This is a genomic window from Aeromonas veronii, assembly GCF_040215105.1.
GTDB classification, from domain to species: domain Bacteria; phylum Pseudomonadota; class Gammaproteobacteria; order Enterobacterales; family Aeromonadaceae; genus Aeromonas; species Aeromonas veronii_G.
In genome coordinates this window covers 911733-967425 of the sequence record NZ_CP157875.1, presented here as the reverse complement: position 1 = coordinate 967425, position 55693 = coordinate 911733, and the positions used below count along the sequence as shown (strand labels likewise).

The window sequence follows — 55693 nt, the reverse complement described above, 5'->3', positions numbered from 1 at the left end:
CCGGATCCCGTGGAGCGGGCCTGGCAGCAGAGCCGAGCCCTGGTGATGGAGGTCGACATGACCCATGTCAGCAAGGAGCAGTGGCAGGAGATGGGGGCCATCACCCGCCTCGTCGACGGCAAGACCCTCAAGGATCATCTACCCATCGACCTCTACCGGCGCACCCTGATCGCCGCCGGTCAAAACGGTCTCAATGAAGCCATCCTGACCCCGCTGCGTCCCTGGTTTGCGGCCATCACCCTGACCCAGGCAGCCCTTGAACGCACCGGATTCAGCGGGGAATACGGGGTGGATCAGCACTTCGCCAAACGGGCGAGTGAGGGGGGCAAGCCCATCGTCGGCCTGGAGACTCTGCTGGAGCAGCTCGGTTATCTCGCCAGCGTCGGTGACAACCAGACCCTGATGCTGGAGAGCACCCTGGATGAGCTGCCGGAGCTCGAGAAGGGCTTTGGCGAGGTGATGAGCGCCTGGCAAAACGGCGATCAGGCGACCCTGATCAACCTGCTGAAAGAGGAGATGGCCCCGCCCAAGCTGCAGGCCTGGCTGGAGCAGACCCTGCTGGCGGAGCGCAACCGCAACTGGGTGGCGAAGTGGCCGACCCTGCCAAACGAGAGCTTTATCGTGGTAGGGGCCCTGCATCTTTACGGCGAACAGGGACTGCTGGCCCTGCTGGAGCAGCAAGGCTGGCGCATCACGCCCCTCACCGAACCAACCCAGCCTGCGGTCCAGTAGCCCTCCTCTCGCGGCCTTCCCTCCCCCTAAGTGGGAGGCCGCTCACAAAACCTGCTGATGATTAAACAACCACGACGGGACTTGATCGGGATCATCCCACCCCACCCAAAGAGGTATTTATCATGCCTGTCACCAAGGGATGACAGGAGTGGATGTGATGGAATTCTGGATAAACCTGATGTTCGGCAACAGCGTGGGACTGATGTCCATGCTGGTGATTATCGGCACCTTCCTGCTGATCAGCGCCTATGCCGTCTACTTCATCTACAAGGTGATGCACGCCAAGCCGCCGACGGAGGAGCAATAGCCTCCCCATGCGGGGGATGCCCCCAACCTGCCAGGTAAAGCGCGACCAGACCCGTGCGCCCTCCCCATCAGCCTTGGCCGCCTTAGCGGACGGCCATTCTAAGCGGGGGCTGGGCCCGTTATAATGTCTCCTCATTTTCATGGGGGGAGCCTGCCGTGCCACATGACGACGAATACTCACTCTTCCTGCAGGAGGTCGCCGACGTGCGACCCCTTCGCAGCGACCAGATAGCACCTCAAAGCGGCGACAGCGCCCCGACCGAGGCTCAGCTCGCGCGCCGCCAGGCCGCCAGCGCAGGCCCGCTACCCCAGGACATGCTCAGCATGGAGGCCATCACGCTGCGGGATCCCCACGAGATCGTCGGCTTCAAGCGCGACGGCGTGCAGGAGGGGGTCTACAAGAAGCTGCGGCTCGGCAAATACGAGCTGCAGGCCAGCCTGGATCTGCACCAGAAGACCCTCAACGAGGCGCGAACCGCCCTGGCGCAATTTATCGCCGATTGCGAGGTGCGGGACATCCGCTGCCTGCTGATCCTGCACGGCAAGGGGGAGCGCAGCACCCCGCGCGCCATGCTCAAGAGCCATGTCAGCGCCTGGCTGCCGCAACTGCCGGCGGTCATGGCTATGCACAGCGCCGAACGCCGCCACGGCGGCAGTGGCGCCCTCTATGTGCTGCTGCGAAAGAGCGAGCGCAAGAAGGCCGAGAACCGCGAGCGCCACCAGAAGCGCCTGCCCTGAGATCCCGAAGTGGCAAGGCACCCGACGCCGGTGCTAGCATCATGACGCCCCGATCATGCCAGGTACGGGGTGCATACTCTCAGGGACGATAACAAGGACAATCCCATGTCATATCAAAAGCTTGAAAAACATCAGCAACAGCTGCACCGACTCTCCCATCTCTCCGCCATCTGCGGCTGGGATCAGGCCGCCATGATGCCGGAAGGGGGCAACGAGGCACGGGCCGAAGCCATGGCGGAACTTGGCGTGCTCATGCACCAAAAGCGCACCGCTCCCGAGCTCGGCGACTGGATAGCAAAGGCAGAGAGCGAGAACCTGGATGCGACCCAGCGCGCGAACCTCGCTGAGATCAAGCGCCACTGGCAGGATGCGAGCCTGCTGCCGGGGGAGCTGGTGGAGGCGCTCTCCTTGGCCGGCAGCAAGTGCGAACACGCCTGGCGCCGCCAGCGCAAGGAGAATGACTGGGCCGGTTTTGCCCCGAATCTCAAGGAGGTGGTGAAGCTGTCGCGGGAGGTCGCGACCTTGCGCGCCGAGGCGCTGGATCTGCGCCCCTACGACGCCATGCTGGCGCTCTATGAGCCCGGCATGACCAGCGCGCGGCTGGACGGCATCTTCGGCGATCTGACGAGCTGGCTGCCCGATCTCATCCAGCGCGTGAGCGAACAGCAGAAGCGCGACACCCTGCTGATCCCGCAAGGCCCCTTCCCCATCCCGACTCAGCAGGCGCTCGGCCAGGAGGTGATGGGACTGCTCGGCTTCGATTTCGCCCACGGCCGACTCGACGTGAGCAGCCACCCGTTCTGCGGCGGTGTGCCGACGGACGTGCGCATCACCACGCGCTACAACGAGGGCGAATTCGTCTCCAGCCTGATGGGCATAGTGCACGAGACGGGGCACGCCCGTTACGAGCAGGGGCTGCCGCGCGACCTGCTCGGCCAGCCGGTCGCCGAGGCGCGCTCCATGGGTATTCACGAGAGCCAGAGCCTGTTCTGCGAGATGCAGCTCGGCCACTCCCCGGCGTTCCTGTCGCTGATAGCGCCACGCATCCGCGCCCACTTTGGCGATCAACCGGCACTCGATCCCGCGAACCTCGTGAAGCTGTACAACCGCGTCGAGCCCGGCTTTATCCGGGTCGATGCGGACGAGGTGACCTACCCGGCGCACGTCATCCTGCGCTACGAGCTGGAGCGCGATCTGATGGAAGGGCGCATCGAGGTGGCGGACATCCCCGAGCTGTGGGACATGAAAATGCAGCAGTGGCTCGGCCTGTCGACCAAGGGCAACTACCAGAATGGCTGCATGCAGGACATTCACTGGACGGACGGGTCGTTTGGCTACTTCCCGAGCTACACGCTCGGCGCCATGTACGCGGCGCAACTGCGCTTCGCGCTGGAGCGGGAACTCGGCGACATGGGCGCGCTGATCAGTGCGGGCCGTCTGCCGGAGATCTTCGCGTGGCTCGGTCGTCACATCTGGTCACAAGCTAGCCTGCACGACACGGACGAACTCGTGCGACGCGCGACCGGCGAGGCGTTGAATCCACAGTGGCTGCGCCAGCATCTGGAGCAGCGTTATCTGAAGTAGCATCTGAAATAACCTTTGCCCAGATGCAACAACGGCGCCCCGACCGAGGGCGCCGTTTTTTATCCCGCTTTCCCGCGGGAGCCCGCCGCCGATTATTTTTCCTATCCCTGTCCGTTTTTGGCTAGTCAGCCCCCGCCTCCCCGCTTAGTCTCAGGGCATGAACAGAGCCTCTGGAGTTGTCACCATGCAAATCGAGCATCCAAGCGAACAGGACGAGATAGTCCCCGGCCTCACCCGCGAGCAGTGTCACGCCGCCCGCCTCGCCCGAGATGCGCGCTTCGACGGCCGCTTCTTCACCGGCGTGCTCTCCACCGGCATCTATTGCCGTCCCATCTGCCCGGCGCGCGCCCCCCACGAGCACAACGTGCACTACTTTCGCTTCGCCGCCGCCGCCGAGCAGTACGGCCTGCGCCCCTGTCTGCGCTGTCGGCCCGAGCTGGCCCCGGCGCAGGGAGGGGATCTGCCAGAGCTCGTCAGCCGGGTGCTCTCGCGCATCGAGCGCGGCGAACTTGCGGACAGCACGCTCGGGACGCTCGCGGCCGAGGCGGGCATCACGGAGCGCACCCTGAGGCGTCAGTTCGAGCAGTACCTCGGCGCCTCGCCGAAACAGGTGGAGCAGACGCGCCGCCTGCTGCTCGCCAAGCGGCTGCTGACGGAGACGCCGCTGCCCGTCACCGACATCGCGTTCGCGGCCGGTTTTGCGAGCATCCGCCGTTTCAACGATGCGTGGAGCCACGCCTATGGCCTCTCCCCTAGCGCCTTGCGCAAGCAGGAGGGCGCACGTCCGGCGCAGGAGCCGGGACCGGCGCTCACCCTGCAACTGCCCTATCGGCCACCGTTCGATGTGCAGGCCATGCTGGCGTTCTATCGGCTGCGCGCCATCCCGGGGCTGGAGCGGGTGGACGAGCAGGGCTATGAGCGGCGTCACCGGATCGGTGAGCAGGAGGGGTGGATCCGTATCGAGCCCGGGGTGGGCAACCAGCTGCGACTGACCCTGCGGGGTCTGCCGCCGGGGGCGCTACCGGACATCCTGTATCGGGTGCGGCGCATGTGGGATCTCGATGCGGACATGGCGCGGATCGGCGAGCGGCTCGGTCAGGATCCGCACCTCGCGCCGCTGCTGGCGCGCTGGCCCGGCGTGCGCCTGCCGGGGGGCTGGGATGAGTACGAGGTGATGCTGCGCGCCATCGTCGGTCAGCAGGTGTCGGTCAAGGGCGCCATCACCATCATGGGACGGCTGGTGGCGCGCACCCTGGCGCAGTTCGGCACCAGTACCCTGCCAACCCCGGCCCAGCTGTGCGCCCTCGATCTCGATGGCATCGGCATGCCGGGCAGCCGGATCAGGACGCTGCAAGGGCTGGCCGGGGCGCTCGCGAGCGGCGCCATCACCCTGGCCAGGGCGAGTGATGAGCAACTGCTCGCGCTGCCGGGCATAGGCCCCTGGACCGTTGCGTACTGGCGCCTGCGCACCGGGCAGGATCCGGACGCCTTCCCCGCCTCGGATCTGGTGCTGCAAAAGGCGCTCGGGGGCGGCGTGAAACTGCCGGTCAGGGAGGTGGAAACCTTGAGCCGCGCCTGGCAACCCTGGCGCGCCTATGCCGCAAGCTGGCTGTGGCATGCCTATGCCCTGGGCGAGTAAGCGGGCGAGCGGCCCGAGCGGCTGACCCAGGCCGAAACATCACAGCAAACCGAGGAGACAACATCATGATCCGCTACGACTTTCTGGACACCGCCTGCGGCCCGTTGCTGGTCGCCATCGACGAGACCGGCCTTCGCCACGTGGATTTCGTGGACGGCCTGCGCCCCCTGCCCACGCAACCCGGGTGGCAGCAGGACAGCGAGGCGCTGGCTCCCTATCTGGCCGAGTTTCGGGACTACTTCGCGGGCAGGCTGCAACGCTTCACCCTGCCGCTGGCCGCCCAGGGCACCGCGTTTCAACGCGCCGTGTGGCAGGCACTGTGCGACATCCCCTACGGCGAGACCCGCAGTTACGGCGAGATAGCGATCGCCATCGGCAAGCCGAGTGCGAGCCGGGCGGTGGGCGCCGCCAATGGCCGCAACCCGCTGTCGATCATCGTCCCCTGCCATAGGGTGATCGGCCAGAACGGCAGCCTGACCGGTTACGCCGGCGGCCTGCCCATCAAGCAGGCGCTGCTGAAACTCGAAGGCATCCCGTGCTGAACAAGCCCCCTGAGCCGGGCTCCCCATCAGGCCTGCTGACCCGTGACAAGGGCGAAACAGCGTGAAGTGGGCGGTGGCAGTGCGGCAGCAGGTGTTGATGCGGGCTCAGCCCTATGCTTGAAGGGGTGAGGTCGGGATGACCTCCCCCGTCTCGAACAGCTTGTTCAACACGCAAAGGAGAGAGCAGATGAAATTCATGCATGCAGTCGTCCTCTCGCTGTCAATGCTGCTGGTGGTCGGCGCCCCCTCTTGGGCCAGCGCCGACACCATGGTGATGACCCAGGCCGATCTCAAGTGGAAGGAGATGGGCAACGGCATCGCCGCCGCACCGGTGTCCGGTGACATGGCCAGCGGGCCGAGCCGCTTCTTCCTGAAATACCCGGTCGGGCTGGTGACCCCCAATCATCACCACGATGCGGATCACTATGTGACCCTGGTGTCGGGAGCCATCATCCTGACGGCAGGAGGCAAGGCGCACCGCCTCGGCCCCGGCGACTACTTCGCCCTGACCGACAAGGCGCCCCATGTCGCCAAGGTTGAGGGCAAGGAGCCGGCGGTGTTCTTCATCCAGGCGGATGGCCCCTGGAATGTGGTGATGGATAAATAAACGTGTGAACGGCGGCGGGCTCCCTCGGGGCCCGCCGGACTCCGCCATCTCTATTTCCTCGTCCTGGCTGCCCCAGCCGAACTTGATGCCCGCCTCAGCGCCGGGTTGCCAGCCAGCCGTGAAAGCCGAGCGCCTGAAAGTAACGCTGCCCCGCGCTGAAACCCGCCCCTTGCAGCAACCGCTGCAACTGCCCCTCATCGAGGGGAATAAAATCGTCGGCGAGACGCTGCATCATGCGCTCGCTGGCCGCCAGTGGCAGACCCCCTAGCCGCGCCTGCTGTCCCATGACGGCGCGCTCCATTGGCTCCGCAGCCGTCATCAGATCCGCCAACAGCAGCGGGGAGCCGACCTTGAGATGGCGGGAGATATCAACAAGCAGCGATGACTTAGAGTTTTCATCCAGAAAATGAAGCACCAACAGACAGAGTGCGGCGTCGAAATGTTGTGAGGCAGTGGGTAACGCCCCCAAAAGCCACCTAACTCGCTCTCCCATCCCGGCCTCGTCGGCCCGCTGACGCGCCTGGGCCAGCATGTCCGCCGAGATGTCCTGGGCGACAAAGTGCCACCGGGGGCAGAGCTTGCCAAGCAGCAGCAGCTCGCTGCCGGTGCCCACTCCCACCAGCAGCACCCGCGCCTCCTCCCCGAGCCTTGCCATCAGCTGGGCAGCACTCAATTGATGCAGCAGCTCATAACCCGGCACCAACAAGGGAATGCGCTGGTCATAGGCCAGCGCCCCCGCCCCTTCAAATCGTTCCGCCATCTCGCGCTCCTTGGTTGAGCCCCTGTGATAAGGGCTCTAGCCGGGAGAAGGTAAAGCCCTGTTTGGGGTGGCCACGACGCGCCATGCCTGCTTGTCGTCCCGTAGGGCTTCACAGCGCAGGCAAAGGAGTTAGCTGTTTTGCTCCCGCAGCGCCGGGTTGAATACCCGCTTGCTGGAAGGAGGGTTGGCCACGAGTTTCCTGGCGGGGCGGCGGGGGCGCCTCACCAGCTCGCCGCCGCAGTTCGGGCAGCTTTGGTGTAGGTAGCGCTCGTTGCAATCGCTGCAGAAGGTGCACTCGAAGGAGCAGATAAGCGCTTCACTGCTGCCGGCGGGCAAGTCCTTGTCACAACACTCGCAGTTCGGTCTGAGTTCCAGCATGGGCAACCTCTCGATCAATGGGAAAAGGGTCAGTCGACGATAAAGAGGCGGGCACCCCGCTCGGTGAAGGAGCGGTGAGGCTCGGCGTTGTCCGCCACCTGATAGCTCATCCCGGCGCTCAGGGTGAAGACGCGGCCATCTTCCAGCTCGGTGTGCAGCTCCCCTTCCAGACAGAACAGTACGTGGCCCTTGCTGCACCAGTGATCCGCCAGATAGCCGGGGGAGTACTCCACCATCCGCACCCGCATGGGGCCAAAATGCTGGGTGTGCCAGCGGGCAGTCCCCTTCTCCCCCAGGTGTTCAGTGGGCGGGATCTCGGCCCAGTTCGTGGTGCAAAACGGCAGATTGTTGATTTCCATGGAAGATCCTGTGTCGAGTGAATTTTCTAAATAACCAGGACGCCATCCCGGCGCCCGAAGGACGATGATCAGCCGATGCGATGCCTGCTCAAGAATGTCTCCACCAAATCGAGCACCTCGGCCTCCCGCTCCCGATGAGGCACATGGCCGCAATCGGGCAGCAGCGCCATCTGCGCCGCCCCGCTCACCCCGCCCGCGATGGCGCGGGGAAAGGCGGCCGAGCCGAATTCATCTTTCTCGCCGTGGATGGCGAGCACGGGACAATGGACATCGGCGAGACGCGGTGCGAGGGACCAGTGGCGAAACGCCGGGCTGAGCCAGACCCCCGTCCAGGCATCCAGCACCCAGCGGGCCCGCTCGCCATGCCATCTTGTGAGGCGCACCAACTGCGCCTCGTCTTCGAAGCCTTGCTTGGCCACCCGTATTCCATCCAAAGTGCGCTCCTCCACGAAGGCCTGCGTAGACTCGCTGATCACGGCAAGGCAGCCACTGCTGGGTCGGGAGGTGGCGGCCAGCGCCATGGCGCCCCCCACACTGTGGCCGAACAGCAGGTAGTGGCCAAGGCCGAGGGCCTTGATGAGGGTGGGCAGATAGAAACGGGCCTCATCGTCGATAAAGCCCGGCTTGGCGGGCTCAGTTTGTGGCGAGGATTGGCCGAAGCCGAGGCGATCGTAGGCGATGACGGGGCGCTGCAGGCGGGTCGCCAGGGTGGCGGGAAAGTCCCGCCACTGGGCCACGGAACCGAGGGAATCGTGCAACAGGATCAGCGGGGAGTGGCCTGTACCGGCGGGACGCCATTGGCGCACGAAGAGGCGTCCACCCGGGACGCTGACAAAGCTATCCGCGACGCTCAGCGCCGCGCTTTCTTCGACTTCCATATCGCATATCCTGGCTCGGGATGGGGTGAGGAGGGTTAGCCCGTTGCCCGCGCATCCTGCGCCAGCCAGCCCCTCATCGGAGCCCCCAACATGCCCTCTCCCGCCGCCAGGCGCAAGCCTAGCGTTTCAGGCTGCCCATCACCTGCATCTCGCAGCGTTTGCAGTCAAAGCGCAGGCGGAAACTGTCCTTGCCCATCTTCAGCTCCAGTGGCTCGGGTTTGAGGCCCGCTACCTCCTTGGGGCAGAGGTTCTGGCTGTAGCGGATGCAGTGCTTGGTGATCATCAACACCACTTCTCCCTCCTCCTTGTTCGCCTCATAGGCGGGGGCGATGCGCTCCACCCCGTGCTCGCGGAAAAAGTCCTCGGCGGCTTTGTTCAGCACGTTGCCAAGGTAGGAGAGCCGGTGCTGGGGATAGGTGACGTCCCGCAGCGGGATGCGCCGCTCCGGGCGCTGGTAGGCGATGAGGCGCGCTGCCTCCAGCGCCGCTATGCCGTCCCGGCGCAGGCCGTTGAGCATGGACGCGGCAAGGAACAGGGGGTTGGTGAACACCAACTCCACCTTGCGGGCCACAAACAGGGTGTTGCCAAGCTTGGCGAGCTGGTCCCGTGCCTGTTGCAGCGCCCGCTCCGGATTGTCGGCAGGCCGTTTGTCGCAGACGAGCGTCACGCTGGCCTCGATGCCCTGCTCGTCGACCAACGTGAGTCGTACCCCTTGCTCGCACTCGGACAAGTGCATGTCCACCCGGATGCGACGATCGCTGCTCGGTTTTTCCAGCAGCTTGCTGAATACCTGGTCGTGGTTGCGGTAGATCTCGGTGCCCACCTTGAGCCCAGCCATGGTTTCGGAGAGGAGCAACTGCTTACTCCCGCCCTTGCTTGCCACCTTGTTGAGGCGCATCCCCATCAGCTCGCCCCCCGGCTTGAAGAAACCGAGACCGTCGCCATTGTTGAGGATGAGTCCCCGACTATCCAATGGGCGCCCGTCTATCTCTATCCCTTCCTTGCTGACGCGAGTGACCCGGCCCAGAGGTTCCCCCAGGTATTTCGGGCTGCGGGGGGAGTCGATATCCGGCTGGCGACCGTGGAGGAAGTAATCGGTGGCCCCCCGGTTGAAGCTCTTCTTCGGATCCGGCGTGAAGCCATAACTGCAGCGACCGGCGGAGCTCGCCACCAGATCCGGGCGCTTGTCCAGGATGGCGTCCAGCTTCTGGCGATACCAGGCGGTGACGTTTTTGACGTAATCCAGCCCCTTGAGCCGTCCCTCTATCTTGAAGGAGCGAATGCCCGCCTCGATCAGCGCCTCCAGGTTCGCGCTCTGATCCATGTCTTTCAAAGAGAGCAGGTGGCTGTTTTCCACCAGCACCTCCCCATCCGGCTTTTGCAGGGAGCAGGGCAGCCGGCAGAGCTGGGCACACTCCCCCCGGTTCGCGCTGCGGCCGGTGCGGGCATGGCTGATGTTGCACTGACCGCTGTAGGAGACACACAGGGCCCCGTGGATGAAGAACTCCAGCTGAACCGAGGTCTGGGCGCTGATGGCGCGGATCTGCTCCAGCGACAGCTCACGGGCCAGCACCACCTGGGAGAACCCCACATCCTGCAGGAATTTCACCTTCTCCGGGGTGCGGTTGTCGGTCTGGGTGCTGGCGTGCAGGGCGATGGGGGGGAGGTCCAGCGCCAGCAGCCCCATGTCCTGCACGATGAGCGCATCGGCACCGGCTTCGTAGATCTGGTGGGTGAGACGCCTGGCCTGCTCCAGCTCGTGGTCGTGCAACAGGGTGTTGAAGGCGACGAACACCTGGGCACCGAAGCGGTGGGCGTGGCGCGCCAGCGCCTCTATGTCTTCGAGGGAATTGCCGGCGGCGCTGCGGGCGCCGAAGGCGGGGCCCCCCATGTAGACGGCATCGGCGCCATGGTTGATGGCCTCGATGCCGTAGGCGAGGTTCTTGGCCGGGGCCAGCAGCTCCAGGCGGTTATGATGGGTCTGATCGTGCATGGCGTCCGGTTCGAAGGGCTGCAAATGGCCGCCACTCTAGCGACTGCGCCCCCTCCCTGCCTTGATCCCGCTTAAGATCACCGCAGAATGCAGGATTGGATCAGCCCCATGTCAGCTCCCCTCATCCCCAGCCCTTCTCCCGCGAGGGGAGAAGGGCGCTGCGAGATTACGCTGACTGCACAGGCTGGATTGTGCTCAGATCACCACCTTCAGCGCCAGCCCCAGCAGTACCAGGCCGCTGACCTTGTCGATGACGAAGGACTTTGCCTTGAGCCAGGCCAGCCACTGGATCGACCGCGGGAGCGCGTCAGATCATCACCTTCAGCGCCAACCCCAGCAGCACCAGGCCGCTGACCTTGTCGATGACGAAAGACTTTGCCTTGAGCCAGGCCAGCACGGGACCACGAGAGAGCACCAGAGCCACCAGCACGTACCAGATTGCATCGATACCGCCGGCGGTGAGCATCATGATGCCGCCTTCCCACCAGCCGGTGTCCGCATGGACGAACTGGCTGAACAGGGCGATGAAGAAGATGGCGAGCTGGGGGTTCAGAAAGGCGACCATGAAGCCCTCGAAGACCCCCTGGCGACCACGCACTGCGTGGGCGTCCTCTTCCGCGGATCCGCTGGCAGGTTTGGCGAGCAATGCCTTGATGCCGAGCCAGGCGAGGAAGGCGGCACCGACGTAGCGAATGATGTCAAACAAGAGCGGGGTTTGGGTGATAAGCACGGAGAGGCCCAGCGCCGTGATCAGCGCATAGATGCCGACCCCGAGCCCGTGGCCGAGGGCCGTGACCACCCCGTGTCCCTGCCCGCCCTGCACCGTGTTGCGGATGATCAGCGCCAGACTCGGGCCCGGGCTGATGGCCCCCATGAAACAGACCGCCGCCAGCGCCAACCAACTCGTGAATTCCATCACTGCCTCTCTTGAATGAAGATCAATACCGGCCCTCAGGGTAAGGGGGGCATCATCATGCAAGAAGTGAAAGTTATGAATAGATCTCATAGCCCATGACTATGACTCAGAATAAATAACTGAAGCGTGAAACTGTAAAGAACAATCAACTGCTGCCGTCAGAAACGGCCCCTGCCCAGGGTCTTGCGGCTCTCGTCGACGGTATGTTGCAGGTGATCCCGCAGGAAGGGATAGGCCAGCTCCCGGAACCAGCGGTGGGCCGGATCCTGATGATGGCGCTGGTGCCACAGCAGGTGGTACTGCTGGGGACGGGTGGCAAAGGGGAGATCGCAAAAACTGAGAGCGTGCTCCCTGGCGAGTTGCCAGGCGATGTGGGCCGGGGTGGTCATCAGGCAGTCGGTGCGCAGCAGCACCTCCACCGCCGCCTGGAAGAAGGGCACCCGGGCAAACCAGCGGCGGGAGAGCCCTTGTGGCCCCAGCACACGCTCCACCGGGCTGTCCTTGTCGCCGCCGCCGCTCACCTGCAGATGGGGCCAGGCGAGGTACTCCGCCAGAGATGGGGTGGTACCGGACAGGGGATGCTGGCGTCCCATCAGCATCACCAATCTGTCCTCCCCCTGATGCAGACCCCGGATCTGATCCGGCACCAGATCCGTGATGGTGGAGACCAGATCCAGCTCGGATTGCCACAACTGCGGCAGTTGGCGCTTGTCCCACAGGCTGTATTCAAGGGCTGCCTGGGGAGCGGCCCTGGCCAGCGCCGCGCAGATATCCGGCAGAATATGCTGGGCTACGTAGTCAGAGGAGGCGAGACGAAACACCCGCTCGCAGCGCTCGGGCTCAAACCGGGGGGCCTCATAGAGCCTGTCCAGGGCACCGAGGGAATCCGCAAGCTGAGCCGCCAGGCTCTCGGCCCGCGGGGTCAGCAGCCAGCGCTGGCCTTCGCGCACCAGCAGCTCGTCGCCAAATTCGGCGCGCAGCTGGGTCAGCTGCTTGCTGATGGAGGGCTGGCTCAGGTGCAACAGCTCCGCCGCCCGGCTGATGTTGCGGGTCTCCAGCAACACCTTGAGGGTGGGCAACAGGTTGAGATTCGCTTTGTGCACGGGATCACCTCGACGCGGGGACGCTGGCCTGACGCCAGGGACCGAAAACGCCATCTTACGGCAAGGCCGACAGCTTACTTAAGCAAAATCATCCTCTTGCCTGCCTCGCCCCACCACATCGCCCACCGCCGGCATGACAGCCAGATGACACTGCTGGGCCCGTGCGGCATAATTTCGTCATCTGTGCCTGCGGGCCCTCCACGACAAGCGATCACAAGATGACCTACGCCAATATCACCGGCTGGGGCAAATGCCTGCCCCCCAGCGTGCTGACCAACGACGATCTCAGCACCATCATGGATACCTCGGACGAGTGGATCTATCCCCGCACCGGCATCAAGGCGCGCCGGGTCTCCCACGTCAGCACCCAGGCCCTCGCCACCCTGGCCGGGCGCCGCGCCCTCGCCTGCGCCGGCCTTGATGCCGCTCATCTCGACGGCATCATTCTCGCCACCGCCACCCCGGGCACCCTGATCCCGAACGGCGCCTCCGCGGTGCAACAGGCCCTCGGCGCCCACAAGGCAGCGGTGTTCGATCTCAACGCCGCCTGCACCGGTTTCGTCTATGCCCTCTCGGTCGCCACCTCCCTGGTGCAGACCGGCATGATGAGCAAGGTGCTGGTGATCGGCGCAGAGCGTCTCACCCAGTTGCTGGACTGGGCCAAGCGCGACACCGCCGTGCTGTTCGGTGACGGCGCGGGCGCCGTGGTGATCGAGGCGAGCGAGCAGGAATCCGGCCTCATCGCCAACAAGATCGGCTGCGACGGCGAGGCCCGGGAGATCCTGCACGTGCCGAACTTTGGCACCGACCGGGTGCGCTTTGCCGACATCGACGGCCTGTTCACTTTCAATTTCGAGGGGCAGGAGATCTTCAAGCGCGCCGTGCGCGGCATGGGGGAAGCCACGAGCACGGTGCTGACCCAGGCGGGCATTACCCCCGAGCAGATCGACCTCATCGTCCCGCACCAGGCCAATGTGCGCATCATCGAGACCCTGGCCAAGCGCATGGACGCCCCCATGGAGAAGGTGATGGTCAACATCGAGCAGTACGGCAACACCTCCGCCGCCACCGTGCCCATCGCCCTGTGCGAAGCGCTGGAGCAGGGCCGGGTCAAGCCGAACAGCTATCTGCTGAGCGCCGCCTTCGGGGCCGGTCTGACCTGGGGCGCCGCCCTCATCAAGTGGGGAGATCGCGTCACCCCCATCGGCCGGTGCGACGAGGCGCTGCCCCCCTGCGAGCAGAGCGCCCTTGAGCTGATCGCCCAGGCGGTCGAGGGGTGCCGGCAGGCCCGTGCGCAAGAAGAGTGAGCGCGAACGACTCTCAATCCATGAAGGAGCCTCTGGGCTCCTTCATCGTTTTTGCGTTGTTACCTTGATTCTGCGCCTCGGCGCCGATCCTTGCTGGCCCTGCTGCCGACCCTGCGCTTTGCTTCCCCTCGTCACGAATCGTCACCGCGCCGGGAGGTGGCGATCCTATCCCAGGAGAGAAAAGTCATTGAAAAGCGTGAATTTTGAGCGAGAGATATCAAAAAATGAGCAAACAGTACTTTTTTCTCGTCAGATTGGGTCTTGGGGGTTCACAACAGGACGGGATCTGATAGTATGCGGCCTCGCACTTGGGGAGGGGTTCCCGAGCGGCCAAAGGGATCAGACTGTAAATCTGACGGCTCTGCCTTCGAAGGTTCGAATCCTTCTCCCTCCACCATTCAAGTGCGAACAATCAGGAAAATACCCCGTGGAGGGGTTCCCGAGCGGCCAAAGGGATCAGACTGTAAATCTGACGGCTCTGCCTTCGAAGGTTCGAATCCTTCTCCCTCCACCATCTTCCTGATAGCAGGCCAAAAAATAGCAATACCCCGTGGAGGGGTTCCCGAGCGGCCAAAGGGATCAGACTGTAAATCTGACGGCTCTGCCTTCGAAGGTTCGAATCCTTCTCCCTCCACCATCCTTCAGAAAACCCGGCTCAGGCCGGGTTTTCGCTTTTCTGCTCTTCGCACAGCACTGATTTCAGATGGCACTGTCAGATCTGACAATTGCCCCGATAGCACATTTTGTAAACAGTGGGCCATTCAAGGCAAGGAGCCGCCTCATATGTTTGCAATCTGGGATGAAACGGGACAGGAGCACGGGCTGAACCTGCTGCAACTGCAACAGCGCCTCTCCACCTATCAGGGGGAGGTGATGGTACGCTATCGCAATCGCCTCGGCCTGCCCGCCACCCTGTTTCTGACCGTCCGCCAGGGACAAGCCTATCAACGCTTCAAAGCCGGCAATCCGCCCCTGGACTGGCACTGGCTCGGTCAGGCTATTCATTTGATGCATGTACCTGATGACAACATTCATCAGATGAATAATGCCCGCCGTCAGGTGGCAAACTAGGCCCAGGCAGCAACCAACTCCCCCGTCTGGCCTATCTGGCCGCCCCCTTCCCGGCCAGATAGGCCAATCCCGCCTGCCAACCCATCTGATAACCCTGCTCCAGCCTGTCCTTGTCCGTTGTCATGCGACCGACCCGAAAGCCTGCGGGAGGCACGATGACGCGGATCTGGCAATCCGCTGGCGGTTCCCGGATAAAGTCGATGGCCGCGTTGTAGCTGTGATGGCGCGAGAGGCTCGCCTCGGCCAAGGCCGGAGTCTGGCGCAGCAGATAACGGTGCAGGGCGGGCAAACGCGGCGCCTGCTTGCGATAGCCGAGCGGGCGGGAGAGCACCACTGTGATGTCCCGCGCTCCCTGCTCGTAGGCATGGCGCACCGGGATGGAGTCCGCCACCCCGCCGTCCGTCATGGCCTCCCCCGCGATGCGCACGAAGTCCCGATAGGCGAGCGGCACCGAGCAGGAGGCCTTGATCTGCTGCTCCAGCTCGGTTGCACTTCCCCTGAGGTAGGCCGCCTGCCCGTCCGATACCCGGGTCGTCACCACGGTCAGCGGCACGGTACTCTCGGCAAAGTGGGCGAGATCCAGCCTGATCTCGCGGATGGTGATCTCCCACAGCCAGTCGAGATCCAGCCAGTGGCCGCCGCGTACAAACTTGCCGAAATTGATGAATTCGGGGCGGCAGGAATAATCCGTGATGACCCTGTGATTGCGCCCCCGCTGCCCCGCGAGATAGGCCGCCAGGTTGACCGCCCCCGCCGAGACCCCGATGCAGTGATCGAAGCCCGTCTCCCCCTTCGCCAGGAAGGCGTCCAGCACCCCGGCGGCAAAGATGCCGCGCATGGCGCCCCCCTCGACCACCAGGGCCGTTTGCTGCCGACTCATCTCTCCCCTCCCTCTGCCGTTCAACCCCCTGAAACCGGGCACGCTGTCTCATTCACCACCAAAAAAGCCGTCACTTTGTGAATGGAGACACATTTTGGCTCATTCAGAGCCCAGCCTCCGGACTGGATCCCTATAATGGCCGCGCCTCACTTGACCCTACTGAGGCATAACATCTTGATGCTACGGAATATTACAATGAAAAACATCAACAAAACCCTGCTCGCCGCTGCCATTTCCTTAGGAGTGCTGGCAGGCTGTAACAGCCAAAACGACTCAGAGGCCCCGGATACCATGGTTCGCTTCGCCACTTTCAACCTCTCCTTCGATCGCACCGCGGCCGGCATGCTGAGCGCCGAGCTGGCGCTGGACCGCGCCGCCCAGGATGCCCTGCTCGCTCGCTACCAGAGCGGCGATGGCAGCCTGAGTCAGGCCGAGACTACCCGCGCCAAGAACGTGCAGCAGATCCGCAATATCGCCGAGATCATCCAGCGTACCCGCCCGGACGTCTTCCTGCTCAACGAGTTCGACAACGACGGCAAGGGGGAGAGCAGCGCCGATCTGCAGGCGTTCAATGCGAACTACCTCGCCCATCCGCAACACGCCGAGGTGCAGGCCATCAGCTACCCGGTGATGCAGAACTTTGCCACCAACACCGGCCTGATGAGCGGCCAGGATCTCAACCTGGACGGCAAGGTCAGCAGCGGGCCGGACGACGCCTGGGGCTTTGGCAACTACCACGGCCAGTACGCCTTCGCCGTGATGTCGAAATATCCCATCGACACCAAGCAGATCCGCACCTTCCAGCACTTCAAATGGAAGGACATGCCGGGCGAAGTCAACCCCGTCATCGACGACTGCAACAACGCCAAGGCGCCGATCCCGGCCAGTCGCCAGTGTGGTGAGCCCTGGTATGACGCAGCCGCCTGGGAGCAGTTCCCCCTCTCTTCCAAGAACCACGCGGACGTGCCGGTGCGGGTCAAGACCGCCAAGGGGGAGCAGGTGATCCACTTCCTCATCTCCCACCCGACCCCGCCCATCTTCGGCAACGCGGCGCGCCACAACGTCAAGCACAACCGGGCCGAAGTGGCCTTCTGGCAGGACTATGTGGAGACCGCCAGCTACATGGTGGATGACGCGGGCAAGGCAGGCGGCCTGCCCGCCGGTGCCAGGTTCGTCATCGCCGGGGATCTCAACGCCGATCCCCAACTCGGTGACGGGGATCTGAGCGCCATCCAGGATCTGCACAACCATGTACTGGTCAATCAGGCGGTCACCAACGGCGCCCTGATCCCGGTGAGCCAGGGGGGCCCCGAGTGCCTCGCCAGCCAGCCGGATCAGTGCAAGCGCAACAACAACAGAACCACGCCGGAGCGCATCACCAGCAGCAGCGGCCTGCAGCTCGATCACCTGATCCCCTCCGCCAACCTCAATGCGGTGGCCTCAGGCGTGTTCTGGCCCGCCAGCTTCGAGCCCGGCTACCACCTGGTGTATGACGCCAAGCTCGGCATCGCCAAGGGGGTCAGCTCGGATCACCGTCTGGTGTGGGTGGATTTCGAACTGGACAACTGATGTTCGCAAGCATGCAATAAAAAGCGGGGCCACGATGGCCCCGCTTTTTTGTCTCTGGCGCTACACCAGCTTGTCGACCCGGGCGGGCAGCCCCTGGCGGGCCGAGGAGCCGATGGCCCAGTCCACCAGAGGGTAGCGACCGTGACGGCTGGGATCCAGCACCGCCAAGTCGTTCAGGTTGACCCCGGCCCCACGCAAGGGGCTGGCCGCCACCTCCTTGTCATCGACCCAGTGCGCCCTTGCCCCCAGCTCCTTGTGACCGAAGCCGTGTTCGATGGCGATGGCATCCGCCTGCACCCCGGCCACGCACTCGGCCAGCCCAATCACGCTGCCATCCGGGGTGCTGACCCGCACCCTGTCCCCGCTCTCGATGCCGAGGCGCGCCGCCGTCTGCTCGTTGAGTCGCACCCGGTTGCTGGGATGTACCTGGCGCAGGCGATCCGAACCAATGCTCATGGAGCTCATGGTGTGAGACTTGTAACTGGTGAGCAGCAGGGGCCACTGAGTCGGCTTGAACGCCTCATTGAGCGACGTGCCATCCGCCAGCTGGGGACGGAAGAAGCGCGGGGTGCCGCTCAAGAACTGGCCACTCTGGCTGTGGCGACGGCTGCCCACCTCGGGGTTCCAGAGCATCAGGGGCTTGGGCCAGCGCTTGCTCGGCTGACCCGATGCATCCCGCCCCTTGGCGACGGGTTCGAAGCGCCCGCCCCGGGCGAAGAGATAGGCGGCGCGGCCCGCCTCTTCCTGGCTCAGGGTGGCGTTCAGCACCGGCAGGATCCGCTCCACCCCGGACCAGGCGAGATCTTCGGGGCCTATGGCGGGCACCGGCTGGCCGAGGTAGGCCACGTTCGCCGCGCCATAGAGGGAGAAGTCCGCCGCCCGGTTCAGGCCGTGCAACTTGCCATCCGCCCCCTTGACCGCCCTCTCGCCAAAGCCCGGCAGCGCCAGACGCTTGGCCACCGCGATCAGGAAGGACTCCATGCAGACCGGATCCCCCTCGGCGGTCTTGGCGACGCGCGGTTCCACCACGGGCCAGCGCCCGGTGGAGACCTTGGTCATGACACCGTGCCAGGCGGTGGCCCAGCCCCAGGACTCGTAGGTGAGGGTGTCCGGCACTATGTAGTCCGACAGTGCCGAGGATTCGTTGATGAAGCTGTCGATGCTGACGAAGAGCGGCAGCACCTTGGGATCCTTGAGCTCTTCCCCGATGGCCTTGGCAAGCCCGGCCTGACCGTAGAGGGGGTTGCCCATGTGGTTGATCCAGGCCTTGAGCCGATAGGGATAGCCGTTCACCGCCGCGGTCAGGTGCTCGCCGAGCAGGGGCCCCGAGATGGGGAACCAGGGCTCCCGGGCCGGATAGGGGTTCTGCCCCGCCTCCCGCTTGCGGCGATATTCAGAAGTTTTCTCGTAGGGGAACTTGGAGCGGGAAAGAAAGACCCCTGCGGGTTTCACCATGCCCGGGAAGCTCGCCAGGTCGTAGCGCGGCCCGGCGCCGAAGGGATCGAACTTGCCGCCGCTCGCCACGGCGCCGCCCCGGGCGTTGAGGTTTCCTATCATGGCGTTGAGCATCATGATGGCCCAGGCCGAGTAGAAGCCGTTGGCGCTCATGGTGCCGCCGTGGGAGACCACGGCCGCCCGGGTACCGTGGCTGGTGAACTCCCGCGCCAGCTCGACGATGTCGTTCACCGGCACGGCGCACTCGGCGCTGTATTGCTCGAGGCTATATTCACGGCACGATTCGGCCAGCAGCTGGAAGCTGCTCTTGACCACCAGCTCACCGCTTGGCGCCAGTATGCGGCGATCCACCCAGAGGCTGGCCCGCTCGCACTGGCCCGCAGGCAGCAGGGCACCGCTGCCCCCATCGATCACCAGCACGGCGTCCCCCTCCCCATAGGCTTCCCCCTCAAAGGGCAAGCCGAGATCGCTTGAGCGCAGCATCTGGCCGAAGCGGGGGTGGGATTCATCGCTGATAACCAGATGGCTGGCGTTGCAAAAGCCGCGATAACCGGCCCGCTCGGCGGCCTCGACGTTGGGGGCCGCCAGGAACGCCTCGGCGTAGCGCTGGTTGTCGATGATCCAGCGCAGCATGGCCATCGCCAGGGCCGAGTCGGTGGCGGGCCTGATGGGCAACCAGCGGTTGGCGGGGGCGGACGGCATGTTGACCGTATTGGGCAGGCTCGGCGCCACCACCACGTAGGAGAAGGGCTTGTCCGCCCGCGCCCGGTTCGCCGCCAGCTGGCGGGACTGGCGCTTGAAGGGGTTGCCGGACTGCTGGGGCGAGGTGCCCATGAACAGCAGGAAGTCGCTCTCGTCCCAATCCGGCTTGAGGTGGGCGTTCTTCTCCAGATCGTCCAGCAGGGCGCCGGCGCCAACCCGGAACGACAGGCCGCAGTAGGCGCCGTGGTTCGCGAAGTTGCGGGTGCCGAAACTGTTGAAGGTGAAGCGCTTGATGAAGTGATCCCGCCCCTCGTCCGAGGCATTGCTCACCAGCAGCTGGTTCGCCCTGGGGCCGTATTCCGGGTTCAAGGGATCCAGCGACGCGTCGAGGTGGCGGATGGCCCTCAGCCCCTCCACCTTCCCCTCGCCGAACAGATCGCCCCCCTCCACCACCTCGGTCACCAGCTGCTCGAAGGGGATGCTCTGCCAGCGACCGCTGCCACGGGGCCCCACCCGCTTGAGGCAGCGGGTAACCCGGTGCGGGCTGTCGAGTTGTTCGAGCATGGCATTACCCCGGGCACAGGCGGTGGAGCGTCCCTCCAGCCCCCCTTCCTGATAGCCGCTTGTGCCAAGCAGCCCCTGTTTGATGGGCGTCTGGAAATCGATGTGATGGCGGGCGGAGAGCGGGTGATAGGGGTTGCCGACGATGCGCACTATCTTGTCGCTCTCGTTGTCGATGCGAGCCCGCACCCCGCACAGGGTCCAGCAGCCCAGGCACATGGTGTTGGCGAGGCGCTGGTCCGGGTTGGGGTGCAGCTCCCCTCGCTCATCGACCCTGAACTCCACCGGGAGGGAGTTGCCGTGGATGGGATCCCGGGTCGGCTTGCCCGCACTGCCGGTGCTCACCCCCTTTGCCACCTGCTCTATGGTCTCGCTGTATCCGGCCACGAAGAGCCCTGTGCCCCCGGCGATGGCGGCGCCCTTGAGAAACTTGCGTTTGCTGTGATCCATCTAGTGTGCCTCGCGTGCGGATGGAGAAGTGGTGTCAGTGGTGGGCGAAAGAGAGGGGTGGACCAGCTCGGAGAGGGCCACCAGCAGGGCCAGCAACAGGCCGAAGGTGCCGAGGATCCCGAGCATCCCCTGCGGGCCCCAGTCGATGTGGTAGAGATAGACCCCGGCTCCGTATTTGGGGGCGAGCTGCCCCTGGATGAGCACCAGCCAGCGCAGCCCCCAGACCAGGTGCAAGACAAGCAGGGCCAGCCCCCACAGCCGCCAGGGTTGCGCTCGGTGAGAGCCCCTTCCCACCAGCATCAGGGCGCCGAGCAGCACCAGGGTCAGCAGCAGCCAGCGGGCCGCCAGGCGCCAGCTGGGGTCGAGCTGATAGAGGGCTTGAGCTTCCGCCGCCGACGCGCCGCCAAACAGGGCCCAACCCAGCAGGGAGAGGGCGAGCAGGGCCAGGGTCCAGCGGCTTTGGCGCAGCAGCGTTGCCTCGGTCTGCCCGCGCCAGCCCGCCAGCAACCGGTTGAGCAGCAGCAGGGCCCCCTGGGCTCCCAGCAGGGCGCTGATGATCAGCAGCCAGGGCAGCCAGGGGGTGTGCCAGAGCGGGCGCGCCGCGACTGCCATGGTTTCAAGGCCGGTGTAGAGCGCGATGCTGAGGCCGCTCAGGGCTGCCAGCAGGGAGAGTGGCCTGAGCCAACGATCCCCTGACCAGGTGCCCAGGCAGAGCTGCCGGGCGAGACGGGCGATGGCGTCATCCCCCAGACTCCGCCCCGCCAGCGCCGGTCTTAGCAGCAGCCAGCCCAGCACCATGCTGAGCAGGCTGAACAGGGGCAGCAGATAGGCGCCGTACCACATGATGGAGCTGAAGCGGGTCTGGGCGTAGAAATGCCAGGCCCGTGCCGGCTGGTGCAGATCGGCGGTCAGGGCGATGGGAGCCACCAGCCCCGCCCCCATCATCAGCACGGCGGCCAGGGTCTGCAGCCGGGCATCCGGTGCCTTGCGCCACCGCTCAAACGCCCCCAGCCAGAGAGCCCCGTAGGCGAGGCCAATCAAGAAGAAATATTGCACCGCCCAGGGCAGCCAGGTGATGGGCTGATCCGGGGCCAGCAGTTCGTTAATGGTCATGGGCTATCTCCTTGCCATCGTCGGTCAGCAGGGTACGCAGGGCCGGGTTGCCGTCGACCTTGCTGACGAAGGCCTCGTCCATGCCGAGGTAGAAGACCCGCGGCTGGGTATGGGCCTCGGGTTTGAGCACCTTGAGGGCGGATTCATGCTCGCGCAGCAAACGGCTGATCTGGCTGCCCGGATCGTTCAAGTCCCCGATGATGCGCGCCTCGCCGACGCAACTCTCCACGCAGGCGGGCAACAGACCCGCCTCCAGCCGGTGGGCGCAGAAGGTGCACTTGTCGGCGGCGTGGGTCTCATGGTTGATGAAGCGGGCGTCGTAGGGGCAGGCCTGCACGCAGTAGCCGCAGGCGACGCACCAGTCGTTGTTGACCACGACGATGCCGTCGGCTCGCTGGAAGGTGGCCCCGGTGGGACAGACATCGAGACAGGCGGGCTCGGCGCAGTGATTGCAGAGCCTTGGCAACATGAACAGAGAGGCGGGGGACTCCAGGGCTGCCACGTCGCTCACCTCGTACTGGCTGACCGTGGTGCGAAACTGGCCGAGGGGGGGCTGGTTCTCCATGGTGCAGGCCACGGTGCAGGCCTGGCAGCCGACACAGCGGCGCAAATCGATCAACATGCCGTAACGCTTGCCGGGATCGCCGCGACCGATGGCCGGTCGGGCGCTCTGGGCATGAACCTGGGTAACGGGGATCAGGGCCGCACCGGCTGTGATGGCGGCGATGCCGGATAACAATCGGCGCTTGCTGGGCTCCATGGACGCTTCCTTCTGCTGGCTTGCCAAACGAGGCAAGCATGGGGATGAGGCCATTGTCCCCGGCAGAAAAATCCGTCTCTATTGTGGTTTTCCACATAGCGAGGTCCCCCTTGATCCAGCGCAAGAAAAGCGGCTGGCCTCTGGCAGAACTGTGACGGGCCCCCCATTGCGCGCCCGGCAAGACGGTTGAGCGGCCCCAGGCGATACTCGCGATGATAGACTGCCGCCCATGCCTGACTCCCCGATCTCCCTTATCCCCCGCGGCCAGAAGCGCATCCTGATGGGTCTGCTTTGGCTGATGGCCATGCTGGCCCTGACAACACAGGCCCTGGCAGCCACCGCACCTGCCACGCCAACTCAGGCCGCCGAGCCGGTGCGGATCGGGGTGCTGGCGACCCGGGGTGAGGAACACTCGCGCCGGCAGTGGCAACCGCTGCTGGACTGGCTCGCTCAATCCATACCGGGCCGACGGTTCGAACTCGCCCCCCTCGCTCTCACCCCCCTGGCAGAGGCCATCGCCGACGAGCGGCTCGATTTTGTCATCACCAACCCGGGCCAGCTGGTCAGCCTGTCGCGCCAGTATCCGCTGGCCTGGCTCGCCACGCTGAAGAGCCCCCACGGCGGAGACAACCTGGTCATCGGCGCCGCCCTGGTGGTGCGCTCCGACGCCCCCTACCGCTACTGGCGGGATCTCAAGGGCGAGAAGGTGGCGGCCGTATCAAAAGAGGCCTTCGGTGGTTATCTCGCCTACCGTTTCGAGGCCCATCAGCAGGGTGTGCGGATAGATGAGTTCTTCTCAGAGATAAATTTCACCGGATTCCCGCTGGACAGCTTGATCACCCAATTGCAGCGCGAGGCCGTGGCCGCCGCCATCGTGCCGGTCTGCCAGCTCGAGCGCATGGTGCGGGAGGGCCGCATCGATGGGCAGGATTTTCGGGTACTGGACAACAAGGCCCCTGCGGACTTTGGCTGCCAAAGCTCGACCCGGCTCTATCCCAACTGGTCCATGGCGAGCACGGCGCGGGCCGCCCCCGAGCTCGCGCTGGCGGTCACCCGCGCCCTGTTCGCCCTGCCTGCACAGAGCGAGGCCGCCCGCGCCGCCGACTCCGCGGGCTGGACTGTGCCCGCCAGCCCGCTCGCCATCGATCGCTTGCTCAGGGATCTGGATCGCCACCCCCTGCAGACCCCCTGGTGGCAGGGAGCCTGGCACTGGCTGCGCCAGCATCAGCAGTGGGGCTGGGGGGCCCTGCTCATGCTGCTGCTGCTCGGCGGCCACCACCTGCTGCTGCAACACCTGTTCAACCGCAGCCAGCGCCGCTTGAACCGTGCCCGCCAGCGGCTCGACGAGCAGGGCCGCCAGCTCGATGACAAGGTGCACCAGCTCGAGCAGGCGCGCCGCCTGGCCCAGCTCGGTGAACTCGGCGCCACCATGGCCCACGAGATCAATCAGCCCCTGACCGCCATCGCCAGCTACAGCCAGGGCGCCCTGCTGCGCCTCGCCAGACAGGAGCAGGAGCACGCTCTGACCCTCCCCCTGACCCAGGCCCTTGAGCAGATTGGCCAGCAGACCCAGCGCATCAGCCAGACCATAGGACGGCTGAGATCCCGCTGGCAGAAGCAGCCCCACCAGCCCGCCCCCACGGATCTGCAGGTCCTGGTGGAACAGTTACGCCCCCTGCTGGAGCAGCTGCTGGCCCCCCTCGGGGTCGCCCTCTCCCTGAGCTGGCAGGGAGAGCCCAGATTGCTGCAGCTGGATGCAACCGGCATGGAGCAGTTGCTGGTGAACCTGGTCAAGAACGGCGCCGAGAGCGCGGCGCAAGCCCGCCCCGAGTTGACAGGAGAGGCCCCCGGGGTTGCGTTGCTTGTCGCCTTCGAGGGGGAACGACTGCGCCTCGAGGTGCGGGACAACGGCCCCGGCCTCGCCACGCCCGAAGAGCAGTGGCAACAGCCGTTTTACAGCAGCAAGGCCGATGGCATGGGGCTTGGCCTCGCCATCTGCCGGGATGTGGTCGAATGCCATCGCGGTCGGCTCACCTTGAGCAACCTGAGCCCCCGTGGCTGCCTCGCCCAGGTATTGCTGCCCGCCCCCATGACCGTGCCCCCACCCCGCACAAGGAACTGATATGCCATCCCCATCCCGCCTCCCCCTCTACCTGGTCGATGACGATCAGGGGGTGCTCGACGCCCTGCGCTTTATGCTGGAGGGCTGCGACTTCGCGCCGATCTGCTTTGACGATGGTGCGCGCTTCCTTGCCGAGGTGGACGTGCGCCAACCCGCCTGCCTCATCCTGGATTGCCGCATGCCTGGGCTCTCCGGCCCCGAGGTGCAGCAGCGGCTCAACGCGGCCCAGAGCCCCATCGCCATCCTGTTTCTCACCGGCCACGGGGATGTGCCCCTGGCGGTGGCGTCCCTCAAGCAGGGGGCGGTCGACTTCCTGCAAAAACCGGTGCAGCTCGCCCCCCTGCTGGCGGCCATCGAGCACGCCTGGCAGGCCAGCGAGGTGGCGGCGAGACGCCTTGCCCACCTCTGCGCCTACCAGCGCCTCACCCCTCGCGAACACCAGCTGCTGCAACTCATCGCCAGGGGTCAGAAGAACCAGCAGATAGCGAGCGAGCTCTGCATCTCGGTACGGACCGTGGAGGTGTGCCGCGCCAGCCTGATGAAGCGGCTGGAGGTGGATTCCATGGCCGAGCTGATGCGGCTCTACGCGGATGTCAGCTGACCCGGAGCGGCGAAAAACTGACCGGGCAGTCAATAAGCGGACACAAAGCGCGATAAGATCACACACTTCCCCTCCCGATGGGGGTAGAGTGCCTCTCTGCCTTATATCAGGGCCCAGGCCCTGCGCCTTTTCGTCATCGAGGAGTCATTATGGAACTGCTTCTTCTGAGCAATGGTAAAGCCACCGAATTCCCGGGCCTGCTCGGCTGGGCCCGCGAGCGGGTGCAAAACGTGCTCGCCCGCAAACAGGTCAAGCGCATCCTGCTCATCCCCTATGCGGTGATCCGCAGCGACTGGGATGCCCGCGCCAATGAGCTCACCGAGAGCCTGGGGGTGGAAGCCATCAGCATTCACCACTTCGACGATCCCGTGGATGCCATCCAGCAGGCCGACGCCATCTTCATCAGCGGTGGCAACACCTGGCGTCTGAACCAGAAACTGCACGAGTACGGTCTGGTGGTGCCCATCCAGCGCGCGGTGCGCGAGCGCGGCGTGCCCTATGTGGGCTGGAGCGCCGGTTGCAACGTGGCGACCCCGAGCATCCGCACCACCAACGACATGCCGGTGTGCAACGCCGCCGTGCTGCCGGCCCTCGGCCTCTTCCCCCAGCAGATCAACCCCCACTATCTGGATGCCAGCATCAGCGGCCACATGGGGGAGACCCGGGACGAGCGCCTCGCCGAGTTCTGTGCCATCAACCCGAGCGAGCACGTGGTGGCCCTGCGCGAAGCCAGCCTGCTGCAGATTAGCGGTGAGACCAGCGGCGACACCATCGAGTACTGGAGCGCCCGCGGTGAGGGCTTCAAGATCTTCAAACACGGGGAGACCCCCCAGGAGTTCATGGACGCCACTCCCCTGGCCACACTGACCCCCTTCACCCCCAAGGTGTGACCCGGCGGTCAACTCGCCCGGCACGCCCCGGTGAATCACCCATAAAAAGAGGGGTGGCCAAGGCCATCCCTCTTTTTTTACTGTTCCCTGCAAAGCAAGGCTGGGCAAAGCCTGGCCCCTTATTCCAGGATCATCTCCTGCTTTTCGGCCCCGGGCTTGGGCGCCTTGAGCAGCAGCACCAGCGGAATGGCACACAGGGTCACCCACATCATCAGCCGGAAGTCCTGCAGATAGGCGAGCAGGCTGGCCTGACGGGTCACGACCCCGTTCATCTCCACCAGTCCCTTGACCGTATCCAGCTTGGCGATCTCCCCGCTCTGATGCAGCGCCATGTTGAACGGGTTGATGTAGGAGGCGAATACCTCGTGGTTCATCTGGGTGCGCTGGGCCAGATAGGCGATGACCACGGAGATGCCGATACTGCTGCCGATGTTGCGCACCAGGCTGAACAGCGCCGTTCCCTCATTGCGGAAACGGGGAGACAGGGTGGCGAAGGTGACGGTGGAGAGCGGCACGAAGATGAAGCCGAGCCCCAGCCCCTGCACTATGCCGGTTCGCACTATGTCCCAGCTGCTGGTGTCGGTGTTGAACAGGGTCATCTCCCACATGGAGAAGCTGGTGAGGAGCAGCCCAAGCAGGATGAGATAACGCACATCCACCCGGCCGGAGAGACGGCCCACCAGCATCATGGCGAACATGGTACCAACCCCCCGCGGGGCGAGCAGATAACCCACGTCGATGACCGGATAGCCCATCAACCCCTGCATGAAGGGGGGCAGCAGCGTCATGGTCGCCAGCAGAATGATGCCGACGATGAAGATGAACACCAGCCCGACGCTGAAGTTGCGATCCCGGAACAGGGCCGGCTCTATGTAGGGATGCTTGTGGGTGAAGATGTGCACCACGAACAGATAGAACGCCATCACCGTCATGATGGTCTCGATGACTATCTCGGGGCTCGCAAACCAGTTCTGGGATTCCCCCCGGTCAAGGGCCATCTGCAACGCCCCGATGCCGATGCTGAGCAGGGCAAAGCCCAGCAGATCGAAACGGCGGCTCGCATCTATCTTGGTCTCCTCGATGAAGGCGGCGAGACCGAACCAGGCCAGCAGGCCAAACGGCAGGTTGATGTAGAACACCCAGCGCCAGTTGTAATACTCGGTGAGCCAGCCCCCGAGCGACGGCCCCAGAATGGGACCGACCATGACACCGATCCCCCAGAGCGCCATGGCGGAGCCATGTTTCTCCGGCGGATAGGTATCGAGCAGGACCGCCTGGGAGAGGGGCACCAGACTGGCGCCGAAGATCCCCTGCAACAGGCGGAACAGCACGATCTGATCCAGGCTCTGGGCCGCCCCGCACAGCATGGAGGCGACGGTGAAACCCGCCACCGACCACATGAACAGCTTCTTGCGCCCTATCCGCGCCGAGATGAAACCGGTGAGCGGCATGAAGATGGCCGCCGCGACTATGTAGGAGGTCAGCACCCAGGATATCTGATCCTGGGTTGCCCCCATGGCCCCCTGCATATGGGGCAGGGCTACGTTGGCGATGGTGGTGTCCAGCGCCTGCATGATGGTGGCCAACATCACCGAGAGGGTGATGAAGCCACGTCGGGAGCTCTGATCGTCCCCCTGATGGCTTTGCGTCGTCATATCAACCTCAGAATGACCAGCCCAGCAGGCTGCGTTTGTGGCCGGTGTCTATCTTGGTGATGGCGCTCAGACCCGCGCGCAGGGTGGGCTGATCCGCCGCCCCGTCCAGCTTGATGCGCACCGCCACCCGCTGGGCAATCTTGACCCAGTTGCCGGTCGCATTCTGGGCCGGGATCACCGAGAACTCGGACCCCGTGGCCGGGCTCAGGCTCTCCACCACCCCGTGCCAACGGGCATCCGGATAGGTATCCAGGCTGATCTCCACCTCCTGACCCGGTTGCACATGGGTCAGCTCGGTCTCGGTGAAGTTCGCTTCAACCCAGGGAGTGTCTGTCTCCACCAGCATCATGACGGTCATGCCGACGATGCTGTACTGACCCGGCTTGGGCAGCTGGCTGGCGATGCCGTTGGCGGGGGCATAGATCTTGGTGCGAGAGAGATCCAGCTTGGCCTTGGCAAGCTCGGCGGCGGCTTCCTGATAGGCGGGTTGCTGTTCAACCGGCAGGTTGACGTCCCCGTTCAGGGAGGCCTCTATCTTCTTGAGCCCCTCTTCCAGTGCCACCTGTTGCTGGGCGGTCTGGATGGTGAGCTGGCGGGCATCGTCATAATTGGCGGTGGAGGTGAAGTGCTTGGCCACCAGATCCGCCTGACGGTGCTCCTCTTTCAGGGCATAGGCATGACGGGTGCTGGCCACGCTTATCTCCGCCTGCTGACCACGATAGCTGGTCTGCAGCGCCACCAGATCGGTGCGCACCTTGGCCAATTCCGCCTCGGCCTTGGTCACGGCCACCTGGAAGGTCTCGGGATCCAGCTCGAACATCAGCTGGCCGGCCTTCACCTGTTCGTTCTCATTCACATACACCTTGGAGACCCGCCCCAGCACCTCGGTACTGATGGGCACCTTGTCGGCCTTCACATAGGCGTTGTCGGTCTCCACGTAGCGGCCACCCATCATGTAGACGGCGCCGACGCCGAGCAGGGCCAGAGCCGGCACCACCACCAGCAGAAGCAGGCGGGTCCGGCGACGATTGGGGGTTGCCGTAAGTTGGGGTGAAGTATCGTCAGTCATATGAAAACTCCGCATAAATGCTGTGAAAATAGAAATCAGGAGTGGGAAAACGCGTCACGCAGGGTCTTGAGGGAGTCGCACAACTGCTGAGTCCGTGCCTCCCCCAACTCGTTGACGGTCATTTGCATCACAGTGTCGGACGCCTGCCTGATCATGGTCAGGTAGGGCTCCGCCTGCGGGGTCAAATAGAGTTGATGGGCCCGCCTGTCGTTGGGGTCGCTGCGTCGCTCCACCAGGCCGTTCTCGGCCATCTGATCGAGCTGGCGCGCCAGCGTGATGGGCTGGATATCCAGCCGATCGGCGAGATCCACCTGGCGGATCCCTTCACTGCGAGCGATGTGAACCAGGGCCCGAGCCTGTGCTAGGGTCACGCAACTCCCCTCCAGCTGAAGCTGGAACTGGCGGCGCATCAGGCGCTGCACATCGGCGATCAGAAAGCCCAGGGTGTCCTGTTGTTTGCTCATAATAATCAATCCATATAGTAAGCTTTGCTTATTATATACAAGAGGTGGATATATGCAAGCTGGCCTCGACGACCCTTTATGGTCATGCTAGGGAATCAGTCCCACCGACAGGAGAAGAGCCATGAGCATCAGGATGGAACGTGACAGCCTCGGGGAGATAGCCGTCCCGGCGGACAGGCTGTGGGGAGCCCAGACCCAGCGTTCCCTGCACCACTTCAACATCTCCGGGGAGCGCCAACCCATCGAGATCATTCATGCCCTCGCCCGCATCAAGTCCGCCTGCGCCCGGGTCAACCACGATCTTGGCCTGCTGCCAGCCCGCAAGGCCCAGGCCATCATGGCGGCGGCGGACGAAGTGCTCGCGGGCCTGCACGGCGGGGAATTCCCCCTGATGGTGTGGCAGACCGGCTCCGGCACCCAGACCAACATGAACCTCAACGAGGTGCTGGCGAACCGCGCCAGCGAACTGCTCGGGGGTGCCAGGGGCGAAGATCGCCTGGTGCACCCCAATGACGAGGTGAACAAGAGCCAGTCCAGCAACGACGTCTTCCCGAGCGCCATGAACCTGGCTGCCGTCACCGCCATCACGGGCCAACTGCTGCCCGCCCTCCTCACCCTGAAAGAGACCCTGGCCGACAAGGCGAGCGCCTTCGACGACATCGTCAAGATAGGCCGCACCCACCTGCAGGATGCGACCCCCCTCACCCTGGGTCAGGAGATCTCCGGCTGGGTCGCCCAGCTGGAGCAGGGGGAGCACCACCTGCGCGCCGCCCTGCCCCATCTGTCTGAGCTGGCCCTCGGCGGCACCGCGGTGGGCACCGGCCTCAACTGCCCGCCCGGCTTCGCCGAAGGGGTCGCCGCCGCCCTCGCCACCCAGACCGGCCTGCCCCTGGTCAGCGCCCCCAACAAGTTCGAGGCGCTGGCGGCGAGCGATGCCCTGGTCCATGGCCACGGCGCCCTCAAGACCCTGGCGGCCAGTTTGATGAAGATCGCCAACGACGTGCGCTGGCTGGCGAGCGGTCCCCGCAGCGGGCTCGGGGAGATCCTCATCCCCGAGAACGAACCCGGTTCCTCCATCATGCCGGGCAAGGTCAACCCGACCCAGAGCGAGGCCCTCACCATGCTCTGCGCCCAGGTGATGGGCAACGACGTGGCCATCAACATCGGCGGGGCCAGCGGCAACTTCGAGCTGAACGTGTTCAGGCCCATGATGGCCCACAACTTCCTGCAGAGCGTGCGGCTGCTGGCGGATGGCATGAAGAGCTTCACCGAACACTGCGCCGTCGGCATCCGTCCAAACCGGGATCGCATCGACGAGCTGCTGGCCCGCTCCCTGATGCTGGTGACGGCGCTGAACCCCCACATCGGCTATGACAAGGCCGCCGAGATCGCCAAACGGGCGCACCATGAGGGCTTGAGTCTGCGGGAGGCGGCCATCGCATCGGGTCATCTCACCGCCCAGCAGTTCGATGCCTGGGTGGTGCCCGGCCAGATGGTGGGTCGCAGCAAATAGCGCTGTGAATCGATGAAATAGAGAAAAAGGGCGCCTAGGCGCCCTTTTGCATTGCAGATCGGTTATCAGGTCTTGCTCTGGCAGTTGAACATCCAGTGGGTACCGAACTTGTCCACCAGGGAGCCGAAATAGTCGCCCCAGAACATCTCCTGCAGCGCCATCTCCACCTTGCCCCCCGCCCCCAGAGCCGCGAACAGCCGATCCGTTTCGCCCCGGCTGTCAGGCTCCAGGTTGAGGTAGCTGTTGTTGCCCTGCACCAGGGTGAAGCCCATGCTGGCGGGGGCATCAGTCCCCATCAGCACGTGACCGCCGAGGATGGCGAGCTCCACGTGCATCACCAGTTCCCCGTCCGCCTCGGACAAGGCGGGCTGGCCCGGGCAGCCGGGGGAGTCCTTGAATCTGTGGATGGGGCCGTTGAAGTCACCGCCAAACACCTCGCGATAGAACAGAAACGCCGCTTCCGTCTCCCGCGGGAAGTTGAGATAGGTACTGACACGCGCCATGGTTTTCTCCTTGTCATCGATTGGCTGGCCCACGGGCCAGCTATCAGCATAGAAGAGCCCCATCCCCTGCACGCCCCCCCAGTGAGGGGGCGACACCCAGACCTTAACCCGCCTCCACTTCCCCGGCCGGCAGCGCCGCTCCTCGGCCCTTGCCGATGGCGAGAATGGCCACCAGCGAGATGCCGACGGTCACCAGCATGTAGAGGGCGACGGGCTGCCAATCTCCCTGATAGCGGCTCAACAGCCAGGTGGCGATGAGGGGCGCCGTGCCACCGGCCAGGGCGGCGCCCAGCTGATAACCCAAGGTGATGCCGGTGTAGCGTACCCGGGTGCTGAAGATCTCGGAGGAGAGGGTCCCCAGCACGGCGGTGATGGGCGCCCAGAGCACGCCAAAGCCGATGACGGTCGCGAGGGTGATGCCCCAGCCGGTGCGGGTGTCCAGCAGCATGAAGTAGGGGGCGATGAAGAGCGCCAGCGCCAGGATGCCGCCGATATAGACCGCCTTGCGCCCCACCTTGTCGGACAGGGCTCCCATCAGGGGGATCATGCAGGTCGCCACCAGGGCCCCCAGCATGACCGCATGGAGCGCCACCCCCTTCTCATAGGCCAGGGAGTTGACCGCATAGCTCACCACGAAGGTGGAGAAGATGTAGAAGGGAGCCGTCTCCACCACCTTGAGACCGGCGGCGATCAGCACCTCCCGCCAGTGGTGACGCAGGGTCTCCAGCAGCGGTACCTTGGCCACGTTGCCGCTGGCCTTGGCCTGCTTGAACTCGGGGGTCTCGTCCAGTCCGTGCCGGATCCACAGACCCACGAACACCAGGCCCGCGCTCAGCAGGAAGGGCACTCGCCAGCCCCAGGAGAGGAACTGATCCTCCGGCAGCATGGCCATCAGGCTCACCGCCAGGGTCGCCAGCAGCATGCCGATGGTCACCCCCACCTGGGGCACGCTGCCAAACAGCCCCTTGCGCTTGGGCGGGGCATACTCATAAGCCAGCAGCAGGGCACCGCCCCATTCACCGCCGATCCCCATGCCCTGCACCACCCGCAGGGAGATGAGCAGTATGGGGGCCCAGACACCGATCTGCTCATAGGTGGGCAGACAGCCGATCAGCACGGTGGCGCCCCCCATCAGGGAGAGGGTGAGTACCAGCGTCTTCTTGCGGCCGATGCGATCGCCGATGTGGGCGAACAGCACGCCGCCAATGGGACGGATGAAGAAGGTCAGGGAGAAGGAGAGATAGGAGAGCATCAAGCCGACCACGGGGTCGAAGTTCGGGAAGAACAGCTTGTTGAACACCAGGGCCGCGGCCGTGCCGTAGAGGAAGTAGTCGAACCATTCGATGGAGCTGCCGGTCAAACTGGCGATCAGCGCCCGTTTTCGGGTCGCAGCCGTCTGTGGCTGCACCAGGGGTGTAGTCATCATTGTCTTCGTTCCTTGAAGTTTGTTGTCAGCGAGTCCCGGTGCACCACATCCATGAACCGGTTGCACCCAGGCTGCACATCTTAGCCAGCGGCAAAAAAAAGATGCAACCGAGATCCATCTCTCGGTTGCACCATTAACAATATTCACAATATAAGTTGTTAATAGTCTGTTTCAACAGATTAACATGCTAACAAGACAGGATTTTCCACCAGCAGGGTCGTCTAAAGGCGTCACTCAAACGAAACCTTGTAGCATAACCATTAAAAAATCTTGCTTGAAGGTTGCACCTGGTTGCACCATCATCGTCAAAATTTAACCGTCCGGTAATATTGTTACCTTCTAGACACAGGAAGTCCCATGGCCACCACCACCCTTGGCGTTAAACTCGACGAAGCGACCCGCGACCGACTCAAGCAGGCCGCCCAGACCCTGGACCGCACCCCCCACTGGCTGATCAAGCAGGCGATCTTCACCTACCTGGAGCAGCTGGATCGCGGCCTGACTCCGCCCGAGCAGTCCGGGCTGGCCGCCGCCGCAGGGGACGAGCCGGTGGAAGCGCTGACCGAGCAGGGGATCCAGGTCTTCCTCGAGTTTGCCGAGAGCATCCTGCCGCAATCCGTGCTGCGCGCCGCCATTACCTCCGCCTATCGCCGCCCCGAGACCGAGGCCGTGCCCATGCTGCTGGAGCAGGCTCGTCTGCCCAAAGAGAAGGCCGAGGCGACCCAGAAGCTCGCCATGAGCATCGCCGAGAAGCTGCGCAACCAGAAGAGTGCCAGCGGCCGTCAGGGTCTGGTACAAGGCCTGTTGCAGGAGTTCTCCCTCTCCTCCCAGGAAGGGGTGGCCCTGATGTGTCTGGCGGAGGCGCTGCTGCGCATTCCGGACAAGGCGACCCGTGACGCCCTCATTCGCGACAAGATAAGCGGTGGCAACTGGAGCCAGCATCTGGGCAACAGCACCTCCCTGTTCGTCAATGCCGCCTCCTGGGGCCTGCTCATCACCGGCAAGCTGGTGGCCACCCATAACGAGGCCGGCCTCAACACCTCCCTCAAGGGCCTGATCGGCAAGGGCGGCGAACCGCTCATCCGCAAGGGGGTCGATATGGCCATGCGGCTGATGGGGGAGCAGTTCGTCACCGGCGAGACCATAGCCCAGGCACTGGCCAACGCCGGCACCATGGAGACCAAGGGCTTCCGCTACTCCTACGACATGCTGGGGGAAGCGGCCCTGACCGAGGAGGACGCCAAGCGTTATCTGGCTTCCTACGAGCAGGCCATCCATGCCATTGGCAAGGCCTCCCACGGCCGCGGCATCTACGAGGGCCCGGGCATCTCCATCAAGCTCTCCGCCCTTCACCCGCGCTACAGTCGTGCCCAGTACGACCGAGTGATGGAAGAGCTCTACCCCACCCTGCTCTCCCTGACCCAGCTCGCCAAGCAGTACGACATCGGCATCAACATCGACGCCGAGGAGGCCGATCGGCTGGAGATTTCGCTGGATCTGCTGGAGAAGCTCTGCTTCGATCCTTCCCTTGCCGACTGGAACGGTATCGGTTTCGTCATTCAGGCCTATCAGAAGCGCTGCCCCTATGTGATCGACTACGTCATCGATCTCGCCAAGCGCAGCCGTCATCGCCTGATGATCCGCCTGGTGAAGGGTGCCTACTGGGACAGCGAGATCAAGCTGGCTCAGGTCAACGGTCTGGAAGGCTATCCGGTCTATACCCGCAAGCCCTATACCGATGTCTCCTATCTGGCCTGCGCCCGCAAGCTGCTGGCGGTGCCGGAGTCCATCTATCCCCAGTTCGCCACCCACAACGCCCACTCCCTGTCGGCCATCTATCAGCTCGCCGGGAAAAACTACTACCCTGGCCAGTACGAGTTCCAGTGCCTGCACGGCATGGGTGAGCCGCTCTATGAGCAGGTGGTCGGCAAGGTTGCCGACGGCAAGCTGGGCCGCCCCTGCCGCATCTATGCACCGGTCGGCAGCCACGAGACCCTGCTCGCCTACCTGGTGCGCCGTCTGCTGGAAAACGGGGCCAACACCTCCTTCGTCAACCGCATCGCGGACAACAACATCTCCCTGGCGGATCTGGTGCAGGATCCGGTGCAGCAGATCGAACAGATGGCCGCCCGCGAAGGCGCCCTCGGCCTGCCGCACCCGCGCATCCCCCTGCCCCGCGAACTCTATGGCGAGGCGCGCCCGAACTCCGAAGGGCTGGATCTGGCGAACGAACATCGCCTGGGCTCTCTCTCTGCCGCCCTGCTCGCCAGCACCAACACCCGCTATCAAGCCCTCCCCATGCTGGGTTGCGAGACCCAGGCGACGGGCGAGTTCCAGCCCGTGATCAACCCGGCGGACCACAGAGACATCGTCGGTCAGGTGAGCGAGGCCAACGGCGAGCTGGTGGACAGTGCGCTCTCCTGCGCGCTCGCCAGCGGCCAGATCTGGCAATCCACCCCGCCTGCCGAACGGGCCGCCGTGCTGGAGCGCGCCGCCGATCTGATGGAATCCGAACTGCAACCCCTGATGGGCCTGCTGGTGCGGGAATCCGGCAAGACCTTCAGCAACGCCATCGCCGAGGTGCGCGAGGCGGTAGACTTCCTGCGCTACTACGCCGCCCAGGCCCGCAACCACTTCGCCAACGACAGCCACAGGCCGCTCGGCCCCGTGGTCTGCATCAGCCCCTGGAACTTCCCGCTCGCCATCTTCAGCGGCCAGGTGTGTGCGGCGCTCGCCGCCGGCAATACGGTGCTGGCCAAGCCCGCCGAGCAGACCCCCCTCATCGCCGCCCAGGCGGTACGCATCCTGCTGGAAGCCGGGGTGCCCGCCGGTGCGGTGCAACTGCTGCCGGGCCGCGGTGAAACCGTGGGTGCGGCGCTGATTGCCGACGAGCGGGTACGCGGCGTCATGTTCACCGGCTCCACCGAGGTGGCGGGCATCATCTCCCGCAACCTGGCCGGTCGCCTCGACGCCCAGGGTCGCACCATCCCCCTCATCGCCGAGACCGGTGGCCAGAATGCCATGATCGTCGACTCCTCCGCCCTCACCGAGCAGGTGGTGATGGATGTCATCTCCTCGGCATTCGACAGCGCCGGTCAGCGCTGCTCCGCCCTGCGAGTGCTGTGCGTGCAGGACGACGTGGCGGATCGGGTGATCCGCATGCTCAAGGGTGCCATGGCCGAGTACAAGGTCGGCAACCCCGAGCACCTCGCCACCGATATCGGCCCGGTGATCGACGCCGAGGCCAAGGCCAACATCGAGCGACACATCAAGACCATGACCGACAAGGGTCGCAAGGTGCACCAGATCGCCCGTGCGCAAGGCGCCGATTACAGCCGCGGCACTTTCGTGCTGCCGACCCTGATCGAACTCGACAGCCTGGATGAGCTCGGCCGCGAAGTGTTCGGCCCCGTGCTGCACCTGGTACGCTACCCACGGGCCAAGCTCGGTGAGCTGCTCAGCCAAATCAACGGCAGCGGCTACGGCCTGACCCTGGGTGTGCACACCCGCATCGACGAGACCATCGCCCAGGTGGTGAACACCGCCCGGGTCGGCAACCTCTACGTGAACCGCAACATCGTCGGCGCCGTGGTCGGGGTACAACCCTTCGGTGGCGAAGGCCTCTCCGGCACCGGTCCCAAGGCGGGCGGCCCGCTCTACATGTACCGCCTGCTGGCCACTCGTCCGGACGATGCGGTGGCCAACCAGCTGCGTCAGGAGGCCGGCGGCGCCCCGCAGGCCGAGTCGCTCAAGCCCGCCCTGCAGGCCCTGCGCAACTGGGCAGCCAAGCAGGAGAAGGCCCTGGTGCCCCTGTGCGATCGCTACGGCGAGCTGGCCCAGAGCGGCCGCACCCAGCTACTGGTCGGCCCCACCGGCGAGCGCAACAGCTATAGCCTGCTGCCGCGGGAGCGGGTGCTCTGTCTGGCCGAAGACAAGGCGGATCTGCTGGCCCAGCTGGCGGCCTGTCTGGCGGTCGGGACCGAGGTGCTGTGGCAGGACGTTGCCCTGCACCGCACCCTCCATGGCAGCCTGCCGGCCGAGGTGCGCAGCCGCATCCAGCTGGTGGCGGACTGGGCCAACGGCGACACCGTCTTCGATGCCCTGCTGCACCACGGTGACTCGGATCAGCTGAGCGAGGTGAGCAAGCTCGCCGCCGCTCGTCCCGGCGCCATCGTCGGGGTGCATGGCCTGCATCGTGGCGAGACCGACATCCCGCTGGAGCGCCTGCTCATCGAGCACGCCCTCTCGGTCAACACCGCCGCCGCCGGTGGCAACGCCAGCCTGATGACCATCGGCTAAGCGCTGCACAGCCTGAGAACTCAAGCCCCGCTGACGCGGGGCTTTTTCATATCGACACCACCATCATCAGAGCATAAAAAAGGCCACCCCAATAAGGGCGGCCTTTTTTATGCTTCATCTATCTTCAGGCGAAGAGAAAAATGCTGATGTCACTCTCTGCCCCTTCCCCCCTCGCAGGAGAAGGGTTCGGGATGGGATGAGGGGAATCGTCTAGACGTATTCCATGAACACACGAGACGTCAGCTTGGTGATGAGCTCATAAGGAATGGTGCCTATCTCCTCGGCCACCCGCTCCACCGGCAGGCCCTCACCCCAGAGCACGGCCTCGTCACCGGCCTTGTCGGTGGCGCCCGGACCCAGGTCCACCGTGGTCATGTCCATGGAGACCCGGCCCACCAGGGGCACGATGCGGCCGTTGACCAGCACGGACGTGCCGTTGGGGGCCATGCGCGGGTAGCCGTCCCCGTAACCGATGGCGATCACCCCGAGCCGGGTGTCGCACTCCGACACCCAGTTCGCACCGTAGCCCACCGGCTCACCGGCCTTGTGATCCCGCACCGCAATCAGCTGGGTCTTGAGCGTCATCACGGGTTTGAGGTCATAATCCGCCGCCACTGTCTCCGGGAAGGGCGACACGCCATACAGGATGACACCCGGGCGCACCCAGTCGCAGTGGGAATCGGGCCAGGCCAGGATGCCCGCCGAGTTCGCCATGGCCCGCTCGCCGGCCAAGTTGGCGGTGAGCTGACTGAAGAGATCGATCTGCACGCGGGTGGTGGCCTGCTCCAGCTCATCGGAGCGGCTGAAGTGGGTCATGATGTTGAACGGCTGTACCACGTTCTTGCATTGGCCCAGGCGCTCGATGAAGGCAGGCATCTCGTCTGCCCGCACCCCGAGCCGGTGCATGCCGGTGTCGAGCTTGAGCCAGGCCACCACGGGGGCCGGCAGCTCGGCCTGCTCCAAGGCTTCGAGTTGCTCCCAGGTGTGCACGGCGGTCTGCAGGTTGTTGGCCGCCAGCACCGGCAAATCGGCGGCGCTGAAGAAGCCCTCCAGCAGCACGATGGGCTTGACCACGGCGCAGGAGCGCAGCATCAGCGCCTCCTCGATGCGGGCCACCGCGTAGGCGTCCGCATCCACCAGGGTGCGGGCGACCGGCAGCAGACCGTGACCATAGGCGTTGGCCTTGACCACGGCGATGATCTTGCAGGAGGGGGCGTGGCGCTTGACCACGGCGAGGTTGTGGCGCAGGGCCTGGGTATCGATTTGGGCTATAGCCGCTTTCATCTGTTTTCCCTTGAGGGCATGTGGCGCCTGGCGCCTGGCACCGGGGTGCCCGCCCTTGATAGTCATCGTCTAAGGCCGGACCGGCATAATTGTCGAACCGGGAAAACTGTGTCTTCTCATCTGGGAGCGGTTCGCTCCCGCTTAATAGTCGTCGTCAAACGCCGGGCCGGCATAGTTGTCGAACCGGGAGAACTGACCCTGGAAGGTGAGGCGCACTCGTCCTATGGGGCCGTTACGCTGCTTGCCGATGATGATCTCGGCGATCCCCTTGTCGGGACTGTCGTCGTGATACACCTCGTCGCGGTAGATGAACATGATCAAGTCGGCATCCTGCTCGATGGAGCCCGATTCCCGCAGATCCGAGTTGACCGGGCGCTTGTCGGCCCGCTGTTCCAGGCTTCGGTTCAGCTGGGAGAGCGCCACCACGGGGCATTGCAGCTCCTTCGCCAGGGCCTTGAGGGAGCGGGAGATCTCGCCGATCTCCAGGGTCCGGTTGTCGGACAGGGCCGGCACCCGCATCAATTGCAGGTAGTCGATCATGATCATCGACAGGCCGCCATGCTCGCGGGCGATGCGCCGGGCGCGGGAGCGCACGTCGGTCGGGGTCAGGCCGGAGGCATCGTCGATGTACATCTTGCCCTTCTCGAGCAGCAATCCCATGGTGGAGGAGAGCCGCGCCCAATCCTCGTCGTCGAGCTGGCCGGTCCGCACCTTGGTCTGATCGATGCGCCCCACGGAGGCGAGCATACGCATGATGATCTGCTCCGAGGGCATCTCGAGGGAGAAGATCAGCACCGGTTTGTCGGCGGTGAGCGCCGCGTGCTCGCACAGGTTCATGGCGAACGTCGTCTTGCCCATGGAGGGACGGGCCGCGACTATGATGAGGTCCGAACGTTGCAGACCCGCGGTCATCTTGTCCAGATCCCCGTAACCGCTGGAGACCCCGGTCACCCCGTTGTGGGGGGTCTTGAACAGCTCTTCGATCTTGTCGACCGTCTGTTCCAGGATGAGGTTCAGGGGTTGCGGCCCCTCGTTGGCGCTGGAGCGCTGTTCGGCAATCTGGAACACCTTGCTCTCGGCGAGATCCAGCAGATCCCCCGAGGTGCGGCCCTGGGGCTCGTAGCCCGCCTCGACGATCTCGTTGGCGACCGAGATCATCTCCCGCACCACGGCCCGCTCGCGCACGATTTCGGCGTAGGCGTTGATGTTGGCGGCGCTCGGGGTGTTCTTGGCGATCTCCACCAGATAGGCAAAACCGCCCGACTCTTCCAGCTGCTCGGAGCGCTCCAGCTCCTCCTGCAGGGTGATGAGATCGATGGGGTTGCCCGCGTTGGAGAGGCGGGTCATGGCCTGGAAGATGAGGCGGTGGGGACGGCTGTAGAAATCCTTGTCGATCACCCGCTCGGCCACCCGATCCCAGGCTTCGTTGTCCAGCATCAGGCCGCCCAGTACGGACTGTTCGGCCTCAAAGGAGTGGGGGGGAACTTTCAGCTGTTGTGTCTTGGCGTCTTTTTTCGCCGTCACTTGCTCTGCCATACACATAAAAACCGCAGCGGGAAGGGGACGGGAATTTTACAAAAGAAACCCCGCCATCGCGAGCGCTAATGCGCGTCATTCAACGAGCCCGCCTATCTTCCCCCCTCCTCTGGGTCAAGCCATGGCGGATTGGCATCCTCTGTTCGCATGGGTTCTGGTGATCCGGTCAGCGTCATAGCACGATAAAAGGCCACACCAGGGTCTGATCCTGCCCCTTGGCTCTCGCCTTGTTGCGCAGTCTGCGTTCTTTGCGGCTCGGTCGTCTGTTTTTCATCCAGCTTCTCCTGTTGCCGTCCCGGCAGGGACAATTCGTTCATGAATAATTCATGCCAAACATGGTAATCATAGTCGCAAGCTGCAACACAAAAAGGGACAGGCAGCCTGCCATGCGCCTCGCTGAGCTTGCACAAGCAGAGCATGCCCCCATCCACATGAGAGTGAAAAGAGTCAAAATGAAAAAGATGCTGACCCTGTTTGCCGTGATCCTGGCCATTGGCCTCGGGGCACCCATCGCCGAAGCCAAGAAGTTTGGCGGCGGCAAATCCTTTGGCAAGAGCTACAAGACGGCGCCGGCCCAGCCAGCACCGGCTGCGGCACCAGTGAACGGCAAGAACCCGACCCTGGCGGCGGCGCCCAAGAAGGGCGGCATGATGGGTGGTCTGCTGGGCGGCCTGCTGGCCGGTGGCCTGTTCGCCTATCTGCTGGGTAGCGGTGCCTTCGAAGGTCTGCAAGGCATGGACATGCTGCTGATCGCCCTGCTCGCCCTGGGTGGCGTCTTCCTGTTCCGCGCCCTGCGCAAGAGCAAGGCGGCGAGCGCCCAGCCACAGGCTGCCTATGCGGGCTACCAGCCTCCCCAGGCGGCTCCGCAGCAGTTTGAGCAGAGCCACAGCGCCCCGCAGGCGACCGGCTTTGCCGACAGCGACGTGCCTTTCCGTCTGCCGCCGGGCTTTGACATGAACGGTTTCCTGTCCGGTGCCCGTGATCACTACCGCACCCTGCAAGAGGCCTGGAACAAGAATGATCTGGAGAAGGTACGCGAGTACGTGAGCCCGGAACTGTACGAGAACCTCAAGGCCGAGCGCGCCGAACTGACCGGTGAGCAGCATACCGAAGTCATGTATGTGGACACCCAGCTGGTGCGTGCCGACTACGGCAGCGACTGGGCCCAGGTCAGTGTGCGCTTCAGCGGCCGCTACATGGATCGCCAGGAGAACGTCGAGGAGGACATCAAGGAGGTGTGGCACCTCGAGCGTGATCTGGCCAAGGACAATGCTCCCTGGCACATCGTCGGGATCGAGCAGCTGTAAGGCTCTCCATCCAGAAGAGATAAAAAGGCGACCTCTGGGTCGCCTTTTTCATGCCTTCATTTCTACGCCTGCTCATGCTGGCGCATGGGCAAGGTGCCGTGAATAACCAGGGGGGCACCGTGAGTAATATCCATGGCGGAGACTCGCGATAAGCGGAAATAAAAAGAGGCAGCCTGGGCTGCCTCTTTCACATGATGGTCAGAAAATGCGGTCGTTATTTGCAACCGTCGGTCGAGGTGGAGTTGATATAGCTCACTTCACCGGCTGGCTGATAATCCGCCACCTGTATGGTCTTCTTCGATTCGATATATTCCTTCAACACCCCGGCATCCACCAGACCGGCGTTGATGGTGTTGATCTTCGGATAGCCATCGCCACCGGCCGCGCTGAAGCTCGGGATGGAGAAGCTGTAGGTGGCAGCCGGATCGAAGGCCTTGCCACCCACGCTGGTGATGGCCACGCTCTTGGCCTGGCAATCCACCGCCATGTTGATGCCGCCGAACTGGGCATAACCGCCGGTGTTGACCGTCTTGGTCGCCACCTGACCCAGGTAGGTCACCAGCTCGCTGCCGCTCATGGTCGCCTTGTTAACCGTGTTGCCGAACGGGTGCACGGTCAGCACGTCGCGGTAGCTGATGTCACCGGCGGCGATGGAGGCACGCACGCCCCCTGAGTTGACGATACCGAAGTCGGTGCTCAGCTTCTCGGCGGTGGCGGTGGTGATGAGACGACCCAGGTTGGTCTGCTTGTTGCGCACATTGGCACGCTCGCCGTCCAGTACCCCGTCGGTAGACCCGATGACCACACCCAGTTCCTGCTGCCCTTTCTCTTGATAGGAGAGCAAGGTGTTGTAAAGCTCAGGATCCTTGGTGATTTCTTCTTGAATGAAGTCACCGGCCGCGTTCTTCAGGTTGACCGGAATAAGCTCGTAGCTGGTCAGGGTCAGCTTGCCATTTTGGTAGTCAAACTGGGCGCGCCCCACATACTTGCCCCACTCGTGGGCCTGCATGATCCAGGTGCCGTTCTGCTGATCCGGCTGGCAGTCGTCTCCCGGCTGGAAGTCGGCGTACTTGTCCGGGGTGCCCGGCTCCATGCAGACCGGGTTCTGGGAGTGGCCACCGATGATGGCATCCAGGGTGCCGGCCGGCAGCGCGCGCGCCATCTCCACATCACCCGGGGCGTTGCTGCCGTGCTGGCCATTCTCGTAGTGGCCCATGTGGGTGATGGCGAAGACCAGGTTCGCTTCCTTGTCGGCACGGATCTGCTGGCCCAGTTTGGCCGCTTCCGTGGTCGGGTCGCGGAATTCCAGGGTCTGGACGTTGTTGGGATCCACCAGCTGGGCGGTATCTTCCGTGGTCAGGCCCAGCACGGCGACCTTGAGGCCGTTGTCCAGCTTGAACACCTTGTAGGGGTCGAAGTAGCGCTTGCCGCTGGCCTTGTCATAGATGTTGGCGGAGATCATGGGGAACTTGGCCCACTCACGCTGTTTTTCCAGGATGCTCAGGGGGTTGTCGAACTCGTGGTTGCCCACCGCCATGGCATCGTAACGGATGCTGTTCATGGCCATGAAATCAGGCTCGGCATCCTGCAGGTCAGACTCCGGCACCCCGGTATTCACGTCACCACCGGAGAGCACCAGCACTTCGCTGCCCGCCGCCTTAGCGTCGGCGCGCAGACGCTCCACCAGGGTCTTCTGGGCCGCCATGCCGTATTCACCCTTGTCGTTGTGCCAGAAGCGACCGTGGGTATCGTTGGTATGCAGGACGGTGAGTTTGCAGACATTTTCAGTGCAGGGGGCGACACTTTCATTTTGGGAGGAGTTGCACCCACCCAGCGCGGCGAGCACAGCCAGTGCGATATTTCCTTTGACCAATTTATTATTCATTTCCATATCACCTTGTTATTTTGTTATTGGACGACCCAGCCTCGGGTCGGGCGGTAATATAACAAACAACATGTGACGGTTTTTCATCAGCGACTCACAAATTGTGCTAAATGTGATCCTTCGCGCAACCTCTTCTCCCACCGACATATTTCCCCCTGCCTTCAGCTGGCTCAGCACCATTTCATCGGGCCGGATGGCAGCCTGCCACCCAGGGTTATGGCATAATTCCCGCCAATCGATGCCAAGGAGAGCCGTGAATGGCCAAGTACGACAAGATTTCCCCCGAGACCCAGCAAGAGGCGATGAAACTGGCCCGCGCCAACCAGAAACCGGGCCAGACCAAGGAGCAGACCCAGCTCATCGCACAGGGGATCCAGAAGGGCATAGATGAATACAAAAAGCAGATGAAGGCCCGCGCCCGCGAGGCCAGCCGCCAGAAGAAATTGCAGGCCAAGGCGAAGTCGCAGCCACAGGACGAACATGAGGAAGAAAGCGAGGTCGAGATCATCGAGATCCGCCGCCAGCATCCCCTCCCCTGGGTGCTGCTGGGGCTGAGCTGGCTCGCCTTCGCCTGTGGCTGGCTCTGGCTGCGCTGAGCCACCCGCAAACCTTTGCCCTGGGATCGGCTTCACAGCCCGGGGCTCGGAGGCTGGTCATCCCTGACCCACCCTGATTACACTCGCCGCCCATCGTCTGGAGAAGCTCTATCATGAACCCGGCCCCGCTTTATCTATTGGCTCCCCTGGTGCTGTTCATCGTCACCCTGGTGCTCTACCGCATCTCGCCCCTGCGCGCCGTCGCGGCCGGCAGTGCCCGCTGGTTTATCCTGCCCGCCTTCACCCTCTTCATCCTGCTCATCGTCATCAATGGCGCGGCCGATCCCGCCCAGCGCAGCCCGGGCTTCCATTGGCTGATGCCGGGGCTCGGCTTCGCCCTCAGCCTGTTCCCAGCCCTGCCCAAGGCGCTGGTGCCTCGTCTGGCCATCAAGGAGGGGGCCTTCGCCGCCCTCGGCCTGATGCTGATGAGCCTGGCCATGGTGTATTGATGCAAGGCGTGATCGGCCGATGACTCATCAGGAGGCGCTCTGTGACGGGCGCCTCTTGTACAAACAATGGCCTGCGGGCATCTTGGTGGCAGAAATGTTCGCCAGGAGGCCAGATGACCAACCCGCCCGACTTCATGACCCTGTGGGATTATCAGGATCCCGCCGCCACCGCCAGCCGCTTCCAGGCCCTGCTGCCCGAGGCCCGCGCCGCCAGTCTTCAATGCGAACTGGAACTGCTCACCCAGATAGCCCGCACCCACTCCCTGCGGCGTCAATTTGAAAAAGCCCATCAGCTGCTCGACGAGATAGAACCCCGTCTCACCGATGCCACCCCGCGGGCCCACTTGCGCACCCTGCTGGAGCGTGCTCGCACGTTCAATTCCGCCGGCGACAAGGGCAGTGCCCGAGCCCTGTTTGAACAGGCCTGGCAGCTTGGACTCAAGCAGGGTGAGGATCATCTGGCCATCGACGCTGCCCATATGGTGGCCATCACAGCCCCGCTGGATGAGCAGAGCCGCTGGCATCAGCTTGCGATGACGCTGGCCGAGCGCAGCCAGGACGAGCGGGCCCGTGGCTGGCTGCCGAGCCTTTACAACAATCAGGGCTGGACCCTGTTCGAACTGGGGCGACTGGATGAAGCCAGGGCCTGCCAGCAAAAATGCCTGGCCTGGCACGAGCAGCACGACAATCCCGCCAAGGCCTTCATCGCCCGCTGGAGTCTGGCACGCCTCACCCGGGCACAAGGGCTGCACGAGCAGGCGATGGGGGAACTTATCCAGTTGCAGGCCGACATGCGCGCCGCCAGCGTCGCCGAGGATGGTTATCTGTTTGAAGAGCTGGGGGAGAATGCGCGGGTTCTGGATGATCCGGCCGCCCCCGAGTATTTCGCCAGAGCCTGGTTCCTGCTGTCACAGGATGGCTGGCTGCAAGCCAACGAGCCCGAGAGACTGGCGAGGCTCAAGGCGCTGGGCAAACTCTAGCGACACCAGAAGAGCAGCGGGGCGGCCAATTGGCCGCCCCGCACGCACCAACCTAGATGGCAGACAGCACTCTTAGCCCCGCCCTGCCTCTTCCCATCCCTGCTTCTTGCGGTAAATGGTGGAGGGGCTGATCTCCAGCAGTGCCGCCGCCTTGGGGATGTTGCCGTCACAGCTGGCGATGGCCTGCTCTATGGTCTCTTTTTCCACCAGCCAGAGGGGGCGTATGGGAGCCCTGCTCGCCGCCTGAACGGGAGAATCGGTGGCCGTTGCCGCCGGCAGTGGCACCATGCGCCCCTGGCTGCCATTGAGGGGGGGCGGCAATATCTCCGGGCTCACCAGCTCCCGGTCGTTGAGCACCACTATGTTGCGTACCACGTTCTGCAGTTCGCGCACGTTGCCGGGCCAGGGGTAGTCCAGCAGCACTCTCACCGCCTCGGCATCGAAGTCCTTGAAACGTTTGTTCTCTTCTTTTGCATAGCGCAGCAAAAGATCCCGTGCCAGCAGCAGAATATCCTCACCACGCTCCCGCAGAGGGGGCAGGCTCAGGGGGATGACGTGCAGCCGGTAATACAGATCTTCCCGAAAACGTCCCGCCTTCACCTCCACCAGGGGATCCCGGTTGGTGGCACAGATGAAGCGCACATCCACCGTCTCCAGCTTGCCGCTGCCGACCCGCTGCAAGGTGCCGGTCTGGATGAAGCGCAGCAGCTTGCTCTGCAGGTCGAGATCCATCTCGCAGATCTCGTCGAGAAACAGGGTACCGCCGTCCGCCAGACTGGCCGCCCCCTTGCGATCCCCCTGGGCGCCGGTAAAGGAGCCCTTCACGTGACCGAAGATCTCGCTCTCCATCAGATCGTGGGGGATGGCGGCGCAGTTCAGGGCGATGAAGGGTTGCTCCCGGCGCGGGCTGCACTGATGGATGGCCTCGGCGCACACCTCCTTGCCGGTACCGCTCTCGCCGGTGATGAACACGGTCGCCTTGCTCGGTGCCGCACTCTCTATGATGCGGTAGACCGCCTGCATGGGCATGGAGGCGCCGATGAAACCGGCGAAGGAGCTGCGCTCGAAGTTTTCCCGATACTGGGCGACCAGAGAACTGAGCTGCTGGTGCTTCAGGGCGTTGCCGGCGGTGGCGCACAGCCGCTTGCCGTCAAACGGCTTGGTCAGGAAATCGAAGGCCCCGAGGCGCATCGCCCCCACCGCCACGTCCACCGACCCGTGGGCGGTGATCACCACCACGGAGCAAGGCAGCTGTTGTTCGGTGATCTGCTGCAGTATCTCCATGCCGGACATGTCCGGCAGCTCCAGATCCAGCAACACCACGGGAGGGGGGCTCGCCAGCAGTTGCGCCAGCGCCTGCTGGCCACAATCGGCCAGCAGTACCTCATAGCCATCCTGGGCCAGATACTGCTCATAGACGACCGCCAGACTGCGGGTATCTTCCACCAACAGGACGCGAGGTTTGCTTTCAGCCACGGGATCCATCCTTGCGATTGATTTTGTTGTCTATTCTGCGGGCGATGAGCCACACACTCAAGCCATGACAGCCAGCTTTCTGAAGCCAGGCGCTGCCAGATGAAAGTAAAAACGGCTCCCTGAGGAGCCGTTTTTGTGCAGCATGCTGCTTATTTCTTGGCGTCCGCCGCTTCGGCAGCCGGCTTCTCGATAGCCAGCAGCTCGACGTCAAATACCAGCACGGCGTTCGCCGGGATGGAACCTGCACCGTGCTCGCCATAGGCCAGCTTGGACGGCAGGAAGAACTTGAACTTGGAACCGACCGGCATCAGCTGCACGCCTTCGGTCCAGCCCGGGATCACCTGGTTGAGCGGGAAGGTCGCCGGCTCGCCGCGATCGACGGAGCTGTCGAACTTGGTGCCATCGGTCAGGGTACCGGTGTAGTGAACCTTGACGATGTCGGTGGCCTTGGGCTTGGCGCCGTCACCCATCTTCTCGACCAGATATTGCAGGCCGGATTCGGTGCTCTTCACGCCCTCTTTCTTGGCGTTGGCGGTCAGGTACTCTTCGCCTTTCTTCAGGTTGTCCACGGCATCCTTGTCAGCCTTGGCCTTGGTCAGCTCGTTGATCTTGGCGTCGTACTCTTGCAGAACCTTCTGGATCTCCTCGTCGGTCATGCTGGCTTCTTTGCCCAGACCGTCGGTCACCCCTTTGAGGATGACGGTGTTGTCCAGCTTGATGCCGAGCTCTTGCTGACGCTCCAGGGTATTGGCGATATAACGACCCATGGAGAGGCCGATCGCATAGCCGGATTGCTCTTCAAAGCTCTTGGCTTCAGCCTTGGGGGCCTCTGCTGGCTTGCTGGCTTCTGCCTTCACCTCTGCATTGTTGGCAGCCGGCTTTTCATCTTTTTGGCAACCAGTCAGGCCGACGGTAACGGCCGCGGCCAGCAGGGACACCTTCAGAAAATTGTTCATCAGTTTCTCCAAAACTCTAAATACCGCTCTCGGTTCCTTCATGAAATGAGAGGTTTATAGTGATAAGCGCCTTATACTAACGCCCTGATCGCAGGTAACGAAAGCATGAGACAGGAAAAATGATCAAAAGTGCCATTTATCTCTTCGGTATTTGTCTGATGCTGACAGGTTGCGAACAGAGCTCATCCCCGGACCAGCAGATCCCCCTCGCCAGTCAGGGGTTGCTGAGTGCGGATCTCTCCAGCGATGGCCGACAGGCCATGGTCTCCAGTCTCGGACAGGGGACTGTGGTCTGGGATCTCGACAAGGGGCAGGAGCGCTGGCGTTGGCGGCAGTCCGACAGTCAGGACAACTTCGTCACCCTCACCCGCTTCTCCCCGGACGACAGCCATGCCATCACCGCCACCCTGGACACCTTCGCCATCTGGCGGCTGCAAGATGGCCAGTCCCAAGGCTACTACTCCCTTCCTGAATCCAGGCTGAGGGACGCCGCGCTCTCGGCCGATGGCACCCAGGTGCTGATCGGGCGCGAAGATGGCAAGGCGGAAGTGGTGGATACCCGCACCGGTCGCCGCTTGCAGTTCCTCGGCCACAGCGAGCAAGTCAATACGGTGGATCTCTCCCCCAACGGCCGTTACGCCCTCACCGGCGGCAACGACTACAGCGCCTACCTGTGGGATACCCGTACCGGCCAGGTGGTGTGGCGCTTCAACCACGGCGGCCGGGTGGTGATGGCAAGGCTCGACCCCAGTGGGCGTTTCGCCTTCACCGCCGACAGCCGCCAGGCCAGCATCTGGGATCTCAAGACCGGCAAGGAGCAGAGCCGGCTGCAGTTTGACCACCGCTTCGAGGTCTACACCGCGGCGCGCTTTGCCAACGACGGTCAGTGGCTCATCACGGGGGCCCCCTCCCGTCAGCTCTCCCTGTGGCGGGTGAGCGATGGCAGCCAGCTGCAGAGCTGGCGCGTCTCCCCCCATCCCAAGGTGATACCGCCGAGCGCTGTGGTCTATGGCGTGGCTTTGCGCGACAATAGCCACCTCGTCAGCGCCAGTTCCAGTGGCCTGGCCGAAATCTGGACTATCAAGTAAGGACCAACAGGCCCATGAGTCAGCAACTTAACGATCGCCTCGAGACCCTGGAAAGCCGTCTCGCCTATGCCGAATACACGGTGGAGCAACTCAATGACGAGGTGACCACCCAGGGTCGTGAGCTCGATCGGCTCAAACACCAGATCCAGCTGTTGATCGACAAGCTGCAGAGCGTGCAACCGAGCCAGATCGCCAGCATGGCGGAAGAGACCCCGCCGCCGCACTACTGAGTGCCGCGCCAGTCGCCCATAAAAAAACCCGCAACGAAGCGGGTTTTTTTATGATGTCAGAGGGCAGATCAGTGCTGGTGACCCTTGCCACCGCAACCGCCACCACCGCAGCAACCGCCGTGACCGTGGTCGTCGCCGTGATCATGACCGTGGTCGTGGCCGTGATGACCACCACCGCAGCAACCGCCGCCATGATCGTGATCATGGTCGTGATCGTGGCCATGGTCGTGACCGCAGCCACCGGCACCGTGCACATGGCCGTGGGCCAGCTCTTCGGCCGTGGCGGCACGCACTTCCTTGACTTCGACCTTGAAGCCCAGGGTCACGCCGGCCAGCGGGTGGTTGCCATCTACCTTGATGAACTCTTCGGAGACCTCGACCACGGTCACCGGGCGGTGGCCATCGTCGGTCTCGGCAACAAAGGTATCCCCTTCAGACACTTCCATGCCGTCGAACAGCTCGCCCGGCACTTCTTGCACCAGGTTCTCGTCATACTCGCCGTAGGCCTGGCTCGGGGTCAGGGTGACCTCGAATGCCTCGCCCACGCTGCGGCCTTCCAGCTCGGCTTCGAGGCCGGCGACCAGATAACGGGTACCGTGCAGATACACCAGAGGCTCTTTACCGACAGTGGTGTCGATGACTTCACCGTGTTCGTCGGTGACCGTGTATTCCAGCGTAACCACGCTCAGGGGAGCTACTTTCATGTCAGGGATCCTGCGGATAGAAAAAAACGGGGCCAGAATACCTCAAAAAGGTGGCCAAGCATATGATCTGCCCCGCCAAGGCGCGCTGAAAAATCCAGCAGACCACAGCGCCACTGACCAGACCCCGAATATACGGGCTGGCCTGCTGGCCGGAGGGGGCGGCGATAGCCGGTGGATGTCGCGGCTCCTGTCCCTCCGGTCAGGCGCCATGCCGACGGCCCTTATTCGGGACGAAACACCCCGATGACCTGTTCGGCGCCACGGGTCGCCTTGTCCACCTCGGCCTGGGTTTGCACCTGGGTGTCCCCGCAGTCGACACAGGTCACCTTCTCGACTCCATGCTCCATATACAGCATCATGGTGTCCATCTTGCCGCACGCCGGACAAACTGCACCGGCAATGAAGCGTTTTTTACGTCTGGTTTCCATTTTTGTTACCTCCAGGCAGCATCATATCAGGGTTTTCTTATGCATCACGCCATCGAATATCAGCATTTTTCCACTCCTCATCTGCAGATGGGTGCCCGCAAGCGCAGTCCGCTGGGCCAACTGCTGCGGATAACCCGGGGAGCGGCCCTGCTGAGGCTCGGCGCCCAGGAGTGGTTGTTGACGGCGGGCAGTCACTTCTGGCTCTGCAGCGATGCCCTCGCCGCCTTCACCCCCCTGGCGGGTTGCCAGCACGATAGGCTGACCTGCTCGGTACGGGTGGCACAGCCAACCCAGGCCGGCTGGCTGCAAGCCACACCGCTGCTGGATGCCCTGCTGGACAATCTGGCCAGCTGGGACAACACGCGCGACTGGCAGGGAGCCTATGGTCACCGCCTGCGGGTTGCACAGGACGAGCTGATGGCCTCCCCCCTGATGACTCAGGACAATGCTCCCTTGCAGGCGGCCTGGCAGTCCCTGCAGGCGGGTGGCTCCGCTGATGAGTCCCTCTTTGCCGCCGCCGGTCTGGATGCTCAATCCCTGCGCGATCAATGGCAGTTGCTGCAGGCCGCCCGTCTGCTCAGAAGTGGCAGCAAACAGGCGCAGGTAGTGGACAAGCTGGGTTACCAGGATGAAGCCGCGCTGGCCGATGCCTGTCAGCGCTGGCTCGGCCAGCCTCTGGCGGCCCTCTCCCAGCGCTGAACCGACCCTTACCCCCGGAAAAAACCGGGGAAAGGGATCCAGTTTTACGGCAAGCGGTCGCTAATAACAGACGAGTCATCTGCTTTGCAGACCCTATGCTGAACATCACCGTCTAGACCAACAGGACATCCGCCATGACGAGCAAGGCCAATCAATCCCAGGGCATGTTGCTGTTTCACCTCTCGGCCCGGCAATCTTTCGCCATCGGCACCCTCAAGGTGAAGGAGATAGTACCCTATACCCAGCTCACCGCCCTGCCCCACTCCCACCCGACCGTGCTCGGTGCCGCCAACATGCGGGGCACCACGATCCCGGTGATCGACATGGCGATGGCGGTGGGTTATCGGCGCATCGCCCGGGAGGAGATGGCTCAGTGCTTCATCATCATCACGGATTGCCGCCGCACCCTGGTGGGCTTCCTGGTGCGGGGCATCGACAAGATCACCGAGTGCAACTGGCGGGACATAGAGCCGCCCCCTCCCTCCCTCGGCCACAACGTGTTCGTGACCGGGGTCACCAAGGTGGGCGAGCAGCTGATCCAGCTGCTGGATGTGGAGCTGATCCTCTCCCGGGTCTATCCGGACGATCCCAGCCACCTCTATCCGGTGCTCACCGACGTGCAGCGCGAGCGCCTCAAGCCGATGCGGATCCTGCTGGTGGATGACTCCGCCGTCGCCCGCCGCCAGCTGATGGCGGCACTGGATTACATCAACATCCCCTACGAGGTTTGCACCAACGGTCGCGATGCCCTCACCCTGATGCAGACAAGGGCCGCCGAGGGGCGACCCATCGACATCCTGGTGAGCGACATCGAGATGCCGGGGCTCGACGGCTATGAGCTGGCCTTCGAGGTACAGAGCGAGGCCAAACTGGCGGAGGCCTACATTATCTTGCACACCTCCCTCTCCAGCGAGATCAGCGTGGAGCGCGCCCATCAGGTAGGTGCCCACGAGGCGCTGACCAAGTTTGAAGCCAATGAACTGATCCAGGCCATGCTGCGCGGCGCCGAGCACCACGACCGCCTGCCCGCCTGATGACGGAGGCGGGCCCCGGCTCGCCGCCGTATTTCCTCTTTGCGACGAGCCCATATGCTGATTGAAAGCCACTTCCACGCCCCCTGGTGGGCCCGCAATCCCCATCTGCAGACCATATTGCCCAAGTGGCTGCGCCGGGCGCCGGCCCGCTTTACCCCCGAACGGTTTGAACTGGCGGACGGGGATTTTGTCGATCTCGCCTGGAGCGGTGCCGTCGAGCAGGGTCCGAAACCGCTGCTGGTACTGTTCCACGGCCTGGAGGGGAGCATTCACTCCCACTACGCCAAGGGGCTCTTTGCCCATCTGCAGCGGCAGGGGAATGACGCCGTCCTGATGCATTTTCGCGGGTGCAGCGGCGAGCCGAACCGATTGCTGCGAGCCTACCACTCCGGCGCTATCGAGGATGCCGAGGCGCTGATCGCCGAGCTGGGCCGACGCTTCCCCGGCAAACCCATGGTGGCCATCGGTTATTCGCTGGGGGGCAACATGCTGGTGAATCTGCTGGCGCGGGCCTGCCCGAGGGAGCTGACCGCCGCCGTGGTCATCTCGGCCCCGCTCCTGCTGGCAAGCTGCGCCGATCGGGTCAATCAGGGGTTCTCACGGGTCTATCAGCGCTACCTGCTGAGCACCATGCGGGAGAATCTGCAGAGCAAGATCCGCCATCAGGTAGCTGCCCAGGCCACATGGCAACCGGAGCAGGTGGCGCGCATCGCCACCCTGCGGGAGTTCGACGAACAGGTGACGGCGCCGCTGCACGGCTTTGACAGTGCGGAACACTATTACCAGCGCTGCTCGGGGCTCGGCATGCTGGCGCGCATTCCCATTCCCACCCTGGTGATACACGCCGCCGACGATCCCTTCATGACCGGCGCCGTGATCCCCAAACCCGAACAGCTCTCCCCCCATATACGCTATGAGCTGAGCCGCCAGGGCGGGCATGTCGGCTTTCTGCACGGCTCCCCCTGGCGCCCCCGCTTCTGGCTGGAGGAGCGCATCAGCCAGTGGCTGCAGGAGCAGACTCAAGGGGCTAGCTGATAGCCGTTTCGCCCACCATCCTTGACCCGATAGAGCGCCTCGTCCGCCCGCACCAGTAGCTCGTCTATGCTCTCCCCACTGCGCCACAGGGCAATGCCCTGGCTCGCGGTCACCTGTTCGGAGACGCTGGAGTCGGCGTGGGGAATGGCGCAGAGGGCGAGCTCGCCGGCTATCCGTTTCGCCACTGCCTCGGCGGCCGCCGCATCGGCCCCGTACAGCAGGATCACGAACTCCTCCCCCCCGTAGCGAGCCACCACGTCCGTGGGCTCGCGCAACGAGGTGCTCAGGCAGTCGGCCACGGCGATCAGACACTCGTCCCCCCGCTGATGACCGTAGCGGTCGTTGAAGCGCTTGAAGAAATCCACATCCAGCAGGATCAGCGCCAGACGCTCGTGCTGCACCAGCACCTCCTTCAGCACCTGCTCGCTGACGGTGGCAAAGAAGCGCCGGTTCGCCACCCCGGTCAGGGGATCGCTGTTGGCCATGGCATCCATCTTGCGCGCCAGCACCAGGTTGTCGTGCTCGCGCTCCACCGCCAGTTCGAACCAGCGATTGAGCATGCGGCGCCCGGTCTCCAGCACGATGAGCAGGATCACCGTGGCCAGGATGTTCACCAGTACGAAGGGATCCGGGCTCCAGGTCGCCCGTATCATCAAAAACAGCAAGGGGGGCAGCGCCAGGGAGTAGAGCAGCCACCTGTCGCAATAAAACGCGATGAGCGAGGTCAGCAGCAGCAGGCTCATCATGTTGAAGACAAAGCTGAAGCCCGCCTTGAGATCCACGAAGGAGAGGGAATAACCCACCAGGGCCCAGCCCAGCCCCCCCATCAGGGCGAGGCCCCACAGGCAGGGCTGCCAGACGGACGTCGGCTGACGGGAGAGCCAGCGCCAGCCGAGGGGCAACAGCAGGCTGGCCCCGCCCATGGCGATCAGCTGCCACTCGTAGTACCAGGGCAGGGATTCCGAGACCGCCAGGTGCGCATCCCAATAGATGTAATAACGCGTCAGCAGGAACAGGATGGCGATCAGGTTGATCACCCAGAACCAGCGCAGCCCGCCGTCCAGGGCCCGCAAGCGCGCGTCATCCAGGTGATGATCGAAGTGGCTGGCGAGTCGGCGCTGCTCAACGGACAGCATGGGGGGCCCCGCTCAGACAAACTGCTTGCGCTCCGTGCCCAGACAAAGACAATGTCCGCATATCCATGACCGAAGATGAAACCATGATAATCCCCTGGCAAGAACTGGATCCGGAAACCCTCAATAACCTGATTGAACATTTCGTCCTGCAGGAGGGAACCGAATACGGTGAACAGGATGTCAGCCTGGCTGACAAGGTCGATGATGTCAGAAAACAACTGCAGCAAGGTAGTGCCGTCATTCTCTACAGCGAACTCCATGAGAGCATCAATATAGTTCCTCTAGAGTCCCTGCGTCATTTCGACGCCCAGGAGATGCCTGAATAAGGCATCAGCCCCCAGATTAGCGGCAGCTTTATTAACTGCAGATGAAATACCGTGTGGAATTTTATGAAACCCGCTCTTAAAAAATCAGCGTTTCATACTATCCCTTCGCCCCATCTCGCCCTGTGCCGACCACAGAACACACTTGACCGCACTTTGATCATCCCCTTATAACGGGACTCCCAAGGAAGAGAGAATTCTATGTCGGCCAAGCATCCCATCATTGCGGTTACCGGTTCGTCCGGTGCCGGCACCTCCACCTCCACCAATGCCTTCCGATCCATGTTTCACCAACTGGGTTACAACGCGGCCGTGGTGGAGGGGGACAGTTTTCACCGTTATACCCGGCCCGAAATGGACGTCGCCATCCGCAAGGCCCGCGAGCAGGGTCGCCACATCAGCTACTTCGGACCCGAGGCCAACGACTTCGGCCTGCTGGAATCTTTCTTCCAGGAGTATGGCCAGAACGGCAGCGGCCAATATCGTCGTTACCTGCACAGTTTCGACGAGGCGGTCCCCTTCAACCAGATGCCGGGCACCTTCACCCCCTGGCAGGCGCTGCCCGGCGAGACGGACTTGCTGTTCTACGAGGGGCTGCACGGCGGCGTGGTCACGGAGGAGCACAACGTGGCGCGCCATGTGGACTTCCTCATCGGCGTGGTGCCCATCGTCAACCTGGAGTGGATCCAGAAACTCATTCGCGATACCTCGGAGCGCGGGCACTCCCGGGAAGCGGTCACCGACTCCATCGTCCGCTCCATGGACGACTACATCAACTTCATCACACCGCAATTCTCCCGCACCCACATCAACTTCCAGCGGGTACCCACAGTCGACACCTCAAACCCCTTCAGCGCCAAGGTGATACCGAGTCTGGACGAGAGTATGCTGGTGATACGGTTTCGAGGCATCAAGCAGGTGGACTTCCCCTACCTGCTGTCGATGATCGACGGCGCCTTCATGTCCAGGATGAACACCATAGTGGTGCCGGGGGGCAAGATGGGCTTCGCGATGGAGCTGATCCTGCGCCCCCTGATCCAGCAGCTGATCGAAACCGGCAAGATCACCTGAACCAAGGAGTTCACGATGCGCGCCGCACTTCTCTCGTTGACACTGGCCACCCTGCTGGGTGGCTGCAGCACCGGCCCTGCCGCCCCCACGGTGGAAACCGGCACCATGGTAGTGCGTCCGGCCGATGGCTGGCGCTACGGGGCGACCCCGCGCTATGCGCTGGCCGAGCAGTTCCAGTATGCGGGCAACAGTGCGGCCCCCTGGCTGGAGCCGGTGCAGCAGGCGGTCAGCCAGGATCTCGATGGCCGTGGCTGGCGAAGCGTTCCCCTCGATGAGGCCGATGTCTGGGTGGCCATCGGCGTGGCCGGCAGCAAGGACATGAGCGATGGGGAGATCTTCTCCCGCCTCGGCATGACGCCGGGGTTGCAGGCCAAGAGTGACGCCCGCAAAGGCACCCTGGCCATACTGCTGCTCGATCGCCAGAGCCAGCAGACGGTATGGAGCAGCGCCATCCAGCTCGCCAGCGACGTGCCCATCGACGACGACAGCCGGCGTCAACTCAGCCAGCAGCTTGCCGCCCAGTTGCTGGGC

The 55693-nt window shown here is 63.9% G+C and carries 51 protein-coding genes and 3 tRNA genes (2 of these 54 only partly in view); 30 read left to right on the top strand and 24 right to left on the bottom strand.

All coding sequences use genetic code 11. The features are described from left to right. From ABNP46_RS04640 to ABNP46_RS04610, 7 genes are all read left to right on the top strand, one after another. On the top strand, window positions 1-732 hold the 3' portion of the coding sequence (locus ABNP46_RS04640) for a TraB/GumN family protein (protein ID WP_349921260.1). 156 nt of this gene lie to the left of the window's left edge; only the last 732 of its 888 coding nucleotides appear in the window; its start codon lies off the left edge, out of view; its stop codon occupies window positions 730-732. A gap of 157 nt (window positions 733-889) precedes the next feature. After that, a complete protein-coding gene (locus tag ABNP46_RS04635; RefSeq protein WP_349921259.1) occupies window positions 890-1039 on the top strand; it encodes a DUF3149 domain-containing protein in 150 nt (49 codons plus the stop codon). 155 nt (window positions 1040-1194) lie between these two features. Beyond that, complete coding sequence (smrA, locus tag ABNP46_RS04630; protein WP_349921258.1) at window positions 1195-1776, top strand: DNA endonuclease SmrA; 582 nt, start codon at window positions 1195-1197, stop codon at window positions 1774-1776. Between the two features lie 105 nt (window positions 1777-1881). Beyond that, on the top strand, window positions 1882-3360 hold the full coding sequence (locus ABNP46_RS04625; RefSeq protein WP_349921257.1) for a carboxypeptidase M32: 1479 nt from the start codon (window positions 1882-1884) through the stop codon (window positions 3358-3360). Window positions 3361-3544: 184 nt separating this feature from the next. Continuing rightward, complete coding sequence (locus ABNP46_RS04620; RefSeq protein WP_434476176.1) at window positions 3545-4999, top strand: AlkA N-terminal domain-containing protein; 1455 nt, start codon at window positions 3545-3547, stop codon at window positions 4997-4999. 65 nt (window positions 5000-5064) lie between these two features. After that, the gene (locus ABNP46_RS04615) at window positions 5065-5541 is read left to right on the top strand and encodes a methylated-DNA--[protein]-cysteine S-methyltransferase (RefSeq protein ID WP_349921256.1); all 477 of its coding nucleotides are present in this window, start codon (window positions 5065-5067) and stop codon (window positions 5539-5541) included. 187 nt (window positions 5542-5728) lie between these two features. Continuing rightward, window positions 5729-6148 (top strand): cupin domain-containing protein, encoded by a 420-nt coding sequence (locus tag ABNP46_RS04610; protein WP_349921255.1) that lies wholly within the window; start codon window positions 5729-5731, stop codon window positions 6146-6148. Window positions 6149-6242: 94 nt separating this feature from the next. Here the strand turns inward: ABNP46_RS04610 and ABNP46_RS04605 are convergent, their stop codons facing one another. From ABNP46_RS04605 to ABNP46_RS04575, 7 genes are all read right to left on the bottom strand, one after another. After that, window positions 6243-6908, bottom strand: coding sequence for a class I SAM-dependent methyltransferase (locus ABNP46_RS04605; protein ID WP_349921254.1), 666 nt, complete (start codon window positions 6906-6908; stop codon window positions 6243-6245). A gap of 129 nt (window positions 6909-7037) precedes the next feature. Next, window positions 7038-7286: a DUF1272 domain-containing protein gene (locus ABNP46_RS04600; RefSeq protein ID WP_349921253.1), complete on the bottom strand. Its 249-nt coding sequence runs from the start codon at window positions 7284-7286 to the stop codon at window positions 7038-7040. A gap of 29 nt (window positions 7287-7315) precedes the next feature. Then, entirely contained in the window at window positions 7316-7645 is a 330-nt protein-coding gene (locus tag ABNP46_RS04595) for a DHCW motif cupin fold protein (protein ID WP_349921252.1), read from the bottom strand. A 68-nt stretch (window positions 7646-7713) separates the two neighbouring features. Further along, the gene (locus ABNP46_RS04590) at window positions 7714-8523 is read right to left on the bottom strand and encodes an alpha/beta fold hydrolase (RefSeq protein ID WP_349921251.1); all 810 of its coding nucleotides are present in this window, start codon (window positions 8521-8523) and stop codon (window positions 7714-7716) included. Between the two features lie 118 nt (window positions 8524-8641). Further along, window positions 8642-10516 (bottom strand): peptidase U32 family protein, encoded by a 1875-nt coding sequence (locus ABNP46_RS04585; RefSeq protein WP_349922377.1) that lies wholly within the window; start codon window positions 10514-10516, stop codon window positions 8642-8644. Between the two features lie 307 nt (window positions 10517-10823). Continuing rightward, window positions 10824-11432 (bottom strand): LysE family translocator, encoded by a 609-nt coding sequence (locus ABNP46_RS04580; RefSeq protein WP_349921250.1) that lies wholly within the window; start codon window positions 11430-11432, stop codon window positions 10824-10826. Between the two features lie 158 nt (window positions 11433-11590). Then, window positions 11591-12535, bottom strand: coding sequence for a LysR family transcriptional regulator (locus ABNP46_RS04575; protein WP_349921249.1), 945 nt, complete (start codon window positions 12533-12535; stop codon window positions 11591-11593). Window positions 12536-12753: 218 nt separating this feature from the next. Between ABNP46_RS04575 and ABNP46_RS04570 the strand changes: the two genes are divergently transcribed. The 5 genes from ABNP46_RS04570 to ABNP46_RS04550 all read left to right on the top strand — a co-directional run bounded on the left by ABNP46_RS04570 (window position 12754) and on the right by ABNP46_RS04550 (window position 14913). After that, a complete protein-coding gene (locus ABNP46_RS04570) occupies window positions 12754-13842 on the top strand; it encodes a ketoacyl-ACP synthase III (RefSeq protein ID WP_349921248.1) in 1089 nt (362 codons plus the stop codon). Window positions 13843-14154: 312 nt separating this feature from the next. After that, window positions 14155-14239: transfer RNA gene (locus ABNP46_RS04565), tRNA-Tyr, on the top strand. Window positions 14240-14271: 32 nt separating this feature from the next. Beyond that, window positions 14272-14356 (top strand) — tRNA-Tyr (locus ABNP46_RS04560). A 38-nt stretch (window positions 14357-14394) separates the two neighbouring features. Continuing rightward, window positions 14395-14479, top strand: a tRNA-Tyr gene (locus ABNP46_RS04555). Window positions 14480-14625: 146 nt separating this feature from the next. Further along, a complete protein-coding gene (locus ABNP46_RS04550; protein WP_349921247.1) occupies window positions 14626-14913 on the top strand; it encodes a hypothetical protein in 288 nt (95 codons plus the stop codon). A gap of 31 nt (window positions 14914-14944) precedes the next feature. Here ABNP46_RS04550 and ABNP46_RS04545 read toward each other — a convergent pair whose 3' ends face one another. After that, on the bottom strand, window positions 14945-15793 hold the full coding sequence (locus tag ABNP46_RS04545) for a patatin-like phospholipase family protein (RefSeq protein ID WP_349921246.1): 849 nt from the start codon (window positions 15791-15793) through the stop codon (window positions 14945-14947). A gap of 195 nt (window positions 15794-15988) precedes the next feature. On the opposite strand from ABNP46_RS04545, the gene ABNP46_RS04540 reads away from it, so the two are divergent. Beyond that, on the top strand, window positions 15989-17362 hold the full coding sequence (locus tag ABNP46_RS04540) for an endonuclease/exonuclease/phosphatase family protein (protein ID WP_349921245.1): 1374 nt from the start codon (window positions 15989-15991) through the stop codon (window positions 17360-17362). A 60-nt stretch (window positions 17363-17422) separates the two neighbouring features. On the opposite strand, the gene ABNP46_RS04535 is transcribed toward ABNP46_RS04540, so the two are convergent. Genes ABNP46_RS04535 through dsrO form a run of 3 tightly spaced genes read right to left on the bottom strand, consistent with a single transcriptional unit; the run spans window position 17423 to window position 22403 of the window. After that, window positions 17423-20530: a tetrathionate reductase subunit A gene (locus tag ABNP46_RS04535; protein ID WP_349921244.1), complete on the bottom strand. Its 3108-nt coding sequence runs from the start codon at window positions 20528-20530 to the stop codon at window positions 17423-17425. Further along, entirely contained in the window at window positions 20531-21643 is a 1113-nt protein-coding gene (gene nrfD / locus ABNP46_RS04530) for an NrfD/PsrC family molybdoenzyme membrane anchor subunit (protein WP_349921243.1), read from the bottom strand. Further along, window positions 21633-22403 carry a sulfate reduction electron transfer complex DsrMKJOP subunit DsrO gene (dsrO, locus tag ABNP46_RS04525; protein WP_349921242.1) on the bottom strand — a complete coding sequence of 257 codons (771 nt, stop codon included), beginning with the start codon at window positions 22401-22403 and terminating at the stop codon, window positions 21633-21635. Before dsrO ends, nrfD begins: the two co-directional genes overlap by 11 nt. A 229-nt stretch (window positions 22404-22632) precedes the next feature. Here dsrO and ABNP46_RS04520 point away from each other — a divergent pair, with 229 nt between their 5' ends. From ABNP46_RS04520 to pepE, 3 genes are all read left to right on the top strand, one after another. Further along, window positions 22633-24525 (top strand): sensor histidine kinase, encoded by a 1893-nt coding sequence (locus ABNP46_RS04520; RefSeq protein ID WP_349921241.1) that lies wholly within the window; start codon window positions 22633-22635, stop codon window positions 24523-24525. A gap of 1 nt (window position 24526) precedes the next feature. Then, window positions 24527-25126, top strand: coding sequence for a response regulator transcription factor (locus ABNP46_RS04515; protein ID WP_349921240.1), 600 nt, complete (start codon window positions 24527-24529; stop codon window positions 25124-25126). Window positions 25127-25275: 149 nt separating this feature from the next. After that, window positions 25276-26016: a dipeptidase PepE gene (gene pepE / locus ABNP46_RS04510; protein WP_349921239.1), complete on the top strand. Its 741-nt coding sequence runs from the start codon at window positions 25276-25278 to the stop codon at window positions 26014-26016. Between the two features lie 119 nt (window positions 26017-26135). Here pepE and ABNP46_RS04505 read toward each other — a convergent pair whose 3' ends face one another. Genes ABNP46_RS04505 through ABNP46_RS04495 form a run of 3 tightly spaced genes read right to left on the bottom strand, consistent with a single transcriptional unit; the run spans window position 26136 to window position 29204 of the window. Beyond that, window positions 26136-27671, bottom strand: a complete 1536-nt coding sequence (locus tag ABNP46_RS04505) for a DHA2 family efflux MFS transporter permease subunit (RefSeq protein ID WP_349921238.1) — start codon at window positions 27669-27671, stop codon at window positions 26136-26138. Between the two features lie 7 nt (window positions 27672-27678). Further along, window positions 27679-28740: an HlyD family secretion protein gene (locus ABNP46_RS04500; RefSeq protein WP_349921237.1), complete on the bottom strand. Its 1062-nt coding sequence runs from the start codon at window positions 28738-28740 to the stop codon at window positions 27679-27681. Window positions 28741-28775: 35 nt separating this feature from the next. Next, window positions 28776-29204 carry a MarR family winged helix-turn-helix transcriptional regulator gene (locus ABNP46_RS04495; protein ID WP_349921236.1) on the bottom strand — a complete coding sequence of 143 codons (429 nt, stop codon included), beginning with the start codon at window positions 29202-29204 and terminating at the stop codon, window positions 28776-28778. Between the two features lie 121 nt (window positions 29205-29325). On the opposite strand from ABNP46_RS04495, the gene fumC reads away from it, so the two are divergent. Beyond that, window positions 29326-30717 (top strand): class II fumarate hydratase, encoded by a 1392-nt coding sequence (gene fumC, locus ABNP46_RS04490; protein WP_349921234.1) that lies wholly within the window; start codon window positions 29326-29328, stop codon window positions 30715-30717. Between the two features lie 65 nt (window positions 30718-30782). Here the strand turns inward: fumC and ABNP46_RS04485 are convergent, their stop codons facing one another. Together ABNP46_RS04485 and ABNP46_RS04480 are read right to left on the bottom strand one after the other, a co-directional pair. After that, window positions 30783-31220 (bottom strand): VOC family protein, encoded by a 438-nt coding sequence (locus ABNP46_RS04485; protein ID WP_349921233.1) that lies wholly within the window; start codon window positions 31218-31220, stop codon window positions 30783-30785. Between the two features lie 103 nt (window positions 31221-31323). Next, window positions 31324-32646 (bottom strand): MFS transporter, encoded by a 1323-nt coding sequence (locus tag ABNP46_RS04480; protein ID WP_349921232.1) that lies wholly within the window; start codon window positions 32644-32646, stop codon window positions 31324-31326. A gap of 357 nt (window positions 32647-33003) precedes the next feature. Between ABNP46_RS04480 and putA the strand changes: the two genes are divergently transcribed. Further along, window positions 33004-36945 (top strand): trifunctional transcriptional regulator/proline dehydrogenase/L-glutamate gamma-semialdehyde dehydrogenase, encoded by a 3942-nt coding sequence (putA, locus tag ABNP46_RS04475; RefSeq protein WP_349921231.1) that lies wholly within the window; start codon window positions 33004-33006, stop codon window positions 36943-36945. A 210-nt stretch (window positions 36946-37155) separates the two neighbouring features. On the opposite strand, the gene alr is transcribed toward putA, so the two are convergent. Both alr and dnaB read right to left on the bottom strand, forming a co-directional pair. Next, window positions 37156-38229, bottom strand: coding sequence for an alanine racemase (gene alr, locus ABNP46_RS04470; protein WP_349921230.1), 1074 nt, complete (start codon window positions 38227-38229; stop codon window positions 37156-37158). Between the two features lie 141 nt (window positions 38230-38370). Further along, window positions 38371-39765: a replicative DNA helicase gene (gene dnaB / locus ABNP46_RS04465; RefSeq protein ID WP_349921229.1), complete on the bottom strand. Its 1395-nt coding sequence runs from the start codon at window positions 39763-39765 to the stop codon at window positions 38371-38373. A 452-nt stretch (window positions 39766-40217) separates the two neighbouring features. On the opposite strand from dnaB, the gene ABNP46_RS04460 reads away from it, so the two are divergent. Continuing rightward, on the top strand, window positions 40218-41072 hold the full coding sequence (locus tag ABNP46_RS04460; protein WP_349921228.1) for a Tim44 domain-containing protein: 855 nt from the start codon (window positions 40218-40220) through the stop codon (window positions 41070-41072). A gap of 214 nt (window positions 41073-41286) precedes the next feature. Here the strand turns inward: ABNP46_RS04460 and ushA are convergent, their stop codons facing one another. After that, window positions 41287-42957 (bottom strand): bifunctional UDP-sugar hydrolase/5'-nucleotidase UshA, encoded by a 1671-nt coding sequence (ushA, locus tag ABNP46_RS04455; RefSeq protein ID WP_349921227.1) that lies wholly within the window; start codon window positions 42955-42957, stop codon window positions 41287-41289. A 257-nt stretch (window positions 42958-43214) separates the two neighbouring features. Between ushA and ABNP46_RS04450 the strand changes: the two genes are divergently transcribed. The 3 genes from ABNP46_RS04450 to ABNP46_RS04440 all read left to right on the top strand — a co-directional run bounded on the left by ABNP46_RS04450 (window position 43215) and on the right by ABNP46_RS04440 (window position 44982). After that, complete coding sequence (locus ABNP46_RS04450; RefSeq protein ID WP_349921226.1) at window positions 43215-43553, top strand: DUF2956 domain-containing protein; 339 nt, start codon at window positions 43215-43217, stop codon at window positions 43551-43553. Window positions 43554-43666: 113 nt separating this feature from the next. Continuing rightward, a complete protein-coding gene (locus ABNP46_RS04445; protein ID WP_349921225.1) occupies window positions 43667-44002 on the top strand; it encodes a hypothetical protein in 336 nt (111 codons plus the stop codon). A gap of 113 nt (window positions 44003-44115) precedes the next feature. Then, entirely contained in the window at window positions 44116-44982 is an 867-nt protein-coding gene (locus tag ABNP46_RS04440) for a tetratricopeptide repeat protein (RefSeq protein ID WP_349921224.1), read from the top strand. Between the two features lie 72 nt (window positions 44983-45054). On the opposite strand, the gene ABNP46_RS04435 is transcribed toward ABNP46_RS04440, so the two are convergent. Both ABNP46_RS04435 and fkpA read right to left on the bottom strand, forming a co-directional pair. Next, window positions 45055-46458 (bottom strand): sigma-54-dependent transcriptional regulator, encoded by a 1404-nt coding sequence (locus ABNP46_RS04435; RefSeq protein ID WP_349921223.1) that lies wholly within the window; start codon window positions 46456-46458, stop codon window positions 45055-45057. 149 nt (window positions 46459-46607) lie between these two features. After that, window positions 46608-47414 carry an FKBP-type peptidyl-prolyl cis-trans isomerase gene (gene fkpA / locus ABNP46_RS04430; RefSeq protein WP_349921222.1) on the bottom strand — a complete coding sequence of 269 codons (807 nt, stop codon included), beginning with the start codon at window positions 47412-47414 and terminating at the stop codon, window positions 46608-46610. Between the two features lie 119 nt (window positions 47415-47533). Between fkpA and ABNP46_RS04425 the strand changes: the two genes are divergently transcribed. Beyond that, window positions 47534-48502: a WD40 repeat domain-containing protein gene (locus ABNP46_RS04425; RefSeq protein WP_349921221.1), complete on the top strand. Its 969-nt coding sequence runs from the start codon at window positions 47534-47536 to the stop codon at window positions 48500-48502. A 14-nt stretch (window positions 48503-48516) separates the two neighbouring features. Next, on the top strand, window positions 48517-48732 hold the full coding sequence (locus tag ABNP46_RS04420) for a SlyX family protein (RefSeq protein WP_349921220.1): 216 nt from the start codon (window positions 48517-48519) through the stop codon (window positions 48730-48732). Between the two features lie 68 nt (window positions 48733-48800). Here the strand turns inward: ABNP46_RS04420 and ABNP46_RS04415 are convergent, their stop codons facing one another. Together ABNP46_RS04415 and ABNP46_RS04410 are read right to left on the bottom strand one after the other, a co-directional pair. Further along, entirely contained in the window at window positions 48801-49436 is a 636-nt protein-coding gene (locus ABNP46_RS04415) for an FKBP-type peptidyl-prolyl cis-trans isomerase (RefSeq protein WP_349921219.1), read from the bottom strand. Window positions 49437-49657: 221 nt separating this feature from the next. Continuing rightward, complete coding sequence (locus ABNP46_RS04410; RefSeq protein WP_349921218.1) at window positions 49658-49864, bottom strand: YheV family putative zinc ribbon protein; 207 nt, start codon at window positions 49862-49864, stop codon at window positions 49658-49660. Between the two features lie 39 nt (window positions 49865-49903). On the opposite strand from ABNP46_RS04410, the gene ABNP46_RS04405 reads away from it, so the two are divergent. From ABNP46_RS04405 to ABNP46_RS04395, 3 genes are all read left to right on the top strand, one after another. Further along, window positions 49904-50563 (top strand): hypothetical protein, encoded by a 660-nt coding sequence (locus tag ABNP46_RS04405; protein ID WP_349921217.1) that lies wholly within the window; start codon window positions 49904-49906, stop codon window positions 50561-50563. Between the two features lie 134 nt (window positions 50564-50697). Continuing rightward, window positions 50698-51597 (top strand): chemotaxis protein, encoded by a 900-nt coding sequence (locus ABNP46_RS04400; protein ID WP_349921216.1) that lies wholly within the window; start codon window positions 50698-50700, stop codon window positions 51595-51597. 54 nt (window positions 51598-51651) lie between these two features. Continuing rightward, complete coding sequence (locus tag ABNP46_RS04395) at window positions 51652-52632, top strand: hydrolase (protein WP_349921215.1); 981 nt, start codon at window positions 51652-51654, stop codon at window positions 52630-52632. Here ABNP46_RS04395 and ABNP46_RS04390 read toward each other — a convergent pair. Continuing rightward, on the bottom strand, window positions 52617-53768 hold the full coding sequence (locus ABNP46_RS04390; RefSeq protein WP_349921214.1) for a GGDEF domain-containing protein: 1152 nt from the start codon (window positions 53766-53768) through the stop codon (window positions 52617-52619). The genes ABNP46_RS04395 and ABNP46_RS04390 overlap by 16 nt on opposite strands. A gap of 83 nt (window positions 53769-53851) precedes the next feature. Between ABNP46_RS04390 and ABNP46_RS04385 the strand changes: the two genes are divergently transcribed. The 3 genes from ABNP46_RS04385 to ABNP46_RS04375 all read left to right on the top strand — a co-directional run. Beyond that, window positions 53852-54094 carry a YheU family protein gene (locus tag ABNP46_RS04385; RefSeq protein ID WP_349922375.1) on the top strand — a complete coding sequence of 81 codons (243 nt, stop codon included), beginning with the start codon at window positions 53852-53854 and terminating at the stop codon, window positions 54092-54094. A gap of 198 nt (window positions 54095-54292) precedes the next feature. After that, on the top strand, window positions 54293-55162 hold the full coding sequence (locus ABNP46_RS04380) for a phosphoribulokinase (RefSeq protein ID WP_349921213.1): 870 nt from the start codon (window positions 54293-54295) through the stop codon (window positions 55160-55162). Between the two features lie 15 nt (window positions 55163-55177). Continuing rightward, on the top strand, window positions 55178-55693 hold the 5' portion of the coding sequence (locus tag ABNP46_RS04375) for a DUF4136 domain-containing protein (RefSeq protein WP_349921212.1). 15 nt of this gene lie beyond the right edge of the window; 516 of the gene's 531 nt are visible here — the first part of the coding sequence; the start codon lies at window positions 55178-55180; its stop codon lies off the right edge, out of view.

What these genes read in the sequence shown, in the direction of transcription:
- ABNP46_RS04520 (WP_349921241.1), top strand. Translation starts at nt 22,633, where the DNA reads ATGCCTGACTCCCCGATCTCCCTTATCCCCCGCGGCCAGAAGCGCATC.
- nrfD (WP_349921243.1), bottom strand. Translation starts at nt 21,643, where the DNA reads ATGACCATTAACGAACTGCTGGCCCCGGATCAGCCCATCACCTGGCTG.
- alr (WP_349921230.1), bottom strand. Translation starts at nt 38,229, where the DNA reads ATGAAAGCGGCTATAGCCCAAATCGATACCCAGGCCCTGCGCCACAAC.
- ABNP46_RS04405 (WP_349921217.1), top strand. Translation starts at nt 49,904, where the DNA reads ATGCATCACGCCATCGAATATCAGCATTTTTCCACTCCTCATCTGCAG.
- ABNP46_RS04610 (WP_349921255.1), top strand. Translation starts at nt 5,729, where the DNA reads ATGAAATTCATGCATGCAGTCGTCCTCTCGCTGTCAATGCTGCTGGTG.
- ABNP46_RS04485 (WP_349921233.1), bottom strand. Translation starts at nt 31,220, where the DNA reads ATGGCGCGTGTCAGTACCTATCTCAACTTCCCGCGGGAGACGGAAGCG.
- ABNP46_RS04445 (WP_349921225.1), top strand. Translation starts at nt 43,667, where the DNA reads ATGAACCCGGCCCCGCTTTATCTATTGGCTCCCCTGGTGCTGTTCATC.
- ABNP46_RS04580 (WP_349921250.1), bottom strand. Translation starts at nt 11,432, where the DNA reads ATGGAATTCACGAGTTGGTTGGCGCTGGCGGCGGTCTGTTTCATGGGG.
- ABNP46_RS04500 (WP_349921237.1), bottom strand. Translation starts at nt 28,740, where the DNA reads ATGACTGACGATACTTCACCCCAACTTACGGCAACCCCCAATCGTCGC.
- dsrO (WP_349921242.1), bottom strand. Translation starts at nt 22,403, where the DNA reads ATGGAGCCCAGCAAGCGCCGATTGTTATCCGGCATCGCCGCCATCACA.
- ABNP46_RS04540 (WP_349921245.1), top strand. Translation starts at nt 15,989, where the DNA reads ATGAAAAACATCAACAAAACCCTGCTCGCCGCTGCCATTTCCTTAGGA.
- ABNP46_RS04385 (WP_349922375.1), top strand. Translation starts at nt 53,852, where the DNA reads ATGATAATCCCCTGGCAAGAACTGGATCCGGAAACCCTCAATAACCTG.
- ABNP46_RS04460 (WP_349921228.1), top strand. Translation starts at nt 40,218, where the DNA reads ATGAAAAAGATGCTGACCCTGTTTGCCGTGATCCTGGCCATTGGCCTC.
- ABNP46_RS04550 (WP_349921247.1), top strand. Translation starts at nt 14,626, where the DNA reads ATGTTTGCAATCTGGGATGAAACGGGACAGGAGCACGGGCTGAACCTG.
- ABNP46_RS04390 (WP_349921214.1), bottom strand. Translation starts at nt 53,768, where the DNA reads ATGCTGTCCGTTGAGCAGCGCCGACTCGCCAGCCACTTCGATCATCAC.
- ABNP46_RS04380 (WP_349921213.1), top strand. Translation starts at nt 54,293, where the DNA reads ATGTCGGCCAAGCATCCCATCATTGCGGTTACCGGTTCGTCCGGTGCC.
- ABNP46_RS04480 (WP_349921232.1), bottom strand. Translation starts at nt 32,646, where the DNA reads ATGATGACTACACCCCTGGTGCAGCCACAGACGGCTGCGACCCGAAAA.
- ABNP46_RS04450 (WP_349921226.1), top strand. Translation starts at nt 43,215, where the DNA reads ATGGCCAAGTACGACAAGATTTCCCCCGAGACCCAGCAAGAGGCGATG.
- ABNP46_RS04600 (WP_349921253.1), bottom strand. Translation starts at nt 7,286, where the DNA reads ATGCTGGAACTCAGACCGAACTGCGAGTGTTGTGACAAGGACTTGCCC.
- ABNP46_RS04420 (WP_349921220.1), top strand. Translation starts at nt 48,517, where the DNA reads ATGAGTCAGCAACTTAACGATCGCCTCGAGACCCTGGAAAGCCGTCTC.
- ABNP46_RS04425 (WP_349921221.1), top strand. Translation starts at nt 47,534, where the DNA reads ATGATCAAAAGTGCCATTTATCTCTTCGGTATTTGTCTGATGCTGACA.
- ABNP46_RS04400 (WP_349921216.1), top strand. Translation starts at nt 50,698, where the DNA reads ATGACGAGCAAGGCCAATCAATCCCAGGGCATGTTGCTGTTTCACCTC.
- ABNP46_RS04505 (WP_349921238.1), bottom strand. Translation starts at nt 27,671, where the DNA reads ATGACGACGCAAAGCCATCAGGGGGACGATCAGAGCTCCCGACGTGGC.
- ABNP46_RS04570 (WP_349921248.1), top strand. Translation starts at nt 12,754, where the DNA reads ATGACCTACGCCAATATCACCGGCTGGGGCAAATGCCTGCCCCCCAGC.
- ABNP46_RS04585 (WP_349922377.1), bottom strand. Translation starts at nt 10,516, where the DNA reads ATGCACGATCAGACCCATCATAACCGCCTGGAGCTGCTGGCCCCGGCC.
- ABNP46_RS04415 (WP_349921219.1), bottom strand. Translation starts at nt 49,436, where the DNA reads ATGAAAGTAGCTCCCCTGAGCGTGGTTACGCTGGAATACACGGTCACC.
- dnaB (WP_349921229.1), bottom strand. Translation starts at nt 39,765, where the DNA reads ATGGCAGAGCAAGTGACGGCGAAAAAAGACGCCAAGACACAACAGCTG.
- ABNP46_RS04410 (WP_349921218.1), bottom strand. Translation starts at nt 49,864, where the DNA reads ATGGAAACCAGACGTAAAAAACGCTTCATTGCCGGTGCAGTTTGTCCG.
- ABNP46_RS04595 (WP_349921252.1), bottom strand. Translation starts at nt 7,645, where the DNA reads ATGGAAATCAACAATCTGCCGTTTTGCACCACGAACTGGGCCGAGATC.
- ABNP46_RS04535 (WP_349921244.1), bottom strand. Translation starts at nt 20,530, where the DNA reads ATGGATCACAGCAAACGCAAGTTTCTCAAGGGCGCCGCCATCGCCGGG.
- ABNP46_RS04440 (WP_349921224.1), top strand. Translation starts at nt 44,116, where the DNA reads ATGACCAACCCGCCCGACTTCATGACCCTGTGGGATTATCAGGATCCC.
- ABNP46_RS04620 (WP_434476176.1), top strand. Translation starts at nt 3,545, where the DNA reads ATGCAAATCGAGCATCCAAGCGAACAGGACGAGATAGTCCCCGGCCTC.
- pepE (WP_349921239.1), top strand. Translation starts at nt 25,276, where the DNA reads ATGGAACTGCTTCTTCTGAGCAATGGTAAAGCCACCGAATTCCCGGGC.
- ABNP46_RS04545 (WP_349921246.1), bottom strand. Translation starts at nt 15,793, where the DNA reads ATGAGTCGGCAGCAAACGGCCCTGGTGGTCGAGGGGGGCGCCATGCGC.
- ushA (WP_349921227.1), bottom strand. Translation starts at nt 42,957, where the DNA reads ATGAATAATAAATTGGTCAAAGGAAATATCGCACTGGCTGTGCTCGCC.
- putA (WP_349921231.1), top strand. Translation starts at nt 33,004, where the DNA reads ATGGCCACCACCACCCTTGGCGTTAAACTCGACGAAGCGACCCGCGAC.
- ABNP46_RS04495 (WP_349921236.1), bottom strand. Translation starts at nt 29,204, where the DNA reads ATGAGCAAACAACAGGACACCCTGGGCTTTCTGATCGCCGATGTGCAG.
- ABNP46_RS04635 (WP_349921259.1), top strand. Translation starts at nt 890, where the DNA reads ATGGAATTCTGGATAAACCTGATGTTCGGCAACAGCGTGGGACTGATG.
- ABNP46_RS04615 (WP_349921256.1), top strand. Translation starts at nt 5,065, where the DNA reads ATGATCCGCTACGACTTTCTGGACACCGCCTGCGGCCCGTTGCTGGTC.
- fkpA (WP_349921222.1), bottom strand. Translation starts at nt 47,414, where the DNA reads ATGAACAATTTTCTGAAGGTGTCCCTGCTGGCCGCGGCCGTTACCGTC.
- fumC (WP_349921234.1), top strand. Translation starts at nt 29,326, where the DNA reads ATGAGCATCAGGATGGAACGTGACAGCCTCGGGGAGATAGCCGTCCCG.
- ABNP46_RS04625 (WP_349921257.1), top strand. Translation starts at nt 1,882, where the DNA reads ATGTCATATCAAAAGCTTGAAAAACATCAGCAACAGCTGCACCGACTC.
- ABNP46_RS04590 (WP_349921251.1), bottom strand. Translation starts at nt 8,523, where the DNA reads ATGGAAGTCGAAGAAAGCGCGGCGCTGAGCGTCGCGGATAGCTTTGTC.
- ABNP46_RS04515 (WP_349921240.1), top strand. Translation starts at nt 24,527, where the DNA reads ATGCCATCCCCATCCCGCCTCCCCCTCTACCTGGTCGATGACGATCAG.
- ABNP46_RS04395 (WP_349921215.1), top strand. Translation starts at nt 51,652, where the DNA reads ATGCTGATTGAAAGCCACTTCCACGCCCCCTGGTGGGCCCGCAATCCC.
- ABNP46_RS04605 (WP_349921254.1), bottom strand. Translation starts at nt 6,908, where the DNA reads ATGGCGGAACGATTTGAAGGGGCGGGGGCGCTGGCCTATGACCAGCGC.